The following is a 57,671-nucleotide window of genomic DNA, read 5'->3' on the forward strand; positions in this document are numbered from 1 at the left end:
AGCCACAAAACCAACGCTGCTCAGGACGCCTGACCCATGGCCATCACCATCTACACCAACGAAGACATCAAGCCGGGCGCCATCGCCGGCCAGCGCATCGCCATCATCGGCTATGGCTCGCAGGGTCGAGCCCACGCTCAGAATCTGAAGGACAGCGGCCACGACGTGGTCGCCGGCGTCCGTCACGGCGGCACGGGCTGGAAACACGCCACCGCCGACGGCGTGCCGACCGCCGAGCCGGCCGAGGCCGTCAAGGGCGCCGACATCATCGCCATCCTGACCCCCGACATGGTTCAGGGCGACGTCTATCACGACATCATCGAGCCGAACGCCAAGGAAGGCTCGGCCCTGCTGTTCGCCCACGGCTTCTCGATCATCTACGAGCGCATCACCCCGCGCGAGGACATGGACGTGATCCTGGTCGCGCCGAAGGGACCGGGCGATCTGGTCCGTCGCGAGTTTCAGCGCGGTCGCGGCGTGCCTAGCCTGTTCGCCGTCGAAAAGGACGTCACCGGCAAGGCCCGCGACCGGGCCATGGGTTATGCCAAGGGCAACGGCGGCGCGACCGGCGGCCTGCTGGAAACCACCTTCCGCGAAGAGACCGAGACCGATCTGTTCGGCGAACAGGCCGTCCTGTGCGGCGGCGCCAAGGAGCTGGTCATCCAGGGCTTCAACACCCTGGTCGAGGCCGGCTACCAGCCCGAGATCGCCTATTTCGAATGCCTGCACGAGCTGAAGCTGATCGTGGACCTGTTCTACGAAGGCGGCATCTCCAAGATGCACCACTTCATCTCCGAGACGGCCAAGTACGGCGCGGTCGCCAGCGGCCCGCGCGTCGTGACCGAAGAGACCAAGGCCCGCATGAAGACCATTCTGGAAGATATCCAGGACGGCACCTTTGCGCGCAACTGGATCGCCGAGAACGAGGCCGGCAAGCCGCAATACGAGGCCTGGCTGAAGGCGGACCGCGAGAGCCAGATCGAACAGGTGGGCGCTCGTCTGCGCGAACGCATGGCCTGGCTGAACACGCCCAAGGCAGAAGCGGCCTGATCGCCGCCTGAACGACCGGATGATCCTCATGACCGCCGCCGCCTTCAAACCTCAAGCCGAGACCGCTCCCCAGTCGGGTGCGCGTCTGCTGGTCTCCACCCTGGAGCGGCTGGGGGTGGAGGTGGTGTTTGGCTATCCGGGCGGCGCCATCATGCCGGTCTATGACGCCCTGGCCGGCTCTAAGCTAAAGCACATCCTGGTCCGCCACGAGCAGGGCGCGGCCTTCTCGGCCGACGCCTATGCCAGGAAGAGCGGCAAGGTCGGGGTCTGCATGGCGACGTCAGGCCCCGGCGCCACCAATCTGGTCACCGGCATCGCCAATGCGATGATGGACTCGGTGCCGATCGTCTGCATCACCGGCAACGTCGCCCAAGGCCTGATGGGCACTGACGCCTTTCAGGAGATCGACATCCTGGGCGTCACCCTGCCGATCGTGAAACATTCGATCCTGGTCCGCTCGGCCGCCGAGGTTCCCGCCGCGATCGAGGAAGCCTTCCATATCGCTCGCTCGGGCCGCCCCGGTCCGGTTCTGGTCGATCTGCCCAAGGATGTGCAGTTCGAGACGACCGGCGAGGACTACGGTTTCTCCATTCCCAACGAGACGCCGCGCGTCGATCACGACGCCATCGCCGCCGCCGAGGCCGCGATCCGGGCAGCGAAGAAGCCGTTGGTCTATATCGGCGGCGGGGTGAAGATCGGCGGCGCGACCGAGGCCCTGCGCGCCTTCGTCGCCGCGACCGGCATCCCCCAGGTCTCGACCCTGAACGCCCTGGGCACCATCCCGACCGAGGCGCCGGGCATGCTGGGCATGCTGGGCATGCACGGCACGCGCGCCGCCAACCACGCGGTGCAGGACAGCGATCTGCTGATCGTCGTCGGCGCCCGGTTCGACGACCGCGCGACGGGCAAGCTGGCTGAATTCGCGCCCAATGCCCGCATCGTTCATTTCGACATCGACGCCTCGGAAGTCGGCAAACTGCGCAGCGCCAATGTCGCCGTCGTCGGCGAGCTGCGCGAAGGCGTTGAGGCGCTGACCGCGCGCATGCGGTCGGGCGCCGCACTGGACATTCAGGCCTGGGCCGACGACTGCGCTGGTGCGGCCAAAGCGGGCGCTCACCGCTATGACGCGCCGGGCGAGGGGGTCTATGCGCCCGCCCTGCTGAAGGAAATCTCGGAAGCGGCGGGCGATGATTTCGTCGCCGCCTGCGACGTGGGCCAGCATCAGATGTGGGCGGCCATGCACTGCCGCTTCGCCAAGCCGGAAGCTCACATCACCTCGGGCGGTCTGGGCGCGATGGGCTTTGGCCTGCCCGCCGGCATCGGCGCCAAGCTGGCCGATCCGTCCGCGACGGTCGTCACCATCGCCGGGGACGGCGGCTTCATGATGAACATCCAAGAGCTGGCGACGCTGAAGCGTTACGGCATCCCGCTGAAGATCGTGCTGATCGACAACTCGTCCCTGGGCTTGGTGCGCCAGTGGCAGGAGCTGTTCTTCGCCGAGAACTATTCCGAGATCGACCTGTCCGACAACCCGGACTTCGTGAAGGTCGCCGAAGCCTTCGGCATCGAGGCCTTCCGCATCGATCGCCGCGATCAGGTGTCCGACGGCATCCAGCGCCTGCTGGCCGCCGACGGTCCCTGCCTGGCCCATGTGGTCATCGACCCCCGAGACAATGTCTGGCCGCTGGTTCCGCCGGGCAAGAGCAATGCTGAAATGATGGAGGGCTCCTGAGATGAGCAACACGATCCACATCCAGATCGACCGTGCGGACGGTTCGCTTCAGCGTCTCATCGGCCTGGTGGAGCGCCGCGGCTTCCACATCGACGGCATGGCCCTGGCTGACGAAGGGGCTTTCCGCCGCATCGCCCTGACTGTGCGCGGCCGCGACGCGGGCCGCTGCATGGACAACCTGGGTCGCCAGATCGACCGGCTGTTCGGCGTGCGCCGCATCAGCAACGACATTATTCAATCCGAGGCCGCGTAATGATTACCCCCGAAAGCGTACGCGTATCGGGCGTATCCCGCACAGAGGAGATCGCCGCCGATCCCAACCGCGTCATCGTCTTCGACACGACGATGCGGGACGGGGAACAGGCTCCGGGCTTCTCGATGAGCGCCCAGGCCAAGGTGAAGATGGCCCAGGTTCTGCGGGACCTGGGCGTCGACGTTATCGAGACCGGCTTCGCCGCCGCTTCGCCCGGCGACGAGGACTGCATCCGCCGCGTGGCCGGCGAGGTCGAGGGACCGATCTTCTGCTCCCTGTCGCGCGCCAACGAGAAGGATATCGACGCCACCTTCCGCGCCCTGGCGCCGGCGCCGAAGTCGCACCGCCGGTGCCACACCTTCATCGGCACCAGCCCGATCCACCGCTCCGCCAAACTAAAGATGTCCACCAATGAGGTGCTGTCGACGGCCGTGCGGTCGGTGGAATACGCCCGCAGCCTGTTCGACGACGTCGAGTTCTCGGCCGAGGACGCCTTCCGCACCGAGCCGGAGTTTCTGGCCGATGTGCTGGAGGCCGCCGCCGACGCCGGCGCCCGCACCCTGAACGTGCCCGACACCGTCGGCTATGCGACCCCGCAAGAGGTGCGCGAGCGTTTCGCTGCCCTGGCCGCGCGCATCAAGAAGCGCCATCCGCATGTGATCTTCTCGGCCCACTGCCATGACGACCTGGGCATGGCGGTCGCCAACTCCCTGGCCGCCGTCGAGGGCGGCGCGCGTCAGATCGAGGGCGCGATCAACGGCATCGGCGAACGGGCCGGCAACTGCTCGATCGAAGAGGTCATCATGGCGCTGAAGGTCCGCGAGGACCGCTATGGCGTCACGACCGGCGCCGACAGCCGTCATCTGGTGCGCGCCTCCAAGATCCTGTGCGAGATCACCGAGACGGTCATCGCCCGCAACAAATCGGTAGTGGGCATCAACGCCTTCGCCCACGAGGCGGGAATCCACCAGCACGGCATGCTGGCCGACAGCCGCACCTATGAGATCATGCGGCCCCAGGACGTCGGGTTCGAGGGCAGCTGGTTCGTGCTGGGCAAGCATTCGGGCCGTCACGCCATCGCCAAACGCGCCGAGACCATCGGCCGTCCCATCGAGGGCGAGCGGCTGGCGGCGGTGGTCGCCGGCTTCAAGTCGCGCGCGGACCAGATCGGCGAGATCAACGACGCCGAACTGATCGCCATCATCGACCGCGTCGACGGCGTGTCCGAGGTCGTTGCCCAATATGCCTGATCCCAAGACCCTGTTCGACAAGGTGTGGGACGCCCACGTGGTGCGGTCGGAAACGGCCGACACGCCGGGCGTGCTGTATATCGACCTGCATCTGGTCCACGAAGTCACCAGCCCCCAGGCCTTCAGCGAGATCGAGGCACGCGGGCTGAAGGTGCGCCGTCCCGACCGGACCTATGCGACCCTGGACCATTCCACCCCGACCCTGCCGGCGGGTCTGAACGGGCTGAAGCCCTATGTCACGGCCCAGGCCGAGGCGCAGGTCCATACGCTGGAGCGGAACTGCGCCGCCCACGGCGTGCCGCTTGCGGGATGGGGATCGGAGGACCGCGGCGTCGTTCACGTCATGGGACCGGAGTTGGGCCTGACCCAGCCGGGCATGACCGTGGTTTGCGGCGACAGCCATACGGCGACCCACGGCGCCTTTGGCGCTCTGGCCTTCGGCATCGGCACCTCGGAAGTCGGTCATGTGCTGGCGACCCAGTGTCTGTTGCAGCGCAAGGCCAAGGCCATGCGTGTGACGGTGGACGGAAAGCTGCAGCCCGGCGTCTCGGGCAAGGATGTCGCCCTGGCCGTTATCGCCGCCATCGGTTTCGGCGGCGGCACCGGCTATGTCATCGAATACGCCGGCGAGGCGGTTCGGTCGCTGGACATGGAGGGGCGCATGACCCTGTGCAACATGTCCATCGAAGCCGGCGCGCGGGCGGGCATGATCGCGCCGGACCAGACGACCATCGACTGGCTGCGCGGACGCAAGCACGTCCCCGCCGACTATGAGGCGGCGACGGCCGAATGGCTGAAACTGGCGACGGATGCAGGCGCGGTCTTCGACAAGGAAGTCACCATCGACGGCGCCGCCATCCGACCCATGGCGACCTGGGGCACGACGCCGGATGCGGGCGCGCCCATAGGTTCGCCTGTGCCGCAGCCTCAGTCGGACAGCGACCGCAAGGCCATCGCGTATATGGGCTTCACCGCCGGGGAGGCGACGACCAGCCGGCCGGTGGATGTGGTCTTCATCGGCTCCTGCACCAACGGGCGCCTGCCCGATCTGCGCGCCGCCGCCGAGGTGCTGCGCGGCCGCAAGGTCAAGCCGGGTCTGCGCATGCTGGTGGTGCCGGGGTCCGAGGCCGTGCGTCGCGACGCCGAGGCTGAAGGCCTGGATCAAGTCTTCATCGCCGCCGGGGCCGAATGGCGCATTCCCGGCTGTTCGATGTGCATCGCCATGAATGGCGATTTCGTCGAGCCGGGCCAACTGGCCGTATCCACATCGAACCGCAATTTCGAAGGCCGCCAAGGCAAGGACGCCCGCACCATCCTGGCCAGTCCAGCGACGGCGGCGGCGACGGCGGTCGCTGGCGTGCTGACCGATCCGCGCGTCTTTCTGAAGGAGGTCGAGCATGTCTGAACCCTTCCAGGTGCTGACCTCCAAGACCGTGACCCTGAGTCAGGCCAATATCGACACCGACCAGATCATTCCGGCGCGCTTCCTGACCACGACCACGCGCGAAGGTCTGGGCAAGGCCGCCTTCTATGACTGGCGTTACGAAGACGACGGCTCGGAAAAGCCCGAGGCCATTCTGAACCGGATAGACCCGGCTGAGCATCGCATCCTGCTGGCGGGCCGGAACTTCGCTTGCGGCTCGTCGCGCGAGCATGCGCCCTGGGCTCTGCTGGACTATGGTTTCCGGGCGGTGATTTCGACCGAAATCGCTGACATTTTTACATCGAATGCGCTGAAAAACGGCCTGCTGCCCATCGTCGTCAGCCAGGCGGTTTGGGACGATCTGGCGTCGCAACCGGACCAGCCGGTCACGATCGACCTCCAGGCCAATCAGATCCAGCGCGGCAATGCCGAACCCGTGCCGTTCGGGGTCGAATCCTTCGCCCGCCAATGCCTGCTGGACGGGGTGGACACCCTTGGCTGGCTGCAATCAAACATGCCTGAAATCGAAGCCTACGAGCGATCGAAAGAGACCGTAAGATGAGCACCGCCGCCACCAAGACCTACAACATCGTCCTGCTGCCCGGTGACGGCGTCGGACCGGAGGTCACTCGGGCCGCGCGTGATGTCTTGCGGGTCATCGGCGACTTCTATGGTCACCATTTCGAGTTCGCCGAGCATCTGATCGGCGGCGCGGCCATCGACGAAACGGGCGAACCCTTGCCCGAGGCGACGCGCGCCGCCTGCGTCGCTTCCGACGCCGTGCTGCTGGGCGCCGTGGGCGGACCGAAATGGGATGGCGGCAAGGCGCGTCCGGAACAGGGGCTGTTGGCCATCCGTAAGGCGATGGGCCTGTTTGCCAATCTGCGGCCGTTGCAGGTGTCGCCGGTGCTGGCGCACCGCTCCCCGCTGAAGAAGGAGATCGTCGAGGGCGTCGATCTGATCGTCTTCCGCGAACTGACCGGCGGCGTCTATTTCGGCGAGAAGACCCGCACCGCCGACCGCGCCACCGACCTGTGCGAATACACCGTGCCGGAGATCGAGCGGGTGACCCGCGCCGCCTTCCAGACCGCCCAACAGCGTCGCGGCAAGGTGACCTCGGTCGATAAGGCCAATGTGATGGAGACCAGCCGTCTGTGGCGCGAGGTCGTGACCCGCATCCATGCCGAGGAGTTCCCAGACATCACCCTGGAGCACGCCCTGGTAGACTCCATGGCCATGCACCTGATCCGCAAGCCACGCGAATACGACGTCATCCTGACCGAAAACATGTTCGGTGACATCCTGTCGGACGAGATCTCTGTGCTGGGCGGCTCTATCGGCCTGTTGCCGTCGGCGTCGCTGGGCGCGGGCGGGCCGGGTCTGTTCGAGCCGATCCACGGCTCGGCGCCGGACATCGCCGGTCAGGATCTGGCCAATCCGGTCGGGACCATCCTGTCGGCAGCCCTGCTGCTGCGTCACAGCCTGAAACTGGAGGACGAGGCTGATTCCATCGAGGCCGCCGTCGCGGCCGTTCTGGCGGCCGGCGCCGTGACGGCCGACCTGGGCGGCGCGCTGGGCACGCGTGCGGCGACCGAAGCCGTCATCGACGCCATCCGCGCCATCCACTGGGCGGCCGCGCATCGGGTGCAGATGCACTGGGCCTGACGGCTTAAACTGAAGCTGAAAATCCTGCCGCTCAGCTTGGCTTTGTCGGCATAAAGAATCTGATCTCGGGCCGCAGTATCGCAAGATCGTGCGGCCCTGTTCTTTTTCTCCATGACCGTTGCAAGAAAGTTGCGCCGTTCACGGTCTAGCCCCTTGCGCCTATCGCAAATGCGGTAAAATCTTCGCAACTGCGAGATTGCATAGGGGGTACTAGCTCATGTCGCAGACCACGAAACGAATTACGGGAGCGGCTGCGCTCCTTCTTCCCACACTCTGTTTGATGGCAGCTGGCGCAGCCAACGCGCAGGACGCCGCGCCCGCCTTGCTCGGCCACCAAGCCGCGCTTGAGCTGGACAGCGCCGGCGCCTCATGGCTCGGCACCTCGACCGCCCTGGTTCTGCTGATGACCCTCCCCGGTCTGGCGCTGTTCTATGGCGGCATGGTGCGCAAGAAGAACGTCATCGCCACCATCACCCAGTCCGTCGGCGTCTTCGCCGTGGTGTCCCTGGTATGGTTCATCGCCGGCTACAGCCTGGCCTTCGGCAAGAACGAGAGCGCCGGCCTTCAGCCCTTCATCGGCAGCCTGGACATGCTGTTCCTGAACGGCGTGTCGCTGAAGACAGCCAACGCCCTGCTGCCGGGCATTCCCGAATTCCTGTTCATCTCCTTCCAGATGACCTTCGCCATCATCACCCCGGCGCTGATCACCGGCGCCTTCGCCGAGCGGTTCAAATATTCGGCGCTGTTGCTGTTCACGGCCCTGTGGTCGCTGCTGGTCTATGCGCCGATCTGCCACTGGGTCTGGGGCGGCGGTTTCCTAGGTTCGGCGGGCGTGCTGGACTTCGCGGGCGGCGCCGTCGTTCACGTCAACTCGGGCGTCGCAGGCCTGGTCTGCGCCATCTTCCTGGGTCGCCGTAAGGGTTATGGCACAGAGGTCATCACCGCCCACAATCCCGTCCTGACCATGATCGGCGCCTCGCTGCTGCTGGTCGGCTGGATCGGCTTCAACGCCGGCTCGGCGGGCGCCGCCAACGACCTGATGGGCGTGGCGCTGCTGAACACCATCCTGGCCGCCGCCGCCGCCGCCCTGACCTGGAAGATCGTCGAATATATCGAGAAGAAGAAGGTCTCGCTGATCGGCATGCTGTCGGGCGTCGTCGCCGGTCTGGTCGCCATCACCCCGGCGGCCGGCTTCGTCGATCCCAAGGGCGCGGTCATCATCGGCCTGATCGCCGGTCCGGCCTGCTACGCCTCGTCGGTGTGGATCAAGAAGCTGCTGCGCTACGACGACAGCCTGGACGCCTTCGGCATCCATGGCGCAGGAGGCCTGATCGGCGCCCTGCTGACCGGCGTGTTCGCCACGACCGCGATCAACAGCCTGTCGGAAGGCGCCAACGTCGGCGCCCAGGCCCTGGGCCTGCTGTGGACCATCGTCTACAGCGCCGTCGGCACCCTGATCATCCTGTTCATCTGCAAGTTCACGACGGGTTTGCGCGTGAGCGAAGCGGAAGAGGCCGCCGGTCTGGACACTTCGCTGCATGGCGAGGCGCTGGAACACTGAGCTGAGATCGGGCGCGGCTCCCAAACCCGCACCCGGCCTCGACCTCGAATAACGACAACAAGGGGATAGACTATGAAAAAGACCATCATCCACGAGGCCGCCGCCGCAACGCTCGCCGCAGGACTGATCGGCCTCGCCGCGCCGGCCTCGGCCCAGAGCACCGTCGATGTCGCCTGGAACGTCGGCGCCGTCAGCGACTATGTCTTCCGCGGCTTCAGCCAGACCAGTGAAAATCCCGCCATTCAGGGCGGCGTCGATCTGACCTCGGGCAGTTTCTACGCCGGGGCCTGGGCCTCCAACGTCGACTTCGGCGACGACACCGATGCGGAAGTCGACCTTTACGGCGGCTATCGCACGGAGGCGGGCGGTTTCGCGCTCGACTTTGGCGCGATCGGCTATCTGTATGTCGGGGAACCGGACGGCGCGGACTATAACTACGCCGAGTTCAAGGCTGCGGCCTCGCGCGCGGTCGGTCCCGCCACGTTTGGCGCGGCCGTCTATTACTCGCCCGACTTCTTCGGTGCGGACAAGGAAGCGACCTATGCCGAGGTCAACGCCGCCTTCTCGCCTGCGCCCAAGTGGACGGTATCGGGCGCGCTCGGCAAGCAATGGCTCGACGTCAGCGACGACTATACCACTTGGAACGTCGGCGTCGGCTATGCCCTGACCGACAAGGTGGGCGTCGATGTCCGCTATCACGACACCGATGTGGACGGCGTGCCCGGCGCCGAAGATCGGATCGTCGGGGCTGTGAAGCTAACCTTCTGAGCCACGTCATTGTGAAATCAGAACGGCCCCGGAGAGCGATCTCCGGGGCCGTTTTCGTATCAGCGAGCGTAGCGGTCGTGGACGGGGTCGTAGCTGTCCCAGACCTTACCGTCGGCTAGTGACCGCAGCAGCTTCAGATATTCCGCGTGGGTCCAGGCAAGCGGGGTCGCCGAGTCCGTATTCTGACCCACGGCGTAATCCTTGGCCGTCGGGTTTCCGACGCCGTCCCACACCTGTTCGGCCAGCATCAGCCCGCCGTTGGCGAACCGCTCCATGCCGCGCACATAGGTCTGACGAATGGCGGCGATGTCGGCGGCCGAGGGGGCGCCGTTCACGCTGACGCGCGCCAGCTCATAGTGACCGCGCTCGCCCGTGAAGAAGGGCCAGACCCGACCGCGCTGACCGGGGCTCATCTCCCCGCCGACGCCGTAGTTGGCGCCCGTCCGATGGTCCTCGCCATAGCCGTCGACGCCATAACGGCGCCAGCCCGGGGTCTTGTCGCCCTCGGGACCGAAGTCGTAGCGAACCCGATAAAGCGGTTCCAAGGACTGGTCGTCATAGACGGGCAGGGTTGCCAGGATGTGCGGATCGTCGGCCTTGCGCACGCCATAGCGCACCAGCTCGAGGAAGCCGCCGTCCACGACGCGGTCTTCGGCCGGAGCGATCTGGCCGTTGGCGGCGCCGATCGGGGCCTTGTCGTTCGGGTTTTCGTTCTGAGTGATGCGGATGAAGTAGCGACCGTCGCCGAAGTCGCCGTTGGTGGTGAACATCCGGTCTTCGATCTTGGACGCATAGCTGTCGGCCGCGATCTGGTAGCGCGTCGCGTCGGCGGCGTCGCCCGAGGCGCGCGCCATTTCGGCGGCCACCGTCAGGCCCGCGACCACGGCGGCGGTGGAGGACGGAGAATAGCCCTGCTGCTCCTCCCAGCGTTCCTGCTGAGTGAAGGGCGGCTTGATCTCCGCGTCGTTCCACATCAGCCCGATCTTGCCGCCGTCCACCAGGAAGTCGGCCGCCGGCTTCAGCATGGACCGATAGTGTTCGGTCATCTGGGCGTCGGACAGCCAGCCCATCTTCCACAGACGATAACCCAGCATGATCGGCATGGCGGTCTGGTCCAACTGGACCGCGACCCACTCCAGTTCGCCGTCCACGTGCGTCTTCTGCAGGAACCAGCCGCCGACGCCGGTGTTGCCCGGCGTGTTCGGGCCGACCTGGACTTGGGGCAGATAGTTGAAGGCCGCCAGCGGCGTCTCCTTGTCGCCTAGCGCCGCCAGAGCCATCGCCACCTGATAGAAGTCACGCGGCCAAACGGCCTTGTAGCCTGTCGAGGACTTCGACGCGTCCACCGTGTTGCCCCACGGGTTCGACAGTGACGCGATCAGGGCGCCGGCGTGGGTGCGATCCTCCTGCACCTTGAGCATCAGGGCCGAGGCGTAGGCCAGCTTGCCGCCGTCGGTCGCCTGCTCGGCGATGCGCGGCAGTTCAGTGAGAGAGGCGACATAGTCCTCCCAACCCACGCGCTCACCCTCGCCGTTGAAGCGGGCCAGCACCTCGTCCAGACCGGTGGCGAACGAACCGTCCGCGGCGGCGCGCGCCTCGGCCTCGCTCGCGCCGAAGCCGATGACGAAATCACGCGTGATCCGGCTGCTTTGGCGCAGGCGCGGCAGAGCCCCGGTCATCATCGTATTGCCGGCCTCATCGCCGGTGGAGGCGTAGGTCCAGTCCAGCTTGCCGTCCTTTAGATCGGTCAGGCCGTCCGAGGCGCCGACGAAGCCGACGCTGGCCTTTTCGAAGGCCTCGCCGGGCTTCAGGAACAGGTGGGTGTCGCCTTCCCACGCGTGGAAGCCGTCGCGCGTGACCCGACCGCGATCGTCGACGCCCGTGTTGGCGATGTGCGGCTCCAGCATCAGATAGGGCGTCACATCGCCCTTCAGCGCCGTGATGGTGACGCGCAACACCAGGGCGTTGCGGTCGGGATCGCTGAAGATCTGCTTCTCGATCTCAAAGCGGCCGTTCTTGTCCTGCGTCGTTACGCGATAAGCCGGCGAGAGTGGACGTCCCTGGGCGTCGACGTGCAGATATTCGGTGCGGCTGGTTGTGTCGTCGCCTTCGACGACCAGACCGTCCTGGGTCACGCCGGCGAAGCTCAGGGCCTTGATCTGGGCCTCATGGATCAGGCCGTACATGGTCTCGGTCAGGACGCCGTCGGCGACGGAATACCAGACCTTGGACACCGCGCCGGTCGGGCCGCCGTCGCGATACTGGCCATCAACATAGGCCTCGTAGGATGCGCCGGCGCCGGTTTTGGCCGCGCTGGACCAGACGGGCGGGGCGCCGGGCGCGCCGGGGGCGACGCCCGATTGGGCGCTCGCGGCGGAAGCGAGGGCCAGGCCGGCTGCGCCGGCGAGGCAGAAGGTACGGAAGTGACGCATTGTGGTCCTCACGGGTTGCGCGTGGGGGCGGGGGAAAGAAGGAAGGTCAAAGGCACGTCCAGGCGCTGGTTCCAGGATGCTTCATTGTGCTGAGCGCCGGGGAAGACCAGGCTGCGGAAATCGCCGGGGCCGTACCCGCGACGGCGGAAGGTCTGGTCCACCTGGGTCTGGAAGACGGCGTAGAACTGATCCAGCGTTTCGTCGCCCCGGTCGAAATAGAAGCGGTGGTCGCCCGGCGCGGGCAGGCCGCGTTCGATCACGCCGGTCCAGGCCGCGACCAGACGTTCGCGCCAGGCGTCCAGCGTCGCGCCGGGCTCAAGCCCTTCGACCTTCAGCGGCCAGTGGGTGGACAGACAGGCGGCGGCGGAAAAGACCTGCGGCTGTTTCATCACCGCATACATGGAGATCAGGCCGCCCATGCTGGAGCCGGCGATCATCGTGTCCTGCGGGCCAGTCAGGGTGCGGTAGGCGCCGTCGATGAAGGGCTTCAACTCCTCGACCAGGAACCGCAGATAGCCGTCGGACAAGGACGGGCCGCCGTAAATGGCCTGGACCTCGTCGCGCATGTCGGCGGGTAGGGCGGCGATCAGGTCGGCGGGGACATACTCCCTCAGCCGCAGGTCGGTGTTCCAGATCCCCACCACGATCGGCGTCCGCACCTGACCGCTTTCGATCAGCCGCGTGAGATGCTCGTCCACGCCCCATTCGCCGAAGTTGGCCGTGGCCGGATCGAACAGGTTCTGGCCGTCATGCATGTAGAGGACAGGCCAGGCGCCGTCGGACGCCTCGTATCCGGGCGGCAGCCAGACCGAGACGTTGCGCGCCTTCACATGGGCCGACGCGACCGCCTCATGCAGCACCAGCCGCCCGCCTGCGATGGCGCCCTCAGCACCCGCCGCGCCGGCGAAGGGCAGGGCGGCTATAAGGGCCAGAAGACCCCGACGGTTCATCCGCGATGCTCCTTGACCATCAGCGCGCTGGCGGCGGCCAGGACGAAGGAGACGGCGCCCAGCACCAGGGCCCAGATCGCCTGACCATCGAACAGGGTCTTCAGGATCAGGCCCAGAACCGTGGCGGCCAGCAGCTGGGGCACGACGATGAAGATGTTGAAGACGCCCATATAGACGCCCATTTTTCGGTCCGGCACCGCCGCCGACAGGATGGCGTAAGGCATGGAAACGATCGACGCCCAGGCGAAACCGACGCCGATCATCGGCAGCCACAGCAGTCCGGGTTCGCGGATGGCGAAGACGCCGGACAGACCGGCGGCGCCAAGCATCAGCATCAGGGCGTGGGTCGCCTTGCGTCCGATCCGTTTGGCGATGACCGGCAGGGTGAAGGCCGCCAGGGCCGCCACGCCGTTGTAGACCCCGAACAGAACCCCCACCCAGTCGGCGCCCGTCGCATAGGCGGCCGAGGTCGTGTCGGTCGCGCCGTAATGGACGCGGGTCACGGCCGCGGTAGTGTAGATCCACATGGCGAACAGGGCGAACCAGCTGAAGAACTGAACGACAGCCAGGCCACGCATCGTCTCGGGCATGCGGAAGATGTCGTTCAGGATTTCGGTCGCGACGTTGGTGATGCGGCGACGCTGCATCATGCCCACCGCGATCTGGAGCAGGCCGAAGCCGGCGAAGAAGCCCGCCAGGATCAGCAGCTCCTTCTCCAGATCGAGCGCGCCGATCAGCACGAAACCCAGCCCGCCGAGGACGGCGCAGACCAGGCCCGAAGTCATCCAGCCCTGGACGCTACGGGCCGGCTCTTCGGCCTCGACGGCCGCGGTCGGCGCGTCGTCTCGGGCGCGTTCGAAGGCCGCGATCTGTTCGGGGCTGTATTCCTTGGTCGACAGCACCGTCCACAGCACGGCCGAGAACAGGCCGGCGGCGCCGACGTAGAAGGCGATCTTGACCGACAGGGGCACCACACCCGCCTCGGCGGTCGAGGCGATATCGAAGACGTTGGACAACAGCCACGGCAGGACCGAGGCGAAGACCGCGCCGGCGCCGATGAAGAAGCTCTGCATCGCATAGCCGGCGGTGCGCTGCTCCTCCGGCAGGTTATCGCCGACGAAGGCGCGGAACGGCTCCATGGTGATGTTGATCGAGGCGTCCATGATCCACAGCATGGCCGCGGCGAACCACAGGCTGGGGCTGTTGGGCATGGCGATCAGCGCCAGGGTGGTGGCGATGGCCCCGACCAGGAAATAGGGTCGCCGCCGGCCGAACCGGGTCCAGGTCTTGTCGCTGAAATGGCCGATAATCGGCTGGACCAGCAGACCCGTCAGCGGTGCGGCGATCCACAGGATCGCCAGGCTGTCGACTTCGGCCCCCAGCGTCTGGAAGATCCGGCTGGTGTTAGCGTTCTGCAGTCCGAAGCCGATCTGGATGCCGAAGAAGCCGACGCACATGTTCCAGATCGCCAGGCCGGACAGGCGCGGGCGGTGCGAGAGCAGGGTCATCCGCGTCGCGCCCGGCCGACCGGCACAAACCGGATGGCCTGACCGCCGCCGGGGGCCAGCGCCAGGGTCAGGGTGTCAGACGACGTCACCTCGCGCTGCTCGATGACGATGTCCTCGCGCTTGCCGCGATAGTCGGCGTTGGGCCCATCGCGATAGATTTCGGCCCGATATCGACGGCCGGCGTCCAGGAAGTCGAGTGGGGCCTTCAGCACGCGCGGATGCTCGTCGGTGACGGCGCCCAGGGCCCAGACATCCGTGCCGCGCTGCTTGCGAACCGTGACGACATAGTCGCCCATGGCGGCGTCCAGCGTGCGGCTCTCGCTCCAATCGACAGGCACATCCTTGATGAACTGGAACGGGCCAGGGTTGGCCTCGTAGTTGACCAGCAGGTCCGCCGCCATCTGGATCGGGCTGTAGATGACGACATAGAGCGCCAGCTGCTTGGCCCAGGTCGTCTGCACGCCGCCGGGGCTGCGCGTCTCCATGCCGAAGATGCCGGGCGTATAGTCCATCGGCCCGGCCAAGAGGCGGGTGAAGACCAGGTTCGGCTCATGCTCGGGCGGATTGCCGGGATTGCCCCAGGCCGAATATTCCATGCCGCGCTGGCCCTCGCGGCTGATGATGTTCGGATAGGTGCGGCGAAGGCCGGTGTCCTTGAACGGCTCGTGAGCGTTGACGGCGACCTTATGGCGATAGCCGGCCTCGACCACGCGCATGTGGTGCTGAGCCATCGCCTGGCTCTCGTGCCAGGCCATGACCATCTGTCCGTCCGGCCCGGCGACGCGGGCGCCTTGCGCGTCGGCGACGTAGCCGGTCTTCACCGAATGGACGCCGAGGCGTTCATACAGGGCCATGGCCGGTTCGAGTTGCTGCTCATAGTGGAAGGCGTTGCCGCCGGTCTCGTGGTGGCCGATGAGTTGCACGCCTTTGGACCGCGCGTGGGCGCAGACCGCCTCGATGTCAAAATCGGGATAGGCTTCGGTAAAGCTGAAGTCCGCGCCGTTGGCGAACCACTGGCCGTCCCAGCCCTTGTTCCAGCCTTCGACCAGTACCCCGCCCAGCCCGTGCTTGGCGGCGAAGTCGATGTGTTTGATCGCATTCTCGGTGGTCGCGCCGTGCTTGGGCCCGGAGTTCCAGGTCTTCAGGTCCAGGTGCATTTCCCACCAGACGCCGACGTATTTCATCGGCTTGAACCAGCTGACGTCGCCCAGCTTGTTGGGCTCGTTTAGGTTCAGGATCAGGCTGGAATCCAGCAGGCCAGCGGCGCTGTCGGAGACTTGCAGGGTCCGCCAGGGCGTGTTGAACGGCGCCGCGCGCACTACCGCCGCATTGGTCAGGCCCGGCGTCAGTTGAGCGCGGAACTTCGTTTCCTCCGACCGGCGCAGATTCATTCCCGCATAGTCGATGCAGGCCGCCTCGTGGATGGAGACGTGCAGGCCCGACTGGCCCCGAACCGTCATTGGCGTCTGGGCGCTGCCGACCGCATCGATGGGCGTGCGGCTATAGAGATATTCCTCGCGGTTCCATTCCCAGGCCGGGCACCACAGGGCCTCGCCGTTTTCGGCCAGATTGAACTCGGTGATTTCCGAACCGATGCGGACGGTGGTCAGGCCAGCCTGCTGCGGGAACTCGTAACGGAAGCCCAGACCGTCGTCGTACAGGCGGAAGACCACGTCCACGCGGCGTCGCAGGCCGCCGGTCTCGGCATAGGCGACGCGCCATTCGTTGTAGTGGTTGCGGATGAACTGCCGCTCGCCCCACGGCTGCTCCCAGATGTCGTCGACCGTGACCGGCTGCCCTGCCGTCAGGGCCAGGCCGCGCTCGATGGCCGGCGCGTCGGTCAGGAGGAAACCCAACTTGGACGGGGCCACCACGACCCGGCCCTGACGCAGCACCGAATACATCGGCCGTCCGTCGTTGTCGGTGAAAGCCTCGACCGTCAGCACGCCGCCGGGCGACGACGCGCGGGCATGGTTCGGCGCGGTCTGGGCGCGCGCGCCCGTCGCCCCCAGAGCCAGGATCGACACGCCGCCAAGGGCCAGGAAGGATCTGCGCTGCATCATGGGAACTCCGTTACGCCGCCTCTTGCCAACCGCCGCGAACGGTGGCTGAAATATTTGCAGAAAATTTTGCAGCTTCACCATGCTGCTGTGAGGACCCGCGACTTTGAGCCGCAAGACCACTCGTCTGGAAGACATCGCTCGCCTGGCCGGCGTGTCCATCGCCACCGCCTCGCGCGCCCTGAACGACAGCCCCGCGGTCAACGATCGCACCAAACAGACGATCTGGAAGCTGGCCAAGGAACACGACTATCCGTTCCGCCGCCATATGCCCGCCGGCCCGATCGGCGCCCAGGGCACCATCGCCCTGGTGGTGCCGCGTCCGCAGGGGCGCGAAGGGCGCCTCAGCGACCCCTTCTTCCTGGAGCTTCTGGCCGGGGTGGGCGAGGCGGCGCGCGAACGCGGCTGCGACCTGCTGATGAGCCATATCTCGCCCGCCAACTATGACGAGCTGTCGGCCGCGCTGAACACCAGCCGTGCAGACGGCGTGATCTTCCTGGGCCAATCCAGCCTGCATTCGGCCTTCAACCGTCTGGTCGACGCCGATCATCGTTTCGTCGTCTGGGGCGCCGAACTGCCCGACCAGGACTATTGCTCCATCGGCTCGGACAACATCTCCGGCGGGCGACGCGCGACGCTGCATCTGGCGCGGCTGGGGCGCAAGCGAATCGTCTTCCTGGGCGATCTGGATCCGCCCGAGGCCATGCAGCGTCACCGCGGCTATCTGGACGCCTTGAGCCAGAGCGGGCTGGACGTGGACGCCGCCCTGATTGTGCCTGCGCATTTCGAGGTCGAATCCGCCGAGGCCGCCGTGGACGCCCTGATCCGACGCGGCCTGGATTTCGATGGCGTCGTGGCTGCGTCCGATCAGATCGCGCTCGGAGCCGTAAGGGCGCTGCTGCACGCCGGCGTCGAGGTGCCGGGCCAGGTCTCGGTCATCGGCTTCGACAATGTGCCGTTCAGCCGCTACTCGCGCCCGGCGCTCAGCACCATCGCCCAGGACACGATGAAGGCCGGCCGGTTGATGGTGTCCAAACTGCTGGATCACGGCGGCGCCGCAGCAGGCCGTTCCGAGCGCGTTCCGACCGAGCTGATCGTTCGCGAGACCTGCGGCGGCTGAACCCGTCATCCGGCGTCGGCGAAGATCAGGCCAGCCAGCGGCCTCAGCGTCGATTCGTCCGCCTCGGTCCAGTTGACCCCCGCGATCCGCCGCGCGCCGGCAGGCGCAGACCAGTCCACGGCCTCGAAGCCCAAGTTGAACACGCACAGCAGACGCTCGCCGCCCTCGGCCCGTTCGAACCGGCGGAAGACCACCAGGTCGCCCGCGCTCTCGATCTCCAACCCGCCGGTCCGCAGCGCCGGATGGGCCTGACGCAGGGCGATGATGCGGCGCGCGGCATGCAGGATCGAGGTCGGGTCCGCCTCCTGCGCATCCACGGCCAGCGACAGATGGCGCGGATCGACCGGCAGCCAGGGCTCGACCGTCGAGAAGCCGGCGTTGGGCGCCGAGGCCACCCAGGGGATCGGCGTGCGGGCGCCGTCGCGGCCCAGAGTCTCAGGCCAGTTGGCGATGGCCTCGGGATCGACCAGCCGCTCGAACGGCACCTCGGCCTGAGGCAGGCCCAACTCTTCGCCCTGATAGACGAAGACATTGCCGCGCAGGCACATCAGCAACAGCAGGGCCATTTCCGAGAAGGCCTTCTCGTCCCGGCCCTGGGCCCAACGCGACACCGCGCGCGGCGCATCGTGGTTGGAGAAGGTCCAGGACGGCCAGCCCTCGCCCTGCTGATCCGGCCACATGCCGTCACCGAGGCCGATCAGTTCGCTCTTCAGCGTATCGGCATAGAGATAGAGGAAGCCATAGGCTGAGTGCAGGCGGTCGTTCCCGGCGGTGAATTCCTTCATCTCGCGGTCAGCGTGATCGCCGCCGACCTCCGCCACCGTGAACCGGCCTTCATAGCTGTCGGTCAGGGCGCGGATGCGGTTCAGGAAGACGATGATGTCCGGGTGGGACTGATTGTAAATCTTGTCCTGGAAATCGAACGGCCGCGTGCGCTTCTTGCCGTCCTGGATCGGCGGATTGTCGCGCAGGGACGGGTCATGGATGGCGAAGTTGATCGCATCCAGACGGAAGCCGTCCACCCCCCGATCCAGCCAGAACCGCGCCGCTGCGATCAGGGCGTCCTGAACCGCTGGATTCCTGACGTTCAGCTGAGGCTGGGAGGCCAGGAAATTATGCATGTAGTACTGGCCGCGCCGCGCGTCCCAGGTCCAGGCCGGGCCGCCGAACACCGACTGCCAGTTCGAGGGCGGCGAGCCGTCCGGCTTGGCGTCGGCCCAGACATACCAGTCGGCGTGGTCACCGTTGCGGCTGGCGCGGCTATCGGTGAACCAGGGATGTTCGTCCGAGGTGTGTGAGAAGACCTGATCGATGACGACCTTCAGCCCCAGTGCATGGGCGCGCGCGATCAGGGCGTCGAAGTCGGCCAATGTGCCGAAGATCGGATCGACGTCGCAGTAGTCCGACACGTCGTAGCCGAAGTCCTTCATCGGCGACGTGAAGAAGGGCGACAGCCAGACGCCGTCGACGCCTAGAGAGGCGACGTGGTCGAGGTGCTGGGTGATCCCCTTCAGATCGCCGACGCCGTCGTCGTTGGAGTCGGCGAAGCTGCGCGGATAGATCTGATACAGCACCGCGCCGCGCCACCAGTCGTGCGCCAATGCGGGGGCGGCGTCAGCCGCGGAAAGATCGAGGGGCAGGGCAGTCACGGCACGCTCTTGCAGACGAGGTAATCGAGGGGGGGCACGCGAACGGCGACGCTGGCGGGCGCGGAGGATTCGGGTGCGCAATCGCCGCGCAGAGCTTGCCACCGCAGCGAGCCGGGCTCCACCTCGACTTGAGCGGCGACGGGCGCAGTGGAGGTGTTGAACAGGGCCAGGATCTCCGATCCGTCCTCGCCGACGCGCGACAGGGCGAACAGACCGGGCTTGTCGCCATAGGCGCGCACGACCTGACGGCCGCGTCGCAGGGCCGGCTCCTCGGCGCGGATGCGGGTCATCTCTGCGATCGCCCGGTAGAGGGGGGCGTCCGTGGAATAGGCCGGCTGGCGACCGCCAACGGGCGTCTCGTTCGCATAGACCGGCGTGCGGCTGGGCCACATGTCCTGGCGCGAGTTTCCGTATCCGCCCGCGCCGGCGAAACCCTGTTCATCCCCGTAATAGAGTGTGGGCACGCCCCGGCTGAACATCATCAGGGCATGGGCCAGTTTGATGCGCGCCAGCACCTCGGCGTCGTCGGCGTTCGGATTAGCCTGTTTCACGAAGAAGCCGACCCGGCCCATGTCATGGTTGCCCAGGAAGGTCGGCAGGATGGCGGCGGTCTCGGCGCCCTTGTCATAGATCGTGTCGGCGTCGAACAGCTTGGCCAGGGCGTCGGTCCCGACCTTGCCGGCCGCCACATCGGTCGCCTGCTTCTGGAACGGGAAGTCCAGCACCGCCGGATAGCCGTCGACCCGCGTGAACCGCGCCGTCACCGCCGGATCGGGATCATAGACCTCGCCGAAGATGTGGAAGTTCGGAATGCCCTTGGCTTCGGCGCGGGCGATCATGGCGGGGATGAAGGCCTGCCAGAAGCCCGGGTTCACATGACGGGCGGTGTCTATGCGGAAGCCGTCGATCCCGTATTTGTCGATCCAGCCGCCGAAGATGTCGATCATGCCCTGGATGACCACCGGGTCCTCGGTCAGCAGGTCGTCCAGCCCGGCGAAGTCCCCGTCCAGGCTGCTTTCGCCGGTGAAGGTGCTCTCGCCCCGGTTATGATAGTGGATCGGGTCGTTAAGCCAGGCCGGAACCTTGGCGTTCTCCTCGCCCGCCGGGACATAGGGGGTGTAGGCGTAGTCGGGTCGGGTCAGGCGCGAGAAGTCCCGACCGTCGAAGCCGTCGTTGATCGGCACCCCGTCCAGCCCGCCGCGACGGGTGTAGGGATAGTCGGCGCGACTGCGATAGGCGCAGCGGCCTTCCGGGCATTCGCGATGCTGGATGACGTCGGCGGTGTGGTTGGCGACGATGTCCAGATACACCTTCATGCCGCGCGCATGGGCCGCCTCGACCAGGGCGCGCATCGTCGCTTCGTCGCCGAAATGCGGATCGACGGCGGTGAAGTCGGTGATCCAATAGCCGTGGTGCGCCGCGCCGGTGTAGTCGCCGTGGCTCTGCACCGGCTTGTTCTTGAACACGGGCGCCAGCCAGACCGCCGTCGCGCCGAGGCCATGGATATAGTCCAGCTGTTGGGTCACGCCCGCCAGGTCGCCGCCATGATAGAAATCGGTATCGGCCGGATCGAACCCACTCTTCAGCCGGTCGGCGGCGTAACCGCCGTGGTCGTTCGTGGCATCGCCATTGGCGAAGCGATCCGGCAGCAGGAAGTAGATCACCTCGTCCTGAGGCAGGCGTTGACGCAGGGCTGACAGGGCGTCTTCGGCCTGGCGGGTTTGCGCCGTCGTCGGCGTTGCAAAGCCGCTCAGCAGAGCCGCCGCCGCCATCGCCGCGTGCAGTCCGGCCCCTTTAGAGGATCCCCTCGCCATGACGCTCACTCCCTTCCGTCTGGAAAGTGCAAAGCCTTCCAGATCGATTTGCAAGATTTTGCAGCAATGGCCGGGCCTGTCAACGCGTCGCTGAATTGCTGCAATGCGTCATTGAAATGGCGCGAAACCGCAACCTCGCGCGCGATAACGGCCTCCGAACCGGCTTGAAGTGCGACGGAAATCGGACCTCCGCATTAACTGCTTGCAACATTCCCAAAGATTTGCATATTTTTGCGACGGCTTCAGATCGCGACGTTCAGAATCGCGGTCAGCCCCAGGGAGGATGACCATGTTCCAACGTCTCAACCGGCGCGCGCGCCTGCTATCCGGCGTCGCCTTCGGCGCAGCCGCCCTGATGGCGGTCGGCTCGGCCCACGCACAAACTGCTGCCGCCACGACGGCGCAGGCCGACGATCAAGCCACCGAAGTCGGCGAAATCGTCGTCACCGGCATTCGCCGTTCGATCGAAGCCGCGATCTCGGCTAAAGCGAGCAACACCTCAATCGTCGAAGTCATCTCGGCCGAAGACATCGGCAAGCTGCCGGACGTCTCGATCGCCGAATCCCTTGCGCGCCTGCCGGGCGTGACGATGCAGCGCCTCGACGGCCGCAGCCAGGCGATCTCCATCCGTGGCTTGGGCCCCGACTTCACCACCGCCCTGCTGAATGGGCGCGAACTGGTCACCACCGGCGACAACCGCGGCGTCGAGTTCGACCAGTTCCCCGCCGAACTGCTGAACAGCGTCGTCGTCTATAAGACCCCAGACGCGGCCCTGATCGGCCAAGGGCTGGGCGGCACTGTCGACCTGCGCACCGTTCGCCCGCTGGCCTACGGCCGCCAAGCCATCGCCATGAACTACCGCCACGAGTGGAACGAGATCGGCGCCCTGAACTCGGGCACGACCGACAACGGCGACCGCTACACCATCTCCTACATCGACCAGTTCCTTGACGGTACGCTAGGCGTGGCCTTGGGCTACGCCCACATGAGCTCGCCCTATCAGTCGGAGCGCTTCAACGCTTGGGGCTATCCCAACTACACGGACGGCAATCTGCTGACCGGCGGCGTGAAGCCCTATGTGATGTCGTCGGAGCTGGAGCGCGACGGCTATATGGGCGTGCTGGAATGGCGCCCGAACGATCGCATCCACTCCACGATCGACGCCTTCTATTCCGAGTTCAAGAACACCCAGGTCCTTCGCGGCATCGAATTCCCGCTGGCGTGGGGTGGTTCTTCGGGTGACTGCACCGTGAACGTCCCGTCGGCGGTCTGCCGTCCCGGCCCCGCGCTGCGTCCTGGCTACACGGTCCAGGACGGCCTGATCGTCGCCGGCACCTGGGACAACATCAAGGGCGTGGTCCGCAACGACCTGAACAAGCGCGACAGCAACATCACCGCCTTGGGCTGGAATACCGAGTTCACGCTCAGCGACGACTGGTCGGCGAACCTGGACCTCAGCTATTCGAAGGTCGAGCGTAACGACATCATCTTGGAAACCAACGCCGGCACCGGCCGCAACATCAATGGCGCGCTGGACACTCTGGGCTTCGAACTGACCGATGACGGCGTCACTCGTTTCACCAGCCGTCTGAATTACGCCGATCCGAACCTGATCCGTATCACCAGCCCGCAAGGCTGGGGCGGCGACGTCATTCCGGGCGGTCAGGCCGGCTATATGAACACGCCCTCCATCGAGGACGAGATCAAGGCAGCGCGCTTCTCCGTAACGCGTGAACTGCATCAGAGCCCGTTCAAGTCGATCGACTTCGGCGCCAACTACACCGAGCGTCAGAAGAGCTTCGTCAACGATCAATTCTATCTCGGCGTCCCCGGCGGCGGCGATTTGACCGTGCCTTCTGCCTTCCTGCTGGACCCGACCGACCTTGGCTATCTCGGCATCAGCGCCGTGCTGAGCTACGACGCTCTGGGCCTGGTCAACAGCGGCGCGTTGAACCGCGTCCGCAACCCGAACGCCGACGTCACCGCCGGCAACTGGGAAGTGACGGAAAAAGTCTCGACCGCCTACGTCCGCGCCAACATCGATCACAACCTGTTCGGCCGCGCCCTGACCGGCAACGTCGGCATGCAGTTCGTCTATACCGATCAAAGCTCCAGCGGCTTCTCGGCGCGTCAGGTCGGACCGGGTGTCTCCGAGACTATCGCGGTGACGGGCGGCGACGAATATCTGGAGATTTTGCCTAGCGCGAACTTCATCCTGGAAACAGGCGAGGACATGTTCACTCGTCTGGCGGTTTCGCGCACCCTAGCGCGTCCGCGCATGGACGATATGCGCGCCTCGCGGAACTACAGCTATAACCCCAGCTTGGCCCAATCGACCGACATCAACCGTTCTCCGTGGGGCGGCGGCGGCGGCAATCCGGAACTGCGGCCGTACATCGCGGACGTGATCGACGTGTCGTTCGAGAAGTATTTCGCCAACCGCAAGGGCTACATCTCGCTGGCGGCCTTCTACAAGAATCTGGAAAGCTACGTCTTTAATCGCAACCAGATCTTCGACTTTACCGGCTATCCGATCGGCGTGATTTCGCCGACCAACCCCGAGCCAGCGTTGCGCCAAGGCCTGGTCGGCGCGCCTGACAATGGCGAAGGCGGCTGGATCAAGGGCCTTGAGCTTTCAATCTCGGCGCCGTTCGACATCTTCCATCCGGCCCTGGAAGGTTTCGGCGCCCAGTTCAGCGCCTCGACCACGGACAGCGAAGTCCAACCGGATCCGACCCAGGCGCCGACCGCCCTGCCGGGTCTGTCGGAGAACGTGATCAACGGTTCGCTCTACTATGAGCGATACGGCTTCCAGTCGCGCATTTCGGCCCGCTATCGCTCGGATTACCTGGGCGAGGTCGCCGGTTTCGGCAACGGCCGCACCCTGCGTTCGGTCGCGGCGGAAACCGTGGTCGACGCCCAGGTCGGCTATGAGTTCCAGTCTGGTCCGCTGGAAGGCCTGTCGGTTCTGGCTCAGGTCAACAACCTGACCGACGAGCCGTTCAAGACCTTCGAAAACGGCGATGAGCGCCGGACGATCGACTATCAGCACTACGGCCGCACCTTCGCGGTCGGGCTGAACTACAAGTTCTGATTTCCCCTCTCTTCTGAGCAAACTTGGGCCGCCGCGTTCGCGAGGCGGCCCTTTTCTTTGCCTGCGCCCCGGCTCGGCGGGAAAGTTTCGTTACAGAGCGCGCTTTTCGGCTGGACGCGCCTTTCGCGATGTCCGAACCAAGCAGGATGAGAACCGCGCGACCACAGCGCGGCCGTTCGATTTCACTGGGGGATCATTCATGACCGTTCCGGACGCCGGAAAACGCCAGGGCGCAGGCTTGGCCTTCGCCTATGTCACCACGCTGTTCTTTGCCTGGGGCTTTGCGACCTCGCTGATCGATCCGCTGATCGCGGCGGTGAAGCGGGTGTTCGACCTGAACAACGCCGAGGCCTTCCTGACCACCTTCGCCTGGTTCATCGCCTACGGGCTGATGTCCCTGCCGGCGGCCTCGGTGCTCAGCAAGCTGGGCTACAGCCGCTCGATCATTAGCGCCCTGATCGTCATGGTCGCGGGCTGCCTGATCGTGCCGGCAGCGACCGCCGCCGACTGGTATCCCGGCGTGCTGATCGCCCTGTTCGTCATCGCCTCGGGCGTGACCCTGCTGCAGGTCGCGGCCAACCCGCTGGTCGCCGAGCTGGGCAGCCCCAAGGGCGCCTCCAGCCGTCTGAACCTGTCGCAGGCCTTTAACTCGCTGGGCACGACCGTCGGCCCCTGGCTGGGCTCGCACGTCCTGCTGACGGGGGGCGTCTTCGCCGCTGGCGCTGTGGTCACCGCTGCAACCCGCACCCAGTCGCTGCGCAGCATCGACATGGCCTTCCTGGGCATGGGGGCCTTCTTCGCCTTGATCGCCGTCTTCATCTTCACGGCGCGCAAGAAGATCAATGCGGCGGCGCCTGAATCGCACAATGCGGTTTCGCCGCTGAAGGCCCTGTCGTCGCCGTGGGCTGTGTTCGGCGCCCTGGCCATCTTCCTCTACGTCGGTTCCGAAGTCGCCATCGGCGGCATGCTGACCAACTTCCTGGAAAGCCCCGACATCCTGAACGCTCCCATCGAGACGGCGGGCAAGATGGTGGCCCTGTACTGGGGCGGCGCCATGGTCGGCCGCTTCATCGGTTCGGCTGTCCTGACCAAGGTGCGCCCCGGCCTCGTCCTGGCCTGCTGCACCGTCGCGGCGGCGGTGCTGTGCCTGACCGTCAGCCAGATCGGCGGGCCGACGGCGGCCTACGCCGTCCTGTCGATCGGCCTGTTCAACTCGATCATGTTCCCCACCATCTTCACCTTGACGCTGGAGCGCTCGACCGCTCCGACTTCGGCGACGTCGGGCCTGCTGGTGTTCGGCATCATCGGCGGCGCCCTGCTGCCCCAAGTCGCGGCGCATATCGCCGATGCGGCCGGCAAGCTTCAGCCCGCCTTCATCGTGCCGATGCTGGGCTACGTCGGCCTGACCATCTTCGCCATCGGCTGCATCCGCACGAAGGCGCGGACCGAAGTGACCTCGACCGCCTCGCACTGAGCCGGTCGTCAGACAAGATAAAGGGCGCGGAGGTCAGCCTCCGCGCCTTTTTTCATTTCGGCGATGGGGTCAGCCGTCGATCAGCGACTGAAGAATGGGCGCCAGGCGGTCGCGCATCTCCTCGCATTGGGCGGGTTCGATGTTGAAGCTGCCGCCGCCCAGTTCGCGACTGACTGACATGCCCATGATGAAACCGGCCAGGAGACGCGCGCGGACCGTGGCTTCCGGCCCGCTCAGCCATTCCTCCAGCGGGCCGAAGAACCGCTGGGTGCAGGTGTTCTGAACCATCTCCGACGCCTTGGCCGAGCCGATGGAGCGCAGCATGATCGACATGCCCTTCAGCTTTTCGGCCTTCTTGGGTTCGAAGACGATCTCGTGCGCCACGCGCCGGCCGAAGTCGGCCTTTTCGCCCTGCATCAGGGCGCTGCCATCGCCGCAGCTATCCAGCGCGGCCAGGAACAGATCGTCCTTGGAGCCGAAGTAGCGGCTGATCAGGGCCGCATCGACGCCGACATCGCGGGCGATGTCGCGCATGCCCACGTCGTCATAGCTCTCGGCCGCGAATCTCTCGCGCGCAGCATCGAGAATGGCCGTGCGCGTGGCGGCGGCGTTTCTCGGGCGTGGGCCGGGACATAACAAGGTGATGACACTCCACAGACAATAACCGTAGATCACATATGGCTTTGTCAACGCCTGTTGACAAGCGCCACGGCTCCGACCATTAAGTCACCACGCGTTGACAAGGCCGACTCCCCATCGGCCTTTCGTCCGCACGACAGGGATTTACCTCCGACAGGGAGATGCGCAGATGCGCGGGCTGAAGATTGCGGCGGTATCCGTCATGGTGACGGGTGCGCTTTATGGTTGTTCCCCAAAGGCAGAGGCGCCCGCACAAGGCGCGCCGCCCGTGACGGTGGCTGTGCCGCTGAAGCAGCAGGTGCGGGATTGGGACGAGTTCACCGGGCGCTTCGAAGCGGTCGAGAGCGTGGACGTGCGCGCCCGCGTCGGCGGTTATATCCAGGCGGTTCACTTCCGCGACGGTCAGATGGTCCAAAGGGGCCAACTGCTGTTCACCCTGGATCCGCGCCCGGCCCAGGCCGCCTTGGCGCAGGCTCAGGCTCAGGTGGCCCAGGCTCAGTCGCAACTGTCGCTGGCCCGCGCCAACCTGGCCCGCAGCGAGGCCCTGCTGGCCTCGCAAGCCGTGTCCAAGGCCGAATATGATTCCAACAAGGCGGCCGTCGATGCGGCTCAGGCCAATCTGGCGGCCGGCAACGCCGCCGTCCGCAATGCGCGTCTGAACCTGGAATACACTCGCGTCACCGCGCCGACCTCGGGTCGCGTGTCCGACCGTCGCGTCGATCCGGGCAATGTCATCGCCGGCGGTTCGTCGGCCGGCGACATCCTGACCACCATCATCTCGGGCGGCCCGATCCACTTCGTCTTCGACGGCTCGGAAGCGGTCCTGCTGAAATACCTGCGTCAGGGCGGCGCCAATCAGGGCGCAGTCGTCAATGTGCGCCTGCAGGACGAAAGCACCTACAAGCATACCGGCCGTCTCGACTTCTCTGACAACGCCGTGGACACCGCCTCGGGCGTGATCCGTCTGCGCGCCATCCTGCCCAACGCCGACGGCTTCCTGCGCCCCGGCATGTTCGGCAGCGCCCAGGTCGCGGGCGCCGGCGCCTATGACGCCCTGCTGGTTCCGGATTCGGCCATCGGCACCGATCAGGCCCGCCGCACCGTCGCCGTGGTCAACGCCGACGGCACCGTGACGAACAAGGCCGTCCAGCTCGGCCCGATCGTGCAGGGCTTGCGCGTCGTCCTTTCGGGTCTGGCTCCGACTGACCGCGTCATCATCGCGGGTCTGCAACGCGCCGCTCAGCCGGGCTCCAAGGTCACGCCCAAGAACGGCAAGATCGAACCCGTCGCCGGCGATGCGTCCCAGGCGCCCGTCACCCAGTCGGCGCCCGCGTCCAGCGCCTCCTTCGCCAACAGTCTGCCGGCCGGCTAAGCCATGAACATCTCCCGCTTCTTCATCGACCGGCCGATCTTCGCGGCCGTGATCGCGGTGGTGATCTCCATCATCGGCATCGCCGCCTATCCGCTGCTGCCGCTGTCGCAGTATCCGGAGATCGCGCCGCCGACGATCACCATCAACGCCGCCTATCCCGGCGCCTCGGCCGAGACCCTGGCCGAAACCGTCGCCGCCCCCATCGAGCAGGAGGTGAACGGCGTCGAGAACATGCTCTACATCTCCTCCTCGTCCACATCGGACGGAGCGGTGGCCATCACCGTGACCTTCCAGCCCGGCACGGACCTGGATTCGGCACAGGTGCTGGTCCAGAACCGGGTGGCGCTGGCCGAGCCCCGTCTTCCCGAGGCGGTTCGCCAGACGGGCGTCGTGGTCAACAAGGCCGAGAGCGGCTTCCTGATGATCCTGGGGCTGACGTCGCCCGACGGGACCCTGGATAACGACTATGTCGGCAACTACGCCAACTCCACGCTCCGGGACCGTCTGCTGCGGATCGAGGGCGTGGGCGCGGTTCAGGTGTTCGGCGGCGGCAACTATTCGATGCGCGTCTGGATCGACCCGGCCAAGGCGGCCGAGCGCGGTCTGACGGGTCCCGAGATCGTTTCCGCCCTGCGCGCCCAGAACGTCCAGGCCGCCGCCGGCTCCATCGGCCAGCCGCCGTTCCCCAACAGCGCGGCCGCCTTCCAACTGCCGGTCCAGGTTCAGGGCCGTCTAAGCGATCCCAATGAGTTCGCCAACGTCGTCCTGAAGACGGACGCCCAAGGCCGCGTCACCTATCTGCGCGACGTGGCGCGGATCGAACTGGGCGCCCAGGACTACGGCATCCGCGGCTTCTTCGACGGCCAGCGCGGCGTCGGCATCGCGATCGTGCAACAGCCGGGCGCCAACGCCCTGGGCACCGCCGATCGCGTCCTGAAAGAGGTCGAGGCCCTGAAGTCCGAAGTGCCCGCCGGCATGAAGGTGGACGTGCCCTACAACCCGACCGAATTCGTCGCCGCCTCGGTAGAGTCGGTTCAGCACACCCTGGTCGAAGCCGTCATCCTGGTCATCATCGTGGTCATGGTCTTCCTGCAGACCTGGCGCGCGGCCATCATCCCCATCGTCGCCATTCCCGTCGCCCTGGTCGGCACCTTCGCGGTGCAGCTGGCGCTGGGCTATTCGATCAACTCCCTGTCCCTGTTCGCCCTGGTCCTTGCGGTCGGCATCGTCGTCGATGACGCCATCGTCGTGGTCGAGAACGTGGAGCGGGCCATCGGTGAGGGGCTCAGTCCCAAGGAGGCCGCCTATCGATCGATGCAGGAGGTTTCCGGCGCCCTGATCGCCATTGGCCTGGTGCTGGTGTCGGTCTTCGTGCCGACGATGTTCGTGCCCGGCATCCCCGGCATCTTCTATCGCCAGTTCGCGGTCGTCATCGCCTCGGCTTCGGTCATCTCGCTGTTCGTGTCCCTGACCCTGTCGCCGGCCATGGCCGCCCTGCTGCTGAAGCCGCACAAGAAGGATCACGAGCACGCTCGCAAGCCGGGCGTCCTGGGCACGGTCGTCTATTACGGCGGCTGGGCCGGTCGGAAGTTCAACGAGGGCTTCGATTGGCTGTCGGATCGTTATGGCCGCCTGACCGCGCGTCTGGTGCGCACCGTCGGTCTGGTGCTGATCATCTATGCCGGTCTTCTGGGCCTGACCGCCTGGCGTCTGGTCGACACCCCCTCGGGCTTTATCCCTGAACAGGATCAGGGCTTCCTGATCGGCGTCATCCAACTGCCGGCCGGCGCGTCGCTGGACCGCACCCAGGCGGTGATGGAACGCGCCACAAAGATCATCCAGGGCACCGCCGGGGTGAATGGCACCGTGGCCTTCGCCGGTCTGGATGGTTCCAGCTTCTCGTTCGGTTCCAACGCCGCCACCATCTTCGTGCGCCTGAACGGCTTCGAGGAACGCTCCAAGGAGGAGGCCGCCACGGCCCTGGCCGGCGCCATCACCCAGGCGACCGGACAGATCGAGGACGCGCAGATCTTCGTCATCGCCCCGCCGGCGGTCCAGGGTCTGGGCACCGGCAACGGCTTCTCGATGATGATCCAGGACCGCGAAGGCGCCGGCTATCGTCCGCTGGAAGGCGCGACCTTCGCCATGATGGGCGCCGCCGCCCAGAAGCCGACCGAGGTCAGCCAGGTCTTCTCGACCTACAACACGGCCTCGCCGCGCATCACCGCCGACGTCGATCGTGACAAGGCGCTGATGCTGGGTGTCCAACCCAGCTCGGTGTTCGACACACTGGGCGTCTATCTGGGTTCGTCCTACGTCAACGACTTCAACATGCTGGGCCGCACCTTCCGGGTGACGGCGCAGGCGGAGCCGACGGCGCGCGACGACATCGCCGACATCGCCAATCTGAAGACCAAGTCGTCCACGGGCGCCATGGTGCCGATCGGATCGGTGGCCAATCTGGTCAACGATTCCGGCCCGGCGCGGATCGTGCGCTACAACCTGTTCCCGGCTGCCGAACTTCAGGGCAACGCCGCAGCAGGGGTTTCTTCCGGCGAGGCGCTGCAGGTCATGGAAACCATGGCCGCCCAGACCCTGCCGCAGGGCTTCTCCTACGAATGGACGGGTCTGGCCTATCAGCAGAAGGCGGCGGGTTCCGGCGCGACGGTCATCTTCCTGATGGCGGTGGTGTTCGTCTTCCTGGTGCTGGCGGCTCAGTACGAAGCGTTCACGCTTCCGCTGGCGGTCATCCTGATCGTGCCGATGTGTCTGCTGGCGGCCATCATCGGGGTGAACCTGCGCGGCCTGGACAACAACATCCTGGTCCAGATCGGCCTGGTCGTTCTGATCGCCTTGGCGGCCAAGAACGCCATCCTGATCGTCGAGTTCGCCAAGCAGGCCGAGGAAGAGCAGGGCATGAACCGGTTCGAGGCTGCGGTCGCCGCCGCCAAGACCCGTCTGCGTCCGATCCTGATGACCTCCTTCGCCTTCATCCTCGGCGTCGTGCCGCTGATGCTGGCCTCGGGGCCAGGCGCGGAGATGCGTCAGTCGCTGGGCACGTCCGTCTTCTCGGGCATGCTGGGCGTGACCTTCTTCGGCCTGATCTTCACCCCGGTCTTCTATGTGGTCAGCCGCTGGCTGTCCTCGAAACTGCCGCAAGGCAAGAAACCGACCCCGACGCCTGACCGTCCTTCGGACCGGCCCGTGCGTTATGACGAAACCAGCGACCTGACCGATCCGAACGCGCCTGCGCCCGCGACCGGCCGGGGAGGGGACATCTGATGACCCGCAACAAGACCTTCAGCTTCCTGACCGCCGCAGCCTCCAGCGCCCTGCTGGCCGCCTGCGCGGTCGGGCCCAAGGCGCCGGTCGCCGACCTGCCCGTCGCCGGCACGGCCGCCTTCGTCGGCTCGGCCAGCCCCACTGTCTCGACCGCTGCGGCGCGCGACGACTGGTGGCGGCTTTACGAAGACCCCACGCTGGACGCCCTGATCCAGCAGGCCTTCGCCGAGAACAACCAGCTCGAAGCCGCCTTCGCCAATCTGCGCGCGGTTCGGGCGTCGCTGTCGGAGGCCCGCGTCGGCCGTTTCCCGACCACGACAACCAGCGCCCAGGCTCAGCGCAGCCGAGCCTCTGCCGCCACGGTCCAGGGGCTGCCCGCAGGGCAAGATGCGCCCGAGATCGACACCTATGACGTCGGCATACAGGCGGCCTATGAGGTCGATTTGTTCGGACGGGTGGAATCCACCATCCGCGCCGCCCGCGCCGACGCCCGCGCCGCCGAGGCCGCCCTGGCCACGGTCCAGGTGACGGTCGCGGCCGAGACGACCCGCGCCTACGCCGACACCTGCTCGGCCAATGCGCAGATCGCGGTGGCCGAACGGACGCTGGAGCTGCAACGCAACACCGCCAACCTGACCCAAACCCTGCTCGGCGGCGGGGCGGGCACGGGGCTGGACGTGGCCAGCGCTCGGGCGGCCCTGGCCCAGACGGCGGCGACCCTGCCGACCCTGCGTGCGGCCCGTAACGAGGCCCTGTTCCGCCTGGCCACCCTGACCGGCCGCACCCCGGCCGAGGCCAGCCAGGCCGCCGCCGCCTGCGTGCGTCCGCCCCAGCTCAGCCAGCCCATCCCGGTCGGCGATGGTGCGGCGCTTCTGGCCCGCCGTCCCGATGTGCGCCAGGCCGAGGCCGAACTGGCCGCCGCCGCCGCGCGCGTGAACGTGGCGACCGCCAACCTGTTTCCGCAGATCAGCCTGGGCGGATCCTTCGGCTCCACCGCGCTGGACTCGGGTGAACTGGGCGACGACCAGAACTTCCGCTTCAGCTTCGGTCCGCTGATCAGCTGGTCCTTCCCCAACGTCTTCGCCGCCCGCGCCCAGATCAAGGCTGCCGGCGCCCGTTCGGACGCCGCCCTGGCGACCTTCGACCAGACCGTGCTGACGGCCCTGCAGGAGACGGAAACGGCCCTGTCCAACTACGCCAACGAGCTGGACCGCCGTGCGGCCCTGACCGAAGCCAGGGACCAGGCAGCCCGCGCCGCCGACCTGTCGCGCCTGCGATTCAACGCCGGCGCCGACAGCTTCCTCTTGGTGCTGGACGCCGAACGCACCCAGGCGGCGGCGGACGCCGCCCTGGCCCAGTCCGACGCCTTGGTCACCACCTACCAGATCGCCTTGTTCCGCGCCTTGGCTGGCGGCTGGCAAGCCGACAGCTGACCGCGTCGCGATGCTGAAAGAAGGGCCGGGCGACGTATCGCCCGGCCCTTTTTTGTTCTGATCAAACTATCTGCGGTCAGGGCAACATTCGCACCTTAGGCTCGCGATCCCACTGGCGTGTGCGGGCGGGGGCGAGGAAGCCTTTGGCGTCCTTGGACAGATCGATCACGCCCGCGTCCGGCTCGACGCCCGCCTTGTCCAGCAGGGGCTGAGCCTCGGGCGTGTGGCCGATGGCCTTGAGGTGGCCGAAGGCGTCCTTGGCGAAATCGACTGCGGCGCCTTCTTTCAGCATCTGGGCGCAGCCGTCCTCGGACAGAACGATCGCCACGGCGTCGAAAAGGACCGATGGACTGCCGGCCAGTTGACCATCTGCCGCCAGCGTCTTGCCGTCCTTCAGCTTGGCGCCGCCGATCTTGGGCGCGACGATGAAGACCGAGCCGCCGTCGCCTTCAACCTCAGCCTTGACGGCATCGACGACCGCGCCGTCCGAACCGTCGGCGACCAGGATGGCGACCTTTCGGCCCTTCAGGGTGTCGGGATATTTGCCGACGATGCGCAGGGCGGGCGAGGCGTCCAGATCGATGGGCGCCACACCGGGGTCGGACGCCTCGGGGAGAGGCAGGTTCAGGCCGTCTGCGACCCGCTGTGCCAAGGTCTTATCGACGTTCTGCAGATTGGCCAGAACACGCTCGCGAACGTGGGCGAGCGACACCTTGGACAGTTCGAACACGATGGCGCTGGCCAGGTGGGCCTGTTCGATCTCGGTCTGGGAGCGGAAGAACAGTCGCGCCTGGCTGTAGTGGTCGGCGAAGCTTTCGGCGCGCAGCCGGACCTTTTCGCCCTCGACCCGTATGGGCGCGGTGCGGAAGCCGCCCTTGGGATCTTCACGCGGGCCGCCGTCCTCGCCCGCCTCGGACAGGCTGTTGGGCTCATAGTTGGCGCGGCCCTTCGGCACGGCCATCTGCATGTGACCGTCGCGCTGGAAGTTCTGGAAAGGGCAGCCCTTGGCCTGGTTGATCGGAATCTGGTGGAAGTTGACCGTGCCCAGGCGCGACAGCTGGGTGTCTTGATAGGAGAACAGCCGCCCTTGCAGCAGCGGATCTTCCGAAAAATCGATGCCCGGCACGATGTTGGTCGGCAGGAAGGCGACCTGCTCGGTCTCGGCGAAGAAGTTGTCCGGGTTGCGGTCGAGCACCATTCGGCCGATCACGCGGATCGGATAATCCTCTTCCGGCACCAACTTGGTGGCGTCCAGAATGTCGAAGGGCAGGGCGTCGGCCTGGTCCTGGGTAAACAGTTGCACGCCGAACTCCCATTCGGGGAAGTCGCCCTGATCGATGGCCTCATACAGGTCGCGGCGGTGATAGTCGGGGTCGGCGCCGGCGATCTTGACCGCCTCGTCCCAGCAGGTGGACTGCGTGCCCAGCTTGGGACGCCAGTGGAATTTGACCAGGGTCGTCTCGCCTTCGGCGTTGATCAGCCGGAAGGTGTTGACGCCGAAACCTTCCATCATGCGCAGGCTGCGCGGGATGCCGCGATCCGACATGGCCCACATGACCATGTGCATGCTCTCGGGCATCAGGCCGATGAAGTCCCAGAAGGTATCGTGGGCGCTGGCCGCCTGGGGATAGCCCTTGTCCGCCTCCATCTTCACCGAATGGATTAGGTCCGGGAATTTGATCGCGTCCTGGATGAAGAAGACGGGGATGTTGTTGCCAACCAGATCCCAGTTGCCCTCGGTCGTATAGAATTTGACCGCAAAGCCGCGCACATCGCGCGGCGTATCGACCGAGCCCGCGCCGCCGGCGACGGTCGAGAAGCGGGTGAACAGCTCGGTCTTGTTTCCAACCTCGGTCAGGATCTTGGCCGTGGTGAACTCCGACAAACTGTCGGTCAGTTCAAAGAAGCCGTGGGCGGCCGAGCCGCGGGCATGGACGATCCGCTCAGGGATGCGCTCGTGGTCGAAATGCTGGATCTTCTCGCGGAGGATGAAGTCTTCCAGCAGGGTCGAGCCGCGCGGGCCGGCCTTGAGCGAGTTCTGATTGTCGCTGATCGGCGTCCCGTGATTTGTGGTCAGGAGGGTCTCAGGCGTCGAGGCGGTCTGGTGCACCTCGCCGGCGTTGCCGATTGTCGGCGCGCCGGCCGGCTTTGCGTTCTTGGCCATCTTGGGAGTCCTTTGGAGCAGCGGCGCAAGCGGGAGCCGCGCGCGTTCCCGAAGACAACTCGGTGGAGGCGCAATAGTTCTGTGCGAGTTCGCGCACAGCCGCGCCCGATCGTCCTTAGAAAAGTTCGCTCCGTATGCGGCGCGCCCTTCGCAGGAGGCGAGGCGGCGTTTATGAGGCGAAAATGATCGCACGCCTTCGCCCCGTCCCGTTCGACCTCGGTCCCGTTCATTTCGTCGGCATCGGCGGCATCGGCATGAGCGGCATCGCCGAGATCATGCTGAAGATCGGCTATTCGTTGCAGGGCTCTGACGCCAAGGCCAGCGCCAATACCGAGCGGCTGGAACAGCTGGGCGCCAAGATCTTCATCGGCCACGACGCCGCCCATGTGGGCGAGGGCGTGTCGGCGGTGGTCTATTCCACGGCGGTCAAGGCCGACAATCCCGAGATGAAGGCGGCCCGTGAGCGTCGCATCCCGCTGGTGCGCCGGGCCGAGATGCTGGCCGAGCTGATGCGGCTGCAGTTCTCGATCGCAGTGGGCGGCACGCACGGCAAGACGACGACGACCTCGATGGTGGCGGCCTTGCTGGATGCGGCGGGCCTGGATCCCACGGTGGTCAACGGCGGCATCATCAACGCCTACGGCACCAACGCAAAGGTCGGCGACGGCGACTGGATCGTGGTGGAGGCGGACGAGTCGGACGGCAGCTTCCTGCGCCTGAAATCGACGGTGGCCATCGTCACCAATATCGATCCCGAACATCTGGATCACTACGGCGACTTCGACGGGGTGCGGAAGGCGTTCGTGGACTTCGTCGAGAACATCCCCTTCTACGGGTTCGCCGCGGTCTGCCTGGACCATCCGGAGGTGCAGAAGCTGGTCGCGGCCATCGATAACCGGCGCCTCGTCACTTACGGCACGAACCCGCAGGCCATGGTACGGGCTGAAAACTGCCAGATGGGACCGGACGGCGCGCGTTTCGACGTGGTGATCCAGAACGGCGAGACACACCGGATCGAAGGTCTGCACCTTCCGATGGCCGGCTGGCACAATGTGTCGAACGCCCTGGCCGCCATCGCCGTGGCGCGGGAACTGGACGTGTCGGACGACGCGATCCGCAGCGGTCTGGCCGGGTTCGGCGGGGTCAAGCGGCGCTTCACCACCACGGGCGTCGTGGGCGGCGTCCGCATCGTCGACGACTATGGCCACCACCCGGTCGAGATCGCCGCTGTGCTGAAGGCCGCACGCCAGGTGACGGACGGTCGGGTTATCGCGGTGGTTCAGCCGCACCGCTATACGCGTCTGCGCGATCTGATGGACGAGTTCTCGACCTGCTTCTCGGACGCCGACAGCGTGATCGTCGCCGACGTTTACCCCGCCGGCGAACAGCCGATCGTAGGGGTGGACAAGCACGCCCTGGCCGACGGGGTGCGCCGCTACGGCCACCGTCACGTCCAGGCCCTGGAGAACGCCGCCGTCCTGCCGCGCCTGATCAAGGACGAGGCCAAATCCGGCGACGTCGTCGTGCTGCTGGGCGCCGGCGACATCACCAGCTGGGCCTATGGCCTGCCGGCGCAGCTGGAGGCTCTGGCGTGATCGCTCTGCCCGAAGTGCGCGGCAAGCTGCTGCGGAACGAGGCGCTCGCGCCCTATACCTGGTTCCGAGTGGGCGGGGCGGCCGAGGCCCTGTTCATTCCAGCGGACGCCGAGGATTTGGCGGACTTCCTGAAGGCGCTGGACCCGGTCGTGCCGGTGACGGTTCTGGGCGTCGGATCGAACGTCATCGTCCGTGACGGCGGGGTCGAGGGCGTGGTGATCCGTCTGGCGGGCCGGCCGTGGGCGCAGATCACGACGGACGGCGACACGGTCACGGCTGGCGCGGGCGCGCTGGACTCCATGGTCGCCAAGGCCAGCGCCAAGGCGGGGATCGCCGGGCTGGAATTCTACGCTGGCATTCCGGGCACGATCGGCGGCGCCCTGACCATGAACGCCGGCTGCTACGGCTCCGAGACCAAGGACGTGCTGGTGTCGGCCTGGGGCCTGACGCGGGCGGGCGAGCGGGTCGATTACGCTCTGGCCGACTTCGGCTACACCTATCGCCATTCTCAGGCGCCGGCCGACATCATCTGGATCGAGGCGACTTATCGCGGCGCGGCTGACGAATCCGAGGCGGTGGCGGCCCGGATCTCCGAGATCACCAGCCGTCGCGAGACGACCCAGCCCATCCGTGAGAAGACGGGCGGTTCGACGTTCAAGAACCCCGAGGGCCATTCGTCGTGGAAGCTGGTGGATGAGGCCGGCTGGCGCGGCAAGCTGCACGCCGAAACCGGGGGTGGGGCCAAGTTCAGCGAACTGCACTCCAACTTCATGATCAATCCCGGCGAGGCGACAGCCGCCGACATCGAAGGCCTGGGCGAAGCGGTTCGCGCCGATGTCCTGACCAAGACCGGCGTTCAGCTGGAGTGGGAAATCAAGCGGATCGGCCGAGCGGGATAAAAAATCCCGCGCAAAAATGGTCGGCGGACGCGAATGGTTGACGGCCTGTTAAACATGTAGGCCCCAATCCAAGGCGTCATGGCCCGGGCTTTCAAAGATCTTCATGTCGCCGTTCTGATGGGCGGCCTTTCCGCAGAGCGGGAGGTGTCCCTCTCGTCGGGCGAGCAGTGCGCGCAGGCGCTGGAGCGGCAGGGCGTGCGCGTCAGCCGCGTGGATGCCGGGCGGGACCTGGCCAATGTTTTGTCGGGGCTGATCAAGCCCGATGTGGTGTTGAACTGTCTGCACGGCGCCTGGGGCGAAGACGGCTGCGTCCAGGGCGTGCTGGAGACCCTGCGGATTCCCTACACCCATTCCGGCGTGCTGGCCTCTGCTCTGGCGATGGACAAGGACAAGTCCAAGGCCGTGCTGCGGGCGGCGGGCATCAAGGTGCCGGGCGGCGGTCTGTACGATCGTCACGAGGTCGCTAGCCGCCACGTCATCGACCCGCCCTATGTGGTCAAGCCGAATGCGGAGGGCTCGTCCGTCGGCGTCTTCTTGGTGCGCGAAGGCGTCAACCGTCCGGTCTCCGAAGTGGGCGAGCCGGGCTGGGCTTACGGCGAGCAGGTTGTCGTCGAGCCCTATATCGCCGGCAAGGAGCTGTGCGTCACCGTGTTGGGCGAACCGGCCGGGCCGCGCGCCCTGACCGTCACGGACATCACCCCGACCAAGGGCTTCTATGACTACGAGGCCAAATATGCGCCGGGCGGTTCGGTGCACGTCCTGCCCGCGGTATTGCCGCCGCACGTGTTCGACGAAGCGCTTCGTCAGGCCGAGGCGGCGCACGTCGCCATGGGATGCCGCGGCGTGTCGCGATCCGACTTCCGTTATGATGATGTTAAGGACGATCTGGTCCTGTTGGAGGTCAATACCCAGCCCGGCATGACCCCGACTTCGCTCGCGCCCGAGCAGGCCGCCCATACCGGGATGAGCTATGACGATCTGGTTCGGTGGATGGTGGAGGACGCCTCATGCCCGCGGTAGTTCGCGGCGGTCGGCGACAGGGTTCTAATCAGGCTCCACAGCGCGGTTCGGCTTCCAAGGGCGGAGGACGGTCGCGCGGCGGGGCCCAGAACGCGTCCGCCGTTCCCGGCAAGATGGCCGCCATCGGCCGTGTCGATATTTCGCCGCGCACCGCCGTGATCGCCCTGGGCGCCGGCGCGCTGCTGCTGGTCGGCGTTCTGGCCACGGGCGCCCGCGCCGAGCGGATCGGCGCCTCGGTATCGCATGGCCTGGACAATGTAACGGCCGGCATGGGCCTTACGCTGAAACGGGTGCACATCACCGGCGCCTCGCCCGAGGCCGAGCCGGCGATCCAGCGCGCGCTCGGCCTGTATTCCGGTCAGCCGATCACAAGCCTGGATCTGGACGCCATTCGCACGCGGGTTCAGGGCGTGGGTTGGGTCAAGCAAGCGCGGGTCGTGCGCCTGTTGCCCGACACCCTGATCGTCGAAGTCAAGGAACACGACCGCCTGGCCGTCTGGCAGGAGGCCGGTCAGATCAAGGTCATCGATAACCGGGGCCAGGTCATCGACGGCGCCGACGCGCGTCGCTATCCGACCTTGCCGCTGGTCGTGGGCAAGGGCGCCGACGTGGCGGCGGGCGAAATCCTGCCTCTGCTGGCCCAGCGCCCGAGGCTGATGGGGATGGTGGACGCCCTGGTGCGCGTGGACGAGCGCCGCTGGGACCTGCGTCTGAAGGACGGCAGCCTGATCCAACTGCCTGCCACCGAACAGGAGGCGGCTTTGATCCGCCTCGATGCGCTGGACCAGCGCGAACGCCTGCTCGACCTGGGCTTCGCCCGCGTCGATCTCAGAACCCCCGACGAGGTCGCCGTGCGACCCGCCGGCGACGCCTAAGGACCGTAGAGACATGACCAAGCAACGCGGCGCGGCGAATGATCACGGTCGGGGCATGGATCCTCGCGCCGGTCGTGCGCCCGTGGTCGCGGCGCTGGACATCGGTCAGTCCAAGGTCTCGTGCTTCATCATGAAGCCGGACGGCGTGCGTCACGCCGACCGCACCATCCGCGTCGCGGGCGCCAGCCACGTTCAGTCTAAGGGCGTGAGGGGTGGGGCGATCATCAACATGGATGAGGCCGCCCAGGCCATCGGCCACGCGGTCGAACGCGCCGAGCGCGCCGCCCAGAGCCCGGTGTCCGGCGTCGTCGTCACCACAGCTATCGGCCAGATGGCCAGCCACCGTGTGCAGGCCCGCGTCTCGCTGGGCGCTAATCCAGTCGGCGACGCCGATCTGGCGCGCGCCATCGGCATGGCCCTGGCCCAGATCCGCCTGCCCAACCGTCGCCCGATCCACGTCCTGCCCATCGCCTGGTCGGTCGATGGCGCGCGCGGCGTGCATGATCCGCGTTCGATGCGGGGAGGGTCTCTGGGGCTTGATCTGTTGGTCGTCTCGATGGCCGAGAACGTCTTTACGACCCTCAGCCACTGCCTGGAACTGGCCCACCTCGACCTGCAAGGCGTCGCCGCCGCACCCGTCGTCTCGTCTCTGGCCGCGCTGGAAGAAGACGAAATGGACCTGGGCGCCGTCTGCATCGACATGGGCGGCGGCTCGACTAGCGCCGCCGTCTGGGGCGGCCGCTCCCTGCTGCATATCGAAAGTCTGAACGTCGGCGGCGACCACGTCACCTCGGACATCGCGCGCGGCCTGTCGACGTCCAAGGCCGGCGCCGAACGGCTCAAGACCCTTCACGGCTCGGCCATGGCCAGCGCCAACGAAGACCGCGAAATGCTGGAGGCCCCGCCGCGCGGCGAGGACGCCTCGGCGGGACCCGTCATCGTCCCGCGCGCCATGCTGAAGACCGTCATCGCCCCGCGCGTCGAGGAAACCCTCGAGCTGCTCCGTGATCGGCTGAAAAATGCCGGCGTCGGCCTGGAGCCCGGCGCGGGCCTCGTTCTGACCGGCGGCGCCAGTCAGCTGAACGGCGTGCGCGAACTCGCCGTGCGTGTCTTCGACCGTCCCGTCCGCCTTGGAAAACCCCAACGGGCGCCACATTTGGCCGACGCCGCCTCCGGTCCCGCCTTCTGCGCCACCGCCGGCGTCCTCCTCCGCGCCGCCTACGGCCCGCGCGAGGCGGTGTCGGCGCGGAAGCTGATGGCGCGCCAGATCACGGCTGCCGACGCGCCGCGCGTCCACCGTGGCAACGTGGTGGGCCGTGTGGCCGGCTGGCTGCGCGACAACCTCTGAATGCGGCGTATTTTCGGCTCGTATCAGACGAGACGGCCATGACTAGGTGGCGACAAAAAATACTCTGAGATCCGAAATGGAGCGATAGAATATGGTTCCTGAGGTGTTTGCTGCAAAAACTTACCTAAAATGCAAGTCGATGTCACTTTTTAGGGTAACATAACCCTGTGTCTTGGCTGCTACACCGGCGTTATGTCGTGTCTGAAATGTGTCAGAAACGTTTGAGGGATGCCTCAATTGCGTTACGAGAAATTTATGATCTCGCGTCCGTCTTGAGGGCGAGCTGACATATTGGGGACAATGAATGATTATGAACCGCCGATATCTGTTTGGGACTACGATCCTCGCCGGCATACTAGCAAGCACCGCCGTCATGGCGCAGAGCCAGACATCCACCTCGACTCCGCAAGACGAGGAAGCGGCTACCGTTTCGGAAGTCGTCGTTACAGGCTCTCGTATTCGGCGCGATCCAACGACGGTTGCCGCGCCTATTATCCAGGTCCAGCGCGAGCAACTGCTCGAAACCGGCCTGCCCACTGTGATCGATTACCTCGCGACGATCCCGGCGTTGTCAAACTCGCTCGTTCCTTCGGACACCACCGGAGCAGGCCTGAATGACGGCGGTCTCGAGTTCGCGAACCTGCGCTCTTTGGGCAGCGGCCGAACGCTGACCCTGATTGATGGCCGTCGTCATGTCGGTTCGCAAGCGGGCGTGCTTTCTGTGGACGTGTCCACCATCCCACGCCTATTGATCAATAACATTGAGATTATCACCGGCGGTGCGTCTTCCGTGTATGGTGCAGACGCTGTCTCCGGCGTTATTAACTATACTCTCCGTCGTGATTACGAAGGTTTGGAGATTGACGCGAACTACGGTCAGTTGACCGAGGGTGGTGATGCCGCCACGCGTCGGGTCTCGGCGTTGGCTGGCGTCAACTTGTTGGACGATCGTCTGAATCTTTACGCCTTCGGTGAATACGAGAAGGCTGACGAGGTTCGCTCGGATCAGATCGACTGGCTGCGCCGCAGCCGAATCGCTCTGGGCATCGACGCTGATCCAACCAATCCGGCGATTGGTCCGGCATCCGACGGCATCATCGATACGGGCGAGTTCTTCAATGTGCGTCGACTGGATCGGCCGTTGTGGGGAACGACAACGCTTGCCAACATGCAGCGACCCAGCCAGTTCAATGACCCTGACGTCCCGGTCGCCGCGTGCCGCAGCTTCTCAACGTCATCGAACTGTTTCAACGTAGATCCGTCTTACACATACTGGTTTGACGGCACGACGGCGCGTCTGGCCAACTTCGGTCAGCGGGTCGGCGTAACGGGCGCGAACCGTCCGTACAATATCGGTGGTGACGGCGAGCCCGTAAACATCACGGCGTTCGACGCCTTGACTCGCTTCCCAGATCAGGAAGCTCAGCGCTATCAAGTTGGTGCAAACTTCAAGTTCAGCGACAATATTCGTGGAACTCTTGAAGCCAAGTACACGACTGAAGATGCCTACGACCAAGGTCAGTATTCGTTCTGGGACATCTATATCGTCGATGCGTCGCTGGGTGCTGGTACGGGTACTACGACCACTCCAGGTCTGATCTCGGGCTCGTCCACCTTCAGCACGCGTACGGATAACGCTTTCCTGCCGGCTAATTTGCGAGACGCCATTCGAGGCAACACTTTCACCTCTTATGGAGATCCGACCAACACGACCCCCGGCGCGCCGCTTGGCACCGTCAATGCGCCGATCGCGCTTCACCGCGGTTTCGGCATCCCCCGCACCCAGACCAACAATCGTGAAGTGCAGCGATATGTCGCTGCGCTGGAAGGCGACTACGACCGTTTGGGCTTCATCAACAACGTCAACTGGGGTCTGTCCTACGTCTACGGTGAAATGAAGAATCTCAACGTAGAGAGGGGACCAGATGCGATCCGTTTCGGCCATGCCATGGATTCTGTGGTAGATACCGCAGGTCTGGTGAACGGCCGTCCTGGCGAGATCGTCTGCCGCGTCCGATTGCTGAATGCGCAAGGCCTTCCGATCACCGAGCAGAACCCGTTCACGACAGCGACCACCTATGCCAACCCGTCGTCCAATCCTGAGGTCGCGGGCTGCGTGCCGTTGAACGTATTCGGGGCAGGCAACCAGTCGGCTGCCGCAATCGACTACATTTCCGCCTTTGTTCGCGTGCAGGAAAAGAACATTCAGGAAAGCGCGGTCGCCACGTTCGGCGGCGAGCTGGGAGATTTCTGGGGCGCTGGTCCGATCGGCTTCTCGTTGGGCGCCGAATACCGCCGTGAATACACCGAAGGTATCGGTCGCGATCGTGACACCGCAGGCCGTGTTCTGCAGCTGAACACCGGAGCGGACTTCACCGGCGCTGAATATGAAACCAAAGAGGCGTTCGCCGAAGTTGCTATCCCGCTGTTCAAAGATAGTGCGCTTGGCGAGTTCGCAGAGCTCAGCGGCTCTTATCGGTATTTTGACTATACGACCGCTGGGACAGGCGACGTGTATGGGGTGAGCCTCGTTTATCGCCCGATCCGCGATATCATGTTCAAAACGAGCTACAACACGTCGTTCCGCGCGCCGAACCTGACGGAGAACTTCCGCCCGTTCTCGCAGACGTTCGTCAACAACTTCTCTGATCCTTGCGACACCCGTGTCATCGCGGCGTTCGCCGGAGACAACGCCACGGAAATTCGTGCTAACCGCATCGCGAACTGCACGGCCTTGGCCTCTCAGCGTGGGCTCACCTACGACTTTGGTCAGACGACCACGACGATCAACGACGACTACCGCCCGACTTACAGCGGTGGTATTGCCAGCTCGTTGGGCGGGAATCCTGCGCTGCGCCCTGAAACATCCAAGTCCTTCACGTTCTCGACCATTCTGCGCCCTCGGTTTGTTCCGAACTTCTCGCTGGTGCTCGACTACTATGAGATCGTAATCGACGATGTGATCGTAACCCCTGGCGGCCAAGCGATTGCTGAGGCCTGCGTCAATGGTCCCAATCTCGACCCCGTCACTTGCGCGCTGGTTCGTCGCAACAATCCGAACGCCAACGTTGATCCGTACAACGTCTTCAAGGTTGGCGCGCCGACCGGAGATCCCATCGGCGGCTTTATCCTGCAATCGCTAAACTTTGCGAAGCTGGAGACCCGCGGACTGGACATCAGCGCGACCTATGGGTTCGAAACCCAGGATGTGTTTGGCGTTAACTTTGGTCGCTTTGACTACACTATGAACGCCCTGTGGCTGATTGAGCAGAAGCAGTTCACCAGCCTTGTGAACCCCAACTTCTTCTCCGACCTGACCACCGGAGTGTTCTATCCGCGTATGGAAGGCGTCTCCCGCCTGACCTGGTCGCCTAATCGCAACTTCTCCGTGACTTGGAACGCCGACTGGATGGCTTCTCAGGATTTGGTCAAGACGCGTGATGTGATCATTAGCGGCAATGCCGATGGTCAACCGACCGATTGGTACACCACAGGTAACTTTGTCCGGCATGACTTCACCGTCCGTTACAATGTCAATGACAAGGTCGTCCTGAGGGGCGGTGTTACCAACGCGTTCGATGCGGAACCGCCGCTTTACCTCGGGTTTGCATCGACCTTCGATCCGTATGGCCGACGCTACTTTGTCGGTCTGAACTACCGGCTCTTCTAGTCGAAGCATGTGGACGGAAAGGGCGGCTCGAAAGAGCCGCCCTTTTTCGTTGTCGACAGGAAAACTCCAGCAACGCTTTCGGTTTGGGGTGTTCTTCGGTCCGACTCACATTATCGCCGTAACCTTCTCTTAACCTTCATGGGCGCAATCCTTAACGCGCTCATAACCAAAGCGATTCGGCGGGGCGGTCGGTTGGTTTGAAGGGGCGGGTCAGCAGGTCGGAAACAGAAAATGTCGCTCTCATTGGTCAAGCCGCAACACACTGAACTGAAGCCCCGCATCGTCGTGTTCGGCGTCGGCGGCGCCGGCGGCAACGCCGTGAACAATATGATCGACGCCGGCCTTGAAGGGGTCGAATTCGTCGTGGCCAACACCGACGCGCAGCACCTCAGCTTCGCCAAGACCGATCGCCGCATCCAGCTGGGCGAGACCATCACCCAGGGTCTGGGCGCCGGCGCCCACCCCGAAGTCGGCATGAACGCAGCCGAGGAATCTGCCGACGAGATCCACCAGCACCTCGAAGGTGCGCACATGGTCTTCATTACGTGCGGCATGGGGGGCGGCACAGGCACCGGCGCGGCCCCCGTCATCGCCAAATGCGCGCGTGATCGCGGCATTCTGACCGTCGGCGTCGTGACCAAGCCCTTCACCTTCGAAGGTCGCCACCGCATGCGTCTGGCCGACGCGGGCGTCGCCGAGCTGCAACGCTATGTCGATACCCTGATCGTCATCCCGAACCAAAACCTGTTCCGCGTCGCCAATGAGCGCACGACCTTCGCCGACGCCTTCGGCATGGCCGATCAGGTCCTGCACTCGGGCGTGCGCTCGATCACCGACCTGATGATCCTGCCGGGCCTTATCAACCTGGACTTCGCCGACGTGCGCGCCGTCATGTCCGAGATGGGCAAGGCGATGATGGGCACGGGCGAGGCCACGGGCGAAGACCGCGCCTTGCTGGCGGCCCAGAACGCCATCGCCAACCCGCTCCTGGACGAGACCAGCCTGAAGGGCGCCAAGGCCGTGCTCGTGAACATCACCGGCGGTCTGGACATGACCCTCCTGGAAGTCGACGAAGCCGCCAACGCCATCAGCGCGGAAGTGGACGGCGACGCCAACATCATCTTCGGCGCCGCTTTCGACCCGGCCCTGGATGGCAAGATCCGCGTCTCGGTCGTCGCGACCGGCATGGACGAGGGCGAAGTGCGTCGCATCGAACCCATCGCCCCGCCGGCCGCCAGCGCGCCGCTGGCTGGTCATGACGCTCGCCGCTCTGCTGGTGGTCTGTATGGCACGCAAGCCTCCCGCGCCCCGGAACCGACCCGCGACGCCTACCGCGAGCCGGTCCGCGCAGAAGCCCCGCGCGCGCCTGAGCCCCGCATCGAGGCGGCGCCGGTCGTGCCGACCTTTCAGGCCCCTGCCGCTCGCGAACCGGAACCGCGCCCCGAGCCGGTGATCCGCGTCGCCGAGCCGCAGCCGCGCGCTCTGGACCCTATCGTTGATCCCTGGGTCGAGGAATATGAGACCCGCGCGCCGGCCCCGCGCGTCGCGCCGCAAGGCGATCTCTATGAGCGCGCCGCGCCTGCGGCCCAGCAGCCTCAGGCCGACGAGGGTTACGACGACCGTGACCACCGCCGCAGCGGCTGGAGCCTGTTTGGTCGCGGCAAGCGCACCCAGCCTCAGCACGACATGTCCTATGCGCCGCAATCGTCGCATCAGGCACGCTCTTCGGCTCAACCGGTCCAACATCCAGAACCGGAGGCGGGACAGGCCGATGACGACCTGGAAATCCCATCCTTTCTCCGCCGTCTGGCCAACTAAACGTCCCAAATGACGATGAAACGCCCCGGAGCCCGCCTCCGGGGCGTTTCTCGTTCTCGGATGTGTCTCAGACCGAAACAATCCGAAACCGGACTTTGATTTCGCGCTTGCGGCATGACCGCTACAGGAAACCCAGGGCGCAATCCGCACGGCGTGCGGCGCGCAAAGGAAAGAGCGAGTTCAGGTTTGTCGGTCAGAAACGACCATCACGAACGCACCATCGTCGCCCCGGCCATCATCGCCGGGGTCGGGGTGCACACCGGCCGCCGGGTGCGGCTGGTGGTTCGGCCTGCGCCGTCGGGCACAGGCATCGTCTTCGTGCGCACCGATATCACCGATCGCGACAACCGCATTCCGGTGTCGGGCGAAGCGGTCGTTGACGCCCGCCTGAACACCATGATCGAGAACGGCGCGGGTGTTCGCTTGTCGACGATCGAGCATCTGATGGCCGCTTTCGCCGCCCTGGGCGTGTCGAACGCCGTGGTCGAGGTCGACGGACCGGAGCTGCCGATCCTGGATGGTTCGGCGCTGGAGTTCGTGAAGCTGCTGGATCGGGCCGGTTTCCGACCGCAGCCGACGCCGCAGCGCTATATCGAGATCCTGGAAACGGTCCATGTCGTCGAGGGCGACAAGCATGCGGCCCTGATGCCGTGCGACCGCTACGAGATGCGGTTCGAGATCGACTTCCCGTCGGCCGTGATCGGCAATCAAGTGATCGACTTCGTCGTGGACGAACCGACCTTCCGCAAGGAGATCATGGCCTGCCGCACCTTCGGTTTCGCCCATGAGGTCGAGGCGTTGCGCAAGGCGGGTCTGGCGCGGGGCGGCTCGCTGGAGAACGCCGTAGTCATCGACGGCGACGAGATTTTGAATCCCGGCGGCCTGCGCATGGAACGCGAGTTCGTCCGTCACAAGGCGTTGGACGCCATCGGCGACCTGTATGTCCTGGGCGCGCCGCTGCTGGGTCGCTACGAAGGCTACAAGGCCGGTCACGCCCTGAACAACAAGCTGGTCCGCGCCCTGCTGGCCGCCCCGCACGCCTGGCGTGAAGTGACCCGCGTGCCGGAGCTGGCGCGCGCGGGCTAGGCCCCGATCACCGCAATCAATCGACCGAAGTCCGGCTCGCCGTGCTGGAAGGCGCGGCGGTTCGAATAGAACCGCTCTGTGTCCGCGCAGGTGTCGTGGCCGGTCCAGACGGCCTGGCCGACCCCCGCCTGCTGCAGCCGCCATAGGACGAAGCCGGGCAGGTCGAACTGGCGTTTCTCGTCGGACTCTCCGGGGTGGAAGAAGCGGTCGCTGCCAGGATCGTGGTGGGTGAAGCGATCTTCGAAATCGACGCCGACCTCATAGCTGGCGGGCGCGATGCAGGGGCCGATGACGGCGACCACCCGCCGAGGTTCGGCGCCCAGGGCCTGCATGGCGGAAACGGCGGAGTGGATGACGCCGCCCAGCGCGCCCTTCCAGCCGGCGTGGACGGCGGCGACGATGCGGGTCTCGGGATCGGCCATCAGGATCGGCGCGCAGTCGGCGGTCAGGACTGAACACAACAGGCCCGGCTCGGCCGAGACGACGGCGTCGCCTTCCGGCCGGTCGCCATGCCAGGGACCTTCGGCCACACGCGCCACGGCGGAATGGATCTGGTAGCAGCCGTTCAGATGATTGGCGTCGGCATTGAAATGGGCCGCGACGCGCCGGCGGTTTTCGGCGACGGCGGCCGGATCGTCCTGGGAGCCGACGCCGGCGTTCAACCCTTCATAGATGCCGGTCGAGACGCCGCCCGCACGGGTGAAGAAGCCGTGGGCGATGCCGGCGGCGGTCAGAAGCGGGTGGGTGATGGGAGACAGGTCGCTCATGCCCCCACCTATATCAGGCGTCCCAGCCGGGCACGACCAGGGATCGGGGGGCGAAGATGGCGGCGGCCTTGAATAGGGTTCCCATCTGGTCGTCGCCGGTCAGCCGATCCAACTGGCGCGCAATGACGTCGGCGGCGGCGGGCCGGCCGGCTTTCAGCGCCTCGGCGCGCGCCTCGATGCCCAGCCGGCGCAGGAACTCGCCTTGGGGCAGGCTGCCGGTGACGTCGGCGCCCGTGCGAACGGCCGCTTCCAGCACCACGGGAAAGTCGGCCCATTGGGTCAGGTCGGCTTCGCCTGGCATTGCGAGGGGATCCACCTTCTGGTGACGACGCAAGGCCTGGAGCGTGTCGCCGGCTTCGGGGCGGGCGCGGCCATAGTCGATCAGCAGGGCGGCGCCCGAGGCGGCCTTCATCAGCAGGCCGAGGTCGCGGCCGAAGACCGCCTGCTGGTCCGAAATTTCCAGAATGCCGCCCGGCGCGATCTCGAAGTCCGGCTTCTGAAAACCGCCGGAAATGGCGGTAAGGCCGAAGATCAGATCGCCGTCGTCTGTGACGCCGATGCGGCGCTCGGCCCAGCCGCCGTCGGTGCGGACGAATTGACGGGCGGGCATGCAGTCCAACACCTCGTTGGCGATCAGGATGACCGGGGCGTCGGTCTCGATCGCCGTCAGGCTGCGGACCCACCGCGGCGAGAGGTCGGCGCCGGCCAGGGCCTTGGCCTGGAGATCGCGCAAGGGGGCGCTGGGTTCGATCAGGATCAGATCGCAGGCTTCGAGAAAGCCCGGGACCAGGCGGGCGGCGCGCAAGGCGTCGCTCATCAATGTGCCGTCGCCGGGCCCGACCTCGACCAGGCGGAACCGCTCGGGTGCGCCCAGCCGGTTCCAGGTTTCGACCGCCCACAGGCCGATCAGTTCGCCGAACATCTGGCTGATCAGGGGGGCGGTGATGAAGTCGCCACGCGCGCCCAGATCCGGACGCGACGCATAGTAGCCGCCCTTGGGATCGTGCAGGCAGCGGGTCACGTAGTCGGCGACCGTCATCGGACCCGTCAGCGCGATCTCGCGCGCCAGACGGGCCTTTAGGGTTTCGGTCTCGCTCATGCCTCAGCGGCAGCCGGCGGACGCTTCCATGCGCGCCAGATCAGCCAGGCGCCGACCAAGATCATCGGGATCGACAGCATCATTCCCATGGTCAGGCCGAACGGGAAATCTGGCATGCCGATATCCGGCTCGCGCACATTCTCCAGCGCCGCGCGGCAGACGCCATAACCGACCAGGAACAGGCCGGTGATATAGCCGGGCTTCTTCAGCAGGCCGAACTTCCAGATGGCAATGGAAAGGACGGAGAAGAGGACGATCCCCTCAAGACCCGCCTCATAGAGCTGGCTGGGGTGGCGGGGCGCATCGCCCGCGGGGCAGAAGCCGTACATCTGTTCGATGCGGGCGTTGCAGAAACGCACGGCCCAAGGAACGGTCGTCTCGCGGCCCCACAACTCGCCATTGATGAAGTTGGCCAGGCGACCGAACATCAGGCCGATCGGCACGACAGGCGCGACCAGATCGCCGAGGCGCAGCATGTCGATCTTCTGCGACCGGGCATACAGGACGATGGCCAGGCAGACGCCTAGGAAGCCGCCGTGGAAGCTCATGCCGCCGGTCCACAGCTGGAACAGTTCGAACCGCTCGCCCAGCGTCTGGCCGGTGAACAGCTGGCCGTACATGGCCGGCTTGTAGAAGAGGGCGTAGCCCAAGCGGCCGCCCAGGATGATGCCCAGCACGATCCACAGCACCAGGTCGTCCAGTTGCGTCGTGGTGACAGGCGGCTTGCCGGGCGCCCATAGCCGCTGGGTCTTGGCCAGGCGCGCGGCGTACCACCAGCCCAGCACGATGCCGGCGACATAGGCCAGCGCGTACCAGCGGATCGGAAGCGGTCCGAGGTGGATCAGGACCGGATCGAATTCGGGAAAGGGCAATGGGCGTTCCTGTGCGGGACTGTCTTTGACAGCGGTTTAGCAAGCGTCGCCGCCGTCGTCGCCTGTGAAGACGCATCACGACGCCTTGATGGCGCCCGCGAAGCAGCGGAAAGAAAGGTTTCGTTCACCATAGTCGGTGAACATTCGTTAACGACGTTGAGGTCGGAGCCGCCATGCAGACCCGCAATCCCATTCTGGACGAGTTCGCCAAGCTGACGACCGGCGCCATGGGCCTGGCCCAGGCCGCAGGCGAAGAGGCCAAGACCGCCTGGCGCGCCCAGGCCGACAGGGTCGCCGCCGAAATGGACCTGGTCCGTCGCGACGAGTTCGATGTTCTGAAGGACGAGATCGCCGCTCTGCGTGCCGAGATCGCAGAGCTGAAGGCCGCCCAAAAGCCGGCTGCAAAGCCCGCGAAGGGAACGTCCACAGATGGAACTCAACCCGGGGACGCAGCCGGTTGAGCCGAATCTGCGAACAGGCTTACCGTTCTGTTAACGCCCGCGATTCTCGCGGACGCAGCGTGAAAGACACTTGATGGACATCGCCCGGCCCGAGGAAGTGGACGTGCCCTTCGACCCGCTTGAGGTCGTCGAGCATGTGCTCACGGCCGAGAATCTTCCGTTCGACCGCACCGACGACGGCGACCTCGCCTTTGCTCTGGCCGGCGACTGGAAGGACTATGAGCTGTGGTTCGCCTGGCGTCCCGAGGGCGACTGTCTTCAGCTGTGCTGTGCGCTGGATCTGAAGGTGGCAAAAAGCCGCAAGACGGCGGCCTACGAACTGGTCGGTCTGATCAACCAGCGCACCTGGATGGGCCATTTCGAGGTCTGGGCGGAAGACGGGGAGATCGTCTTCCGTCATTCGCTGGCCTTGCCGATGGGTGAGCGTCCGACCCTGGCCCAGGCGGCGTCGATGATTGACGCGGCCATCGAGGCTTCGGACCGCTACTACCCCGCCTTCGACTTCATGGTGCGTGGGAACAAGAAGCCGCAGGAGGCGATCGACGCCTGCCTGTTCGAGACCGTCGGCACCGCCTGATGCCAAGCGCGGCATCTGTGCCGGGTCCCGTTGTCCTAGTCGGCTGCGGCCGGCTGGGCTCCGCCATTCTGGAAGGCTGGCTGCTGACCGAGACGGTGGCGGCGTCCGACCTGATCATTCTCACCCCCTCGGAAAAGCCGGCGGCCGAGACGGCACGGGCCAAGGGTGCGCGGATCAATCCGCCGCTGGAGGTCCTGACCGAGGCGGCGGTGATCGTGTTGGCGGTGAAACCGGCCATGTGGCGTGAAGTGATGGCTCCGCTGGCGCCGTTCCTGAATGACCGAGCCGTCATCCTGTCGGTCATGGCGGGCGTGACGGCGCCGACCCTAGCGGAAGGCCTGGGAGGCTGGCCCATCGTACGGGTAATGCCGACGACCGGCGTGTCGCGCGGGCGCGGCGTGGCCTCTGTCTGGTCGGCGGACCGGCGCGCCCAAGACATCGGGCGGGCGTTGTTCGAGCCAATGGCCGAGACGGTCGTGCTGGCCGACGAGGCGCTGATGGATGCGGCGACGGCGGTGGCCGGATCGGGCGCAGCCTATTTCTACGCCTTCACCGAAGCGCTGGCGCGGGCCGGGGAGGCGGCGGGTCTGGATGCGGCGACGGCGGATGTGCTGGCGCGCGCGACCCTGAGGTCCGCAGCCGACTCCATGGGCGACGATGCGCTGGAGGCCCTGATAGGCCGCATCGCCTCGCCTGGCGGCTCGACCCGCGCCGGGCTTGACGCCATGGCGAAGGACGGCCGCCTCACGGCGATGCTGCACGAGACAGTCGCGGCGGCGGTCAGACGCAACCGCGAGATGGGCTAGAAGCGTCCGCGCTCGATCTGATCGCCGAACCGCTCGAACGCGCGGTCGGCGTCGCGCCAGACGCTGTAGCCCCAGACGTCGTTGATGCTGGGCGTGAAATAAGAATAGTCCACGGGCCGCGTCACCCCGTCCGCCATCACGATCTCACCCTTGATGGCCGCGCCGCCGATCGACACGCTGCGGATCGGGTCGAGGCCGGGCGTCTGACGGACCTGTTCGAACGTCGGACGGTTGGGCTTCAGGTCGACCAGGACCAGATTGGCGGTCGCGCCCGGATAACGCTGGGCCAAGGCCTTTCCGACCTTGGCCTGAAGGCCGGCGATCTGTTCGTTGACCTCGCGGTCGCCGAGCTTTTCGACCTCGCGCTGAAGTTGCGGCCCGACCGTGACGTTCACCGTCGGCGCTTGAGCCTGAGCCATAGCGGCGACGGCGAGGGTCGCGGCCAGCGGTGCAAAGAATGCGAGTTTACGCATGGAAATCATCTCCAAGCCCTGTCGCCCTCAAGATGACCCTTGCAGCGCCGTTCCGCCAGACCCTGCCGACGAAAGCTTTCAAGCCTCAGGCGGACTCGGCGACGGTGACCGCGCCGGGGATGCGGATCGTCGCTTTCAACCCGCCCAGTTCGCTGCGATCCAGGGTGACGTCGCCGCCGTGGCCGCGCGCCACATCGCGCGCGATGGCGAGGCCCAGACCGACGCCCTTGCGGTTCTGGTTGCGAGAGTCGTCCAGGCGCGAGAAGGGCCGGAAGGCCTCGTCATACATGGCTTCGGGAATGCCTGGTCCGTCGTCCTCGACGATGATCTCTAGCCCGCCTGACGCCAGGGCGCGGCCCGACAGCCGCACGTGCTCGCCGTGCGAGGCGGCGTTGCCGGCAAGGTTCACCAGGGCGCGCTTGAAGGCGAGGGGGCGAACCGAGGCGGTCAGGCCCTCTGCGACCACCACCTCGACCTCGGCGCCGGCGCGTTTCGCATCCTCTCCGGCCGCCTTCAGCAGGTCGGAGATCGAGACAGGCTTCGGCGGTTCGCCCGCTTCGCCACGGGCGAAGTCGAGGTATTCGTCGATCATATGCTCCATCTCGTCCAGGTCGCCCCGCATGGCCGACTGGCGCTTGAACGGTGGAGCCAGAGCGAGTTCGAGGCGCAGACGGGTCAGGGGCGTGCGCAGGTCGTGGCTGACCGAGGCGAGCAGGGCGGTGCGTTGATCGATGTGGCGCTGGATGCGGTCGCGCATGGCCATAAAGGCGACGGCGGCGGCGCGGACCTCGCGTGCGCCGTGCGGCTTGAACCGGGGCACGGTCTCGCCGCGCCCGAAGGCCTCGGCGGCGTCGGCCAGACGCTCGATGGCGCGGACCTGATTACGAATGAATAGGATGGCGACGCCCATCAACAGGACGGTCGCCACCGCCAGCCACAGGACGAAGATATGGGCCTGGGTCGCCACCGCGCGCTCGCGCGGGGCGATGATGCGCAGCACCCCTTGCGGTTCCTGCACCTGGATGTCGACGTAGGCGGGATAGCGGGTCGTGTCGAACCAGTAAGGGCGGTCCAGACGCGCATCCAGGGCCTTGTCCAGCACCCGGTCCACCACGCCGATGGCACCGCGGCGTTCTTCGGTCGGAAGGGTGCGCCCATCCTGAAGCACGATGGACAGGGACATCGACCGCTCGGCCCGATTGGCCAGCTTGTCCAGGTTCGCCGGGCTGGGGTCGTCCTCATAGCTCTCGACGGCCCAGGCGATGTCGCCGGCCAGTCCTTCGGACAGACGCGCGGTCACCGTCTGCCAGTGGGCGTCGAAGAAGACCCAGGTCACCGCCATCTGCATCACCAGCACCGGCAGGACGATGATCAGCAGCGACCGGCCCCACAGCGAGGTCGGCAGGCGCCGCTTCAGGAAACGCGGCCACAGATAGGCGGGCAGCAGCCGCATGGGCGTGCTCCGGGGCTCAGTCCGGCGCCAGCATATAGCCGACGCCGCGCACCGTCTGGAGATAGCGCGGGTTCTTGGGATCGACCTCCAGCTTGCGGCGCAGACGGGTGACCTGGACGTCCACGGCGCGGCCGGTGATGTCGGCGGTGTCGGGCGACAGGCTCATCCGCTCGACCGGAGCATGGGCATGAAGCGCCAGGGTCTTGAGCAACTGGGCCTCGGCCTCGGTCAGACGCTGGGGCGCGCCGTCACGGCTCAACTCCAGCCGTTCCATGTCGAAAACGGCGGTGCCCAGCTTGATCTCCTTGGGACCGATCGGCTTGCCGCCGGTGCGACGCAGGATGGCGTCGATGCGCAGCACCAGTTCGCGCGGTTCGAAGGGCTTGGACATGTAGTCGTCGGCGCCGCGCGACAGACCCTCGATCCGGTCCTCGGGATCGCCGCGCGCGGTCAGCAGCAAGACCGGTGTCTTGGACAGTTCAGCCTTGTTGCGGACCCAACTGGTCAGGTCCAGGCCGCTTTCGCCCGGCATCATGACGTCCAGCACGACCAGATCGAACTCGATCAGCTCCATCATCCGCTTGGCGGCGGCCGCGTGCGCGGCGCCCGTCACGCGATAGCCTTCGCGCGCCAAGAATTCCTTCAGCAGTTCACGGATGCGATCGTCGTCGTCGACAATCAGCAGATGGCGGCCGACGCCGGGGCCGGCGATGGGGCCTGAGCGGCCATGCGAACGCGATTCCGTCATGCTCATGCGACGTTTCCCCCGCTTGCGGCGTTGACCTGAGCGATTCGTGCGGCTCTAAGACCGTCAGTTTCGCGGGAGACGTATTTCAATGGCCTTCGTTCCTTTCGACGATCGTGACGGCTTCATCTGGGTGAATGGCGATTTCGTCCCCTGGAGGGAAGCGAAAACGCACGTTCTGACCCATGCCCTTCACTATGGCTCGTCGGTCTTTGAGGGTGAGCGTATGTACGGCGGCGAAATCTTCAAGCTGACGCAACATTCCGAGCGCCTGAAGCGGTCCGCCAACCTGCTCGACTTCGAGATACCCTACAGCGTCGCTGAAATCGACGCCTTCTGTAAGGAAACCTGCGCCAAGAACGGTCTGACGGACTGCTATGTGCGTCCCGTCGCCTACCTCGGCCCAGAACAGACCAGCGTCTCGGCCTTGAACAACAAGGTTCACCTGGCGATCGCCGTGTGGGACTGGCCCAGCTATTTCGACCCCGAGGTCAAGGCGCGCGGCCTGCGTCTGGAATGGTCCAAGTGGCGTCGTCCCGATCCGGCGACGGCCCCGACGACGGCCAAGGCGGCGGGTCTGTACATGATCTGCACCATGTCCAAGAACGCCGCCGAGCGCCGCGGTTTCGCCGACGCCCTGATGCTGGACTGGCGCGGTTATGTCGCCGAGGCGACCGGCGCCAACGTCTTCTTCGTCAAGGACGGCGTCATCCACACGCCGAATGTCGAGCACATTCTGGACGGCATCACCCGCCAGACCGTGATCGAGATCGCCCGCGAGAAAGGCATCGAGGTTGTGGTGCGCGAGATCAAGCCGGAAGAGCTGTCAGACTTCACCGAATGCTTCCTGACCGGCACGGCCGTTGAGGTGACCCCGGTCGCCGAGGTGGGCGAATACCGCTTCACCCCCGGCGCCCTGTCGCTGGATCTGATGGATCACTACGGCAAGCTGGTGCGCGGCCAGCTGTAAGCCGAGGCGCGACGACAGGATGAGGGCGGTCCCTTAAGGGGCCGCCCTTTTTCGTTTCGCTTGCCAGCCGCGTCACTTTGTCCTTGAAGCGAATACAGACCGGCAGGCGCGCCGAGTGCGGGGATCGTTTTTCATGTTCAGCCTCCTGAACCTCCAGAGCCTTCTGGGTCTGGTCGTCATCGTCGCGGTTTGCTGGGCGATCTCGGAAAACCGCAAGGCCTTCCCCTGGCGGCTGACGATCGGCGCGATCCTGGTGCAGGCGGGGCTGGTGCTCGCCCTGTTCGCCATTCCGGGTTCGCAGGCGGTGCTGGCGGCGGTGACGGGCGCAGTGGACGGTCTGGCGGTCGCCACGACCGAGGGGACCAAGTTCGTCTTCGGCTATCTGGCCGGCGGGGACCAGCCCTATACGGTCTCGAACCAGGGCGCGCTTTTCACCTTCGCCTTCCAGGTTCTGCCGCTGATCCTGGTGATTTCCGCCCTGTCGGCCCTGCTTTGGCATTGGAAGATCCTGAAGTGGGTCACGCTGGGCTTCGGCTTCCTGTTCCAGAAGACGATGGGTCTGGGCGGCGCCTCGGCCCTGGCGGTCGCGGCCAACATCTTCCTGGGCATGATCGAGAGCCCGATCGTGATCCGCGCCTATCTGGACAAGCTGACGCGGTCCGAGATCTTCCTGATGATGGTGGTGGGCCTGGCGACGGTCGCCGGTTCGACCATGGTGGCCTATGCGACGATCCTTTCTCCGGTACTGCCCAATGCGGCGGGCCACGTGCTGGTGGCCTCGATCGTTTCGGCGCCGGCTGGCGTGTTGCTGGCGCGGATCATCATCCCCGAGAAAGAGGGGATGGGCGGCGCGGTCGCCGACTATGACTCGGCCCTGAAATACGACAGCGCCATCGACGCCATCGTGAAGGGAACGTCGGACGGCCTGATGGTCGTGCTGAACATTTCGGCGGTGCTGATCGTGTTCGTGGCCCTGGTCGCTTTGGTCAACGTCATGCTGGGCGGGTTCGTGGTGCTCGATGCGCCGCTGACCGTCGAGCGGATGCTGGGCTGGATCTTCGCGCCGGTCGCCTGGCTGATCGGGGTCGAGTGGAAGGACGCCGACGTCGCCGGCTGGCTGCTGGGCGTCAAACTGACCCTGACTGAGTTCGTCGCCTTCATCGACCTGGGCAAGGTGCCGGCCGCCGAGATGACCGAGCGCACGCGCATGCTGATGACCTACGCCCTGTGCGGCTTCGCCAATATCGGCTCGGTCGGCATCACCGTGAGCGGCCTGTCGGTCCTGATGCCCGAACGCCGCGAGGAGGTGCTGGGCATGGTCTGGAAGGGCCTGTTCGCCGGCTTTTTGGCCACCTTGATGACTGCGGCCATCGTCGGCGCGATGCCCAGCGTTGTCTTCGGCTAGGACACGCTCAGCGCGGCGTGAACTTGCGGATGACGCCGGAGAACGTCATCAGCAGGCGCTCGCCGGTATTGATCTGGCCCCGCACGAAGATCAGGCTCTTGCCGGCCTTGGTGACCTGGCCGGTGGCCTCGATCAGTTCGCCGACATAGCCGCCGTCGATGAAGGTGGAGTCCAGCTGAACCGTGACGCCCGAGGCGCCTTCCATCTCCTGATAGGCGATCTGGAACATGGCGATGTCGGCGAAGGTCATCAGGCAGCCGCCGTGCATCCGCCCGCCTGCGTTCATATGCTTCTGCTCGGCGCGGAAGGCGCAGCGCATGTGCCCGTCGGGGTCCGGCTTGCCGTAGAAGGGGCCGACCACCGTGTCGAAGGTGTCGTGCAGATCGTAGGTCTGCCAGCCGGCGAACTCGCCTTCGCTGATGGTGATTTTCTTGGGCATGCAGACTCGGCCTTACTTATGGGCGTGCGTTGCAGCATATAGGCGCAATGAGCGACCCGATCGAAACCGCAATCCTGAACAAAATCGCCGCGCTTGAGGCCGGCAAGAGCATTGAGCCGGCGGAAGTGGCCAAAGAGCTACAGCCCGAGCAGTGGCAGCGCATGCTGCCTAAGGTTCGCGCGACCGCTTTGGGCCTGATGCGCCAGGGCAAGCTGACCATCACCAAGAAGGGCAAGGCGGTCGATCCGGACAATTTCCGCGGCGTCACGCGCCTGCGCCAGGCGACCGAGGAAGAAACGGCCTTGGCGCTGAGCCGCCGTCCGCCGGTCGTCGAGGGCGATGACGACTGATCTCCAGGATATCCTGAACGACATCCGCGCCTGTCGCGCCTGCGCGGGCGTCCTGCCGCACACGCCGCGCCCGGTGGTGCGGGTCTTTCCCGAGACGCGGCTGCTGATCTGCGGCCAGGCGCCGGGACGACGCGTCCACGAGAGCGGCCTGCCGTTCACGGATCCTTCGGGCGATCGTCTTCGTGACTGGATGGGCATGGACTATGAGACCTTCTACGCCGACCCGCGCATCGGGGTGGCGGCCCAGGCC

At 65.9% G+C, this 57,671-nt stretch carries 46 protein-coding genes (2 of these 46 running past the window's edge); 31 read left to right on the forward strand and 15 right to left on the reverse strand.

The window, feature by feature from the left end:
• From ilvD to QRN13_RS10010, 10 genes are all read left to right on the forward strand, one after another.
• A protein-coding gene (gene ilvD, locus QRN13_RS09965) for a dihydroxy-acid dehydratase (RefSeq protein WP_284877800.1) crosses the window boundary here: on the forward strand, positions 1–33 show its 3' end. The gene continues 1,707 nt to the left of window position 1, outside the view; the window shows 33 of its 1,740 coding nt (coding positions 1,708–1,740); its start codon lies off the left edge, out of view; its stop codon occupies positions 31–33.
• A gap of 3 nt (positions 34–36) precedes the next feature.
• Positions 37–1,050, forward strand: a complete 1,014-nt coding sequence (gene ilvC / locus QRN13_RS09970; RefSeq protein ID WP_284877802.1) for a ketol-acid reductoisomerase — start codon at positions 37–39, stop codon at positions 1,048–1,050.
• Between the two features lie 19 nt (positions 1,051–1,069).
• Positions 1,070–2,782, forward strand: a complete 1,713-nt coding sequence (gene ilvG / locus QRN13_RS09975; protein ID WP_350224844.1) for an acetolactate synthase 2 catalytic subunit — start codon at positions 1,070–1,072, stop codon at positions 2,780–2,782.
• Between the two features lies 1 nt (position 2,783).
• On the forward strand, positions 2,784–3,035 hold the full coding sequence (locus QRN13_RS09980; protein ID WP_039244600.1) for an ACT domain-containing protein: 252 nt from the start codon (positions 2,784–2,786) through the stop codon (positions 3,033–3,035).
• Positions 3,035–4,285, forward strand: coding sequence for a 2-isopropylmalate synthase (locus QRN13_RS09985; protein WP_284877804.1), 1,251 nt, complete (start codon positions 3,035–3,037; stop codon positions 4,283–4,285). The genes QRN13_RS09980 and QRN13_RS09985 overlap by 1 nt, the downstream gene beginning before the upstream one ends.
• Positions 4,278–5,690 (forward strand): 3-isopropylmalate dehydratase large subunit, encoded by a 1,413-nt coding sequence (leuC, locus tag QRN13_RS09990; protein ID WP_284877805.1) that lies wholly within the window; start codon positions 4,278–4,280, stop codon positions 5,688–5,690. The genes QRN13_RS09985 and leuC overlap by 8 nt, the downstream gene beginning before the upstream one ends.
• Positions 5,683–6,270, forward strand: coding sequence for a 3-isopropylmalate dehydratase small subunit (gene leuD / locus QRN13_RS09995; RefSeq protein ID WP_017505141.1), 588 nt, complete (start codon positions 5,683–5,685; stop codon positions 6,268–6,270). Before leuC ends, leuD begins: the two co-directional genes overlap by 8 nt.
• The gene (gene leuB / locus QRN13_RS10000; protein WP_091748404.1) at positions 6,267–7,373 is read left to right on the forward strand and encodes a 3-isopropylmalate dehydrogenase; all 1,107 of its coding nucleotides are present in this window, start codon (positions 6,267–6,269) and stop codon (positions 7,371–7,373) included. The genes leuD and leuB overlap by 4 nt, the downstream gene beginning before the upstream one ends.
• A gap of 280 nt (positions 7,374–7,653) precedes the next feature.
• Positions 7,654–8,934, forward strand: coding sequence for an ammonium transporter (locus QRN13_RS10005; protein WP_112861447.1), 1,281 nt, complete (start codon positions 7,654–7,656; stop codon positions 8,932–8,934).
• A 72-nt stretch (positions 8,935–9,006) separates the two neighbouring features.
• The gene (locus tag QRN13_RS10010; RefSeq protein WP_284877806.1) at positions 9,007–9,702 is read left to right on the forward strand and encodes a TorF family putative porin; all 696 of its coding nucleotides are present in this window, start codon (positions 9,007–9,009) and stop codon (positions 9,700–9,702) included.
• Between the two features lie 59 nt (positions 9,703–9,761).
• Here QRN13_RS10010 and QRN13_RS10015 read toward each other — a convergent pair whose 3' ends face one another.
• Genes QRN13_RS10015 through QRN13_RS10030 form a run of 4 tightly spaced genes read right to left on the reverse strand, consistent with a single transcriptional unit; the run spans position 9,762 to position 16,652 of the window.
• Positions 9,762–12,134: a glucan 1,4-alpha-glucosidase gene (locus QRN13_RS10015; protein WP_284877807.1), complete on the reverse strand. Its 2,373-nt coding sequence runs from the start codon at positions 12,132–12,134 to the stop codon at positions 9,762–9,764.
• A gap of 8 nt (positions 12,135–12,142) precedes the next feature.
• The gene (locus QRN13_RS10020; protein ID WP_284877808.1) at positions 12,143–13,084 is read right to left on the reverse strand and encodes an alpha/beta hydrolase; all 942 of its coding nucleotides are present in this window, start codon (positions 13,082–13,084) and stop codon (positions 12,143–12,145) included.
• Complete coding sequence (locus QRN13_RS10025) at positions 13,081–14,592, reverse strand: MFS transporter (RefSeq protein ID WP_284877809.1); 1,512 nt, start codon at positions 14,590–14,592, stop codon at positions 13,081–13,083. Before QRN13_RS10025 ends, QRN13_RS10020 begins: the two co-directional genes overlap by 4 nt.
• Positions 14,589–16,652: a glycoside hydrolase family 97 protein gene (locus tag QRN13_RS10030; protein ID WP_284877810.1), complete on the reverse strand. Its 2,064-nt coding sequence runs from the start codon at positions 16,650–16,652 to the stop codon at positions 14,589–14,591. The genes QRN13_RS10025 and QRN13_RS10030 overlap by 4 nt, the downstream gene beginning before the upstream one ends.
• Before the next feature lie 106 nt (positions 16,653–16,758).
• Between QRN13_RS10030 and QRN13_RS10035 the strand changes: the two genes are divergently transcribed.
• The gene (locus QRN13_RS10035) at positions 16,759–17,772 is read left to right on the forward strand and encodes a LacI family DNA-binding transcriptional regulator (protein WP_284877811.1); all 1,014 of its coding nucleotides are present in this window, start codon (positions 16,759–16,761) and stop codon (positions 17,770–17,772) included.
• A gap of 5 nt (positions 17,773–17,777) precedes the next feature.
• Here the strand turns inward: QRN13_RS10035 and QRN13_RS10040 are convergent, their stop codons facing one another.
• A complete protein-coding gene (locus QRN13_RS10040) occupies positions 17,778–19,421 on the reverse strand; it encodes an alpha-amylase family glycosyl hydrolase (protein WP_284877812.1) in 1,644 nt (547 codons plus the stop codon).
• A complete protein-coding gene (locus QRN13_RS10045) occupies positions 19,418–21,235 on the reverse strand; it encodes an alpha-amylase family glycosyl hydrolase (RefSeq protein ID WP_284877813.1) in 1,818 nt (605 codons plus the stop codon). The genes QRN13_RS10040 and QRN13_RS10045 overlap by 4 nt, the downstream gene beginning before the upstream one ends.
• 289 nt (positions 21,236–21,524) lie before the next feature.
• On the opposite strand from QRN13_RS10045, the gene QRN13_RS10050 reads away from it, so the two are divergent.
• Together QRN13_RS10050 and QRN13_RS10055 are read left to right on the forward strand one after the other, a co-directional pair.
• Positions 21,525–24,329, forward strand: a complete 2,805-nt coding sequence (locus QRN13_RS10050; protein ID WP_284877814.1) for a TonB-dependent receptor — start codon at positions 21,525–21,527, stop codon at positions 24,327–24,329.
• Between the two features lie 199 nt (positions 24,330–24,528).
• Entirely contained in the window at positions 24,529–25,803 is a 1,275-nt protein-coding gene (locus QRN13_RS10055) for a sugar MFS transporter (protein ID WP_284877815.1), read from the forward strand.
• A gap of 69 nt (positions 25,804–25,872) precedes the next feature.
• Here QRN13_RS10055 and QRN13_RS10060 read toward each other — a convergent pair whose 3' ends face one another.
• Positions 25,873–26,478, reverse strand: coding sequence for a TetR/AcrR family transcriptional regulator (locus QRN13_RS10060; RefSeq protein ID WP_284877816.1), 606 nt, complete (start codon positions 26,476–26,478; stop codon positions 25,873–25,875).
• Between the two features lie 133 nt (positions 26,479–26,611).
• Here QRN13_RS10060 and QRN13_RS10065 point away from each other — a divergent pair, with 133 nt between their 5' ends.
• From QRN13_RS10065 to QRN13_RS10075, 3 genes are read left to right on the forward strand one after another with little or no spacing between them, the layout of a single operon-like run.
• The gene (locus QRN13_RS10065; protein ID WP_284877817.1) at positions 26,612–27,814 is read left to right on the forward strand and encodes an efflux RND transporter periplasmic adaptor subunit; all 1,203 of its coding nucleotides are present in this window, start codon (positions 26,612–26,614) and stop codon (positions 27,812–27,814) included.
• Positions 27,815–27,817: 3 nt separating this feature from the next.
• A complete protein-coding gene (locus QRN13_RS10070; protein WP_284877818.1) occupies positions 27,818–31,096 on the forward strand; it encodes an efflux RND transporter permease subunit in 3,279 nt (1,092 codons plus the stop codon).
• Entirely contained in the window at positions 31,096–32,529 is a 1,434-nt protein-coding gene (locus QRN13_RS10075) for an efflux transporter outer membrane subunit (protein ID WP_284877819.1), read from the forward strand. Before QRN13_RS10070 ends, QRN13_RS10075 begins: the two co-directional genes overlap by 1 nt.
• 76 nt (positions 32,530–32,605) lie before the next feature.
• Here the strand turns inward: QRN13_RS10075 and QRN13_RS10080 are convergent, their stop codons facing one another.
• On the reverse strand, positions 32,606–34,693 hold the full coding sequence (locus QRN13_RS10080) for a catalase (RefSeq protein ID WP_284877820.1): 2,088 nt from the start codon (positions 34,691–34,693) through the stop codon (positions 32,606–32,608).
• Between the two features lie 182 nt (positions 34,694–34,875).
• On the opposite strand from QRN13_RS10080, the gene murC reads away from it, so the two are divergent.
• The 8 genes from murC to lpxC all read left to right on the forward strand — a co-directional run bounded on the left by murC (position 34,876) and on the right by lpxC (position 47,004).
• On the forward strand, positions 34,876–36,288 hold the full coding sequence (gene murC, locus QRN13_RS10085) for a UDP-N-acetylmuramate--L-alanine ligase (protein ID WP_284877821.1): 1,413 nt from the start codon (positions 34,876–34,878) through the stop codon (positions 36,286–36,288).
• Positions 36,285–37,187: a UDP-N-acetylmuramate dehydrogenase gene (gene murB, locus QRN13_RS10090; protein ID WP_284877822.1), complete on the forward strand. Its 903-nt coding sequence runs from the start codon at positions 36,285–36,287 to the stop codon at positions 37,185–37,187. The genes murC and murB overlap by 4 nt, the downstream gene beginning before the upstream one ends.
• A gap of 78 nt (positions 37,188–37,265) precedes the next feature.
• Positions 37,266–38,207 carry a D-alanine--D-alanine ligase gene (locus QRN13_RS10095; protein WP_284877823.1) on the forward strand — a complete coding sequence of 314 codons (942 nt, stop codon included), beginning with the start codon at positions 37,266–37,268 and terminating at the stop codon, positions 38,205–38,207.
• Positions 38,195–39,082, forward strand: coding sequence for a cell division protein FtsQ/DivIB (locus tag QRN13_RS10100; RefSeq protein WP_284877824.1), 888 nt, complete (start codon positions 38,195–38,197; stop codon positions 39,080–39,082). The genes QRN13_RS10095 and QRN13_RS10100 overlap by 13 nt, the downstream gene beginning before the upstream one ends.
• Before the next feature lie 55 nt (positions 39,083–39,137).
• Complete coding sequence (gene ftsA, locus QRN13_RS10105) at positions 39,138–40,430, forward strand: cell division protein FtsA (RefSeq protein ID WP_055754197.1); 1,293 nt, start codon at positions 39,138–39,140, stop codon at positions 40,428–40,430.
• A gap of 304 nt (positions 40,431–40,734) precedes the next feature.
• Complete coding sequence (locus QRN13_RS10110; RefSeq protein WP_284877825.1) at positions 40,735–44,100, forward strand: TonB-dependent receptor domain-containing protein; 3,366 nt, start codon at positions 40,735–40,737, stop codon at positions 44,098–44,100.
• A gap of 231 nt (positions 44,101–44,331) precedes the next feature.
• Positions 44,332–45,918 carry a cell division protein FtsZ gene (gene ftsZ, locus QRN13_RS10115; RefSeq protein WP_284877826.1) on the forward strand — a complete coding sequence of 529 codons (1,587 nt, stop codon included), beginning with the start codon at positions 44,332–44,334 and terminating at the stop codon, positions 45,916–45,918.
• A 186-nt stretch (positions 45,919–46,104) separates the two neighbouring features.
• Entirely contained in the window at positions 46,105–47,004 is a 900-nt protein-coding gene (lpxC, locus tag QRN13_RS10120) for a UDP-3-O-acyl-N-acetylglucosamine deacetylase (RefSeq protein ID WP_284877827.1), read from the forward strand.
• Here lpxC and pgeF read toward each other — a convergent pair.
• The 3 genes from pgeF to lgt are packed head-to-tail and all read right to left on the reverse strand — an operon-like array spanning position 47,001 to position 49,742.
• The gene (gene pgeF, locus QRN13_RS10125) at positions 47,001–47,771 is read right to left on the reverse strand and encodes a peptidoglycan editing factor PgeF (RefSeq protein WP_284877828.1); all 771 of its coding nucleotides are present in this window, start codon (positions 47,769–47,771) and stop codon (positions 47,001–47,003) included. The genes lpxC and pgeF overlap by 4 nt on opposite strands.
• Before the next feature lie 13 nt (positions 47,772–47,784).
• Entirely contained in the window at positions 47,785–48,870 is a 1,086-nt protein-coding gene (locus QRN13_RS10130) for a class I SAM-dependent methyltransferase (protein WP_284877829.1), read from the reverse strand.
• On the reverse strand, positions 48,867–49,742 hold the full coding sequence (lgt, locus tag QRN13_RS10135; RefSeq protein WP_039246902.1) for a prolipoprotein diacylglyceryl transferase: 876 nt from the start codon (positions 49,740–49,742) through the stop codon (positions 48,867–48,869). Before lgt ends, QRN13_RS10130 begins: the two co-directional genes overlap by 4 nt.
• Positions 49,743–49,915: 173 nt before the next feature.
• On the opposite strand from lgt, the gene QRN13_RS10140 reads away from it, so the two are divergent.
• From QRN13_RS10140 to QRN13_RS10150, 3 genes are all read left to right on the forward strand, one after another.
• Positions 49,916–50,203, forward strand: coding sequence for an accessory factor UbiK family protein (locus tag QRN13_RS10140; RefSeq protein WP_066552308.1), 288 nt, complete (start codon positions 49,916–49,918; stop codon positions 50,201–50,203).
• A gap of 73 nt (positions 50,204–50,276) precedes the next feature.
• Positions 50,277–50,780, forward strand: coding sequence for a type III secretion system chaperone family protein (locus QRN13_RS10145; protein WP_017504503.1), 504 nt, complete (start codon positions 50,277–50,279; stop codon positions 50,778–50,780).
• Between the two features lie 17 nt (positions 50,781–50,797).
• Entirely contained in the window at positions 50,798–51,586 is a 789-nt protein-coding gene (locus QRN13_RS10150; RefSeq protein WP_284877830.1) for a pyrroline-5-carboxylate reductase family protein, read from the forward strand.
• On the opposite strand, the gene QRN13_RS10155 is transcribed toward QRN13_RS10150, so the two are convergent.
• From QRN13_RS10155 to QRN13_RS10165, 3 genes are all read right to left on the reverse strand, one after another.
• On the reverse strand, positions 51,583–52,059 hold the full coding sequence (locus QRN13_RS10155; RefSeq protein ID WP_284877831.1) for a hypothetical protein: 477 nt from the start codon (positions 52,057–52,059) through the stop codon (positions 51,583–51,585). The two genes, QRN13_RS10150 and QRN13_RS10155, sit on opposite strands and share 4 nt — an antisense overlap.
• Positions 52,060–52,144: 85 nt before the next feature.
• On the reverse strand, positions 52,145–53,512 hold the full coding sequence (locus tag QRN13_RS10160) for an ATP-binding protein (RefSeq protein ID WP_284877832.1): 1,368 nt from the start codon (positions 53,510–53,512) through the stop codon (positions 52,145–52,147).
• A gap of 16 nt (positions 53,513–53,528) precedes the next feature.
• Entirely contained in the window at positions 53,529–54,260 is a 732-nt protein-coding gene (locus QRN13_RS10165; protein ID WP_369814635.1) for a response regulator, read from the reverse strand.
• An 88-nt stretch (positions 54,261–54,348) separates the two neighbouring features.
• Here QRN13_RS10165 and QRN13_RS10170 point away from each other — a divergent pair, with 88 nt between their 5' ends.
• The gene (locus QRN13_RS10170; RefSeq protein ID WP_045810405.1) at positions 54,349–55,227 is read left to right on the forward strand and encodes a branched-chain amino acid aminotransferase; all 879 of its coding nucleotides are present in this window, start codon (positions 54,349–54,351) and stop codon (positions 55,225–55,227) included.
• 133 nt (positions 55,228–55,360) lie between these two features.
• Positions 55,361–56,632, forward strand: coding sequence for a NupC/NupG family nucleoside CNT transporter (locus tag QRN13_RS10175; RefSeq protein WP_284877833.1), 1,272 nt, complete (start codon positions 55,361–55,363; stop codon positions 56,630–56,632).
• 7 nt (positions 56,633–56,639) lie between these two features.
• Here QRN13_RS10175 and QRN13_RS10180 read toward each other — a convergent pair whose 3' ends face one another.
• Complete coding sequence (locus QRN13_RS10180) at positions 56,640–57,071, reverse strand: PaaI family thioesterase (RefSeq protein ID WP_153922571.1); 432 nt, start codon at positions 57,069–57,071, stop codon at positions 56,640–56,642.
• Between the two features lie 47 nt (positions 57,072–57,118).
• Here QRN13_RS10180 and QRN13_RS10185 point away from each other — a divergent pair, with 47 nt between their 5' ends.
• Complete coding sequence (locus QRN13_RS10185; protein WP_153922572.1) at positions 57,119–57,421, forward strand: DUF3253 domain-containing protein; 303 nt, start codon at positions 57,119–57,121, stop codon at positions 57,419–57,421.
• On the forward strand, positions 57,411–57,671 hold the 5' portion of the coding sequence (locus tag QRN13_RS10190) for a uracil-DNA glycosylase family protein (RefSeq protein ID WP_284877834.1). 381 nt of this gene lie beyond the right edge of the window; the window shows 261 of its 642 coding nt (coding positions 1–261); its start codon is at positions 57,411–57,413; the stop codon falls past the right edge of the window. The genes QRN13_RS10185 and QRN13_RS10190 overlap by 11 nt, the downstream gene beginning before the upstream one ends.

Origin of the sequence: Brevundimonas sp. MEB006b (assembly GCF_030209705.1) — a bacterium.
Taxonomy (GTDB): domain Bacteria; phylum Pseudomonadota; class Alphaproteobacteria; order Caulobacterales; family Caulobacteraceae; genus Brevundimonas.

Excerpts from the sequence above, each read along its gene's own strand:
- QRN13_RS10030 (WP_284877810.1), bottom strand. The coding sequence starts at position 16,652 with ATGCAGCGCAGATCCTTCCTGGCCCTTGGCGGCGTGTCGATCCTGGCT.
- QRN13_RS10025 (WP_284877809.1), bottom strand. The coding sequence starts at position 14,592 with ATGACCCTGCTCTCGCACCGCCCGCGCCTGTCCGGCCTGGCGATCTGG.
- leuC (WP_284877805.1), top strand. The coding sequence starts at position 4,278 with ATGCCTGATCCCAAGACCCTGTTCGACAAGGTGTGGGACGCCCACGTG.
- ftsZ (WP_284877826.1), top strand. The coding sequence starts at position 44,332 with ATGTCGCTCTCATTGGTCAAGCCGCAACACACTGAACTGAAGCCCCGC.
- QRN13_RS10155 (WP_284877831.1), bottom strand. The coding sequence starts at position 52,059 with ATGCGTAAACTCGCATTCTTTGCACCGCTGGCCGCGACCCTCGCCGTC.
- QRN13_RS10140 (WP_066552308.1), top strand. The coding sequence starts at position 49,916 with ATGCAGACCCGCAATCCCATTCTGGACGAGTTCGCCAAGCTGACGACC.
- QRN13_RS10095 (WP_284877823.1), top strand. The coding sequence starts at position 37,266 with ATGGCCCGGGCTTTCAAAGATCTTCATGTCGCCGTTCTGATGGGCGGC.
- QRN13_RS10110 (WP_284877825.1), top strand. The coding sequence starts at position 40,735 with ATGATTATGAACCGCCGATATCTGTTTGGGACTACGATCCTCGCCGGC.
- QRN13_RS09985 (WP_284877804.1), top strand. The coding sequence starts at position 3,035 with ATGATTACCCCCGAAAGCGTACGCGTATCGGGCGTATCCCGCACAGAG.
- QRN13_RS09980 (WP_039244600.1), top strand. The coding sequence starts at position 2,784 with ATGAGCAACACGATCCACATCCAGATCGACCGTGCGGACGGTTCGCTT.
- QRN13_RS10165 (WP_369814635.1), bottom strand. The coding sequence starts at position 54,260 with ATGACGGAATCGCGTTCGCATGGCCGCTCAGGCCCCATCGCCGGCCCC.
- QRN13_RS10045 (WP_284877813.1), bottom strand. The coding sequence starts at position 21,235 with ATGGCGAGGGGATCCTCTAAAGGGGCCGGACTGCACGCGGCGATGGCG.
- QRN13_RS10100 (WP_284877824.1), top strand. The coding sequence starts at position 38,195 with ATGCCCGCGGTAGTTCGCGGCGGTCGGCGACAGGGTTCTAATCAGGCT.
- QRN13_RS10075 (WP_284877819.1), top strand. The coding sequence starts at position 31,096 with ATGACCCGCAACAAGACCTTCAGCTTCCTGACCGCCGCAGCCTCCAGC.
- QRN13_RS10160 (WP_284877832.1), bottom strand. The coding sequence starts at position 53,512 with ATGCGGCTGCTGCCCGCCTATCTGTGGCCGCGTTTCCTGAAGCGGCGC.
- QRN13_RS10180 (WP_153922571.1), bottom strand. The coding sequence starts at position 57,071 with ATGCCCAAGAAAATCACCATCAGCGAAGGCGAGTTCGCCGGCTGGCAG.
- QRN13_RS10020 (WP_284877808.1), bottom strand. The coding sequence starts at position 13,084 with ATGAACCGTCGGGGTCTTCTGGCCCTTATAGCCGCCCTGCCCTTCGCC.
- ilvC (WP_284877802.1), top strand. The coding sequence starts at position 37 with ATGGCCATCACCATCTACACCAACGAAGACATCAAGCCGGGCGCCATC.
- QRN13_RS10015 (WP_284877807.1), bottom strand. The coding sequence starts at position 12,134 with ATGCGTCACTTCCGTACCTTCTGCCTCGCCGGCGCAGCCGGCCTGGCC.
- QRN13_RS10065 (WP_284877817.1), top strand. The coding sequence starts at position 26,612 with ATGCGCGGGCTGAAGATTGCGGCGGTATCCGTCATGGTGACGGGTGCG.
- QRN13_RS10170 (WP_045810405.1), top strand. The coding sequence starts at position 54,349 with ATGGCCTTCGTTCCTTTCGACGATCGTGACGGCTTCATCTGGGTGAAT.
- QRN13_RS10005 (WP_112861447.1), top strand. The coding sequence starts at position 7,654 with ATGGCAGCTGGCGCAGCCAACGCGCAGGACGCCGCGCCCGCCTTGCTC.
- QRN13_RS10070 (WP_284877818.1), top strand. The coding sequence starts at position 27,818 with ATGAACATCTCCCGCTTCTTCATCGACCGGCCGATCTTCGCGGCCGTG.
- ilvG (WP_350224844.1), top strand. The coding sequence starts at position 1,070 with ATGATCCTCATGACCGCCGCCGCCTTCAAACCTCAAGCCGAGACCGCT.
- QRN13_RS10130 (WP_284877829.1), bottom strand. The coding sequence starts at position 48,870 with ATGAGCGAGACCGAAACCCTAAAGGCCCGTCTGGCGCGCGAGATCGCG.
- ftsA (WP_055754197.1), top strand. The coding sequence starts at position 39,138 with ATGGATCCTCGCGCCGGTCGTGCGCCCGTGGTCGCGGCGCTGGACATC.
- murC (WP_284877821.1), top strand. The coding sequence starts at position 34,876 with ATGATCGCACGCCTTCGCCCCGTCCCGTTCGACCTCGGTCCCGTTCAT.
- QRN13_RS10055 (WP_284877815.1), top strand. The coding sequence starts at position 24,529 with ATGACCGTTCCGGACGCCGGAAAACGCCAGGGCGCAGGCTTGGCCTTC.
- QRN13_RS10175 (WP_284877833.1), top strand. The coding sequence starts at position 55,361 with ATGTTCAGCCTCCTGAACCTCCAGAGCCTTCTGGGTCTGGTCGTCATC.
- QRN13_RS10010 (WP_284877806.1), top strand. The coding sequence starts at position 9,007 with ATGAAAAAGACCATCATCCACGAGGCCGCCGCCGCAACGCTCGCCGCA.
- leuD (WP_017505141.1), top strand. The coding sequence starts at position 5,683 with ATGTCTGAACCCTTCCAGGTGCTGACCTCCAAGACCGTGACCCTGAGT.
- QRN13_RS10145 (WP_017504503.1), top strand. The coding sequence starts at position 50,277 with ATGGACATCGCCCGGCCCGAGGAAGTGGACGTGCCCTTCGACCCGCTT.
- QRN13_RS10050 (WP_284877814.1), top strand. The coding sequence starts at position 21,525 with ATGTTCCAACGTCTCAACCGGCGCGCGCGCCTGCTATCCGGCGTCGCC.
- QRN13_RS10185 (WP_153922572.1), top strand. The coding sequence starts at position 57,119 with ATGAGCGACCCGATCGAAACCGCAATCCTGAACAAAATCGCCGCGCTT.
- leuB (WP_091748404.1), top strand. The coding sequence starts at position 6,267 with ATGAGCACCGCCGCCACCAAGACCTACAACATCGTCCTGCTGCCCGGT.
- pgeF (WP_284877828.1), bottom strand. The coding sequence starts at position 47,771 with ATGAGCGACCTGTCTCCCATCACCCACCCGCTTCTGACCGCCGCCGGC.
- QRN13_RS10080 (WP_284877820.1), bottom strand. The coding sequence starts at position 34,693 with ATGGCCAAGAACGCAAAGCCGGCCGGCGCGCCGACAATCGGCAACGCC.